This window comes from Streptomyces sp. NPDC043908 (assembly GCF_056435525.1).
Genome location: NZ_JBWKEI010000010.1, coordinates 182,891 through 239,025, shown reverse-complemented (window position 1 = coordinate 239,025; position 56,135 = coordinate 182,891). Strand labels below are relative to the sequence as shown.

Genomic DNA, 56,135 nt, shown 5'->3' with positions numbered 1-56,135 from the left:
CGGCGGAGGGGTGCCCGGTGGAGGCCATCAGCATCACCCTGCGCGATACGGGCGAGGCCGTCTTCCCTCCCGAGGAGTGAGCGCGTCCGCCGTCGGCCCGAGGGCCGAGTGCGTCCGCCGTCGGCCGCGGGCCGGTGGTGGCTTGGCCGCATAGTTCCCCGCGCCCCGGTTGCCCGGAGGCGCGGGGAACTGCGCGCTCAGCCCCCACGAGCCCGCGGCCGAACTCCCGCCGAATCGCCCCGGATCCCACGGCGTCCGACCTCGTTCGAACACAAATTGACGCATGCGTACCGCACAGTGACCGCATGACACATGCGACTGTCCCCGCCCCAGCAGGCGTGGCACCTTCATTGCCACGCCACCGAGGGGGGAAGCGATGGACAAGCGGTACGAGGTCTTCTGCCTGGCCGACAGGTATTTCTACGAGACTCCGGACCGTTTGTCCTCGTCCAGGACCGGTGAGCGGGTCCCGCTCTTCGAGGCCGCCCAGCGCCCGGTCCCCGAGGGGTGGCGCAGCACCCTCTCGGGGGACTGGCTCCACTTCAATCCGGTGGACGCGGCGGGCGAGCCGCGCCCGGGCAGCCCCCTCCAGGGCTGGAAGATCCACGTCTCGGCGTGTCTGGACAACGCCGAGAAGATGGCCGCGCAGGTGTGGGAGTACTGCGTCGCCAGAGCCATCCCGTTCAAGTTCGTGCCGGGCCGCCAACCGCTGCACCTGCGTAACTCCAAGTACGCCGGGCGCGGCTCCAGCGGGAAGTTCGCCACGATCTACCCGTCCGGAGTGGACGAGCTGGAGCGCATACTCACCGAGCTAGGCGAGCTGCTGGAGGGCGAGCCGGGCCCGTACATCCTCACCGATCTGCGCTGGAACTCCGGTCCGCTGTACGTGCGTTACGGGGGGTTCGTCGAGCGGCACTGCGTCGGTGAGGGCGGGGCGCTGGTCCCCGCGATCGAGAACACCCGGGGCGAGCTGGTCCCCGACCGCCGCGACCCGGCGTTCCAGGTGCCCGAATGGGTGACGCTGCCCCCGTTCCTGCGGCCCCAGCTGGAGGCGCGCAACGCGACGACGGTCGCCGACCTGCCGTACCGCATCGAGCGGGCCCTGCACTTTTCCAACGGCGGCGGTGTCTACGCCGGGACCGATACGCGCAACGGCAGCAAGGTCGTCCTCAAGGAGGCCCGGCCGCACGCGGGCCTGGCAGGCGACGGCTGCGACGCGGTGACCCGCCTGGAGCGGGAGAAGGCGGCTCTGGAGCGCCTCTCGGGGCTCGGTGTGGCGCCCGAGGTGCGCGACTGGTTCGAGCTGGGCGACCACCGCTTCCTGGTCATGGACTTCCTGGAGGGGCGCACGCTGAACGCGTTCTTCGCCGAGCGCCACCCGCTGCTCGCCGTCGACCCCGACCCGGACGCGGTGGCCTCGTACACGGCCTGGGCGCTCTCGGTGCACCGGGCGGTGGAAGAGGCGGTTCAGGCGGTGCACTCGCGCGGACTGGTCTGCAATGACCTGCACATGTTCAACGTGATGGTGGCCCCGGACGGGGGTGGGGCGGACGGCGGCCGTGAGGTCTCCGTGCAGCTGCTGGACTTCGAGGGCGCGGTGCCGGTCGAGGAGCACCGGGGGCAGACGATGGCGCACCCCGGGTTCATGGCCCCGCGCGACCGCAAGGGCTTCGAGGTCGACCAGTACGCGCTGGCCTGTCTGCGGCTCGCCCTGTTCGTGCCGATGACGACGCTGCTCGTGGTCGACCAGGACAAGGCGGCGCATCTGGCCAAGGTTGCGAAGAGCCAGTTCCCCGCTGTGCCGGAAGGTTTCTTCGAGGAGGCGGTCCGGGTCATCCGGGGCACGGACGAGCCCCTGCCGCGGCCCTATCTGCCCGTGCGGCCCGCCGAGTGGCCCGCCGGGCGCGAGTCCATGGTCCGCGCGATCCTCGCCTCCGCCACGCCCGAGCGCGAGGACCGGCTCTTCCCCGGTGACATCGCCCAGTTCGCGGACGGCGGCGGTCTCGGGGTCGCGCACGGCGCGGCCGGGGTGCTCTATGCCCTGGACGCCACCGGCGCCGACCGCTACCGGGACGGCGAGGAGTGGCTGCTGCGCCGCACCGAGCAGCCGCCCGCCGGCTGTCCGCTGGGCTTCTACGACGGGCTGAGCGGCGTCGCGTACGTCCTGGACCGGCTCGGCCACACCGAGCGCGCCCTCGACCTGGTCGACCGGGTGCTGGAGGAGAAGTGGCAGCGGCTCGCGCCCGGGCTGCACGGTGGCCTCGCCGGACTCGGGCTCGCCCTCGACTCACTCGGCCGCACCACCGGCGAGGCCGATCTGCGCGACCGGGCGCTGGAAGCGGCCTGGATCATCGCCGGACAGCCGGAGCCCGACGCGAGCGCGGGTCGCCCGCGCGCCGGGCTGCTGCACGGCGCCAGCGGCCCCGCCCTGCTCTTCCTGCGGCTCTACGAGCACACCGGCGAGCCCGCGCTCCTCGACCACGCCGCCGAGTTCCTCCGCCGCGACCTCGCGCGCTGCGTCACCGACCGCTCCGGCGCCCTCCAGGTCGACGAGGGCACGCGGATCATGCCCTACCTCGGTGCGGGCGGCGTCGGCATCGGCATGGTGCTCGACGACTATCTGGCGCATCGCCACGATGAGGAGTTCGCCGAGGCCAGGGCCGCGATCCTGCCCACCGCGCGGCTGCGGTACTACGCCCAGCCGGGCCTGTTCAACGGCCGTGCGGGCATGGTGCTGCACCTCGCCCGCACCCGCGCCGCACGCGCCGACCTGGACGCCCAGAGCGCGGCGCTCGCCTGGTACGCCGTGCCGTACAAGGGCGAACTGGCCTTTCCCGGCGATCAGATGATGCGGCTCTCCATGGATCTCGCGACCGGCACGGCGGGCGTTCTGCTCGCCCTGGGCTCCGTGCCCGGTGCCGCGTCCGGCCGAAGGCGCCCCTCGGGGCTGCCCTTCCTGCCGCCACTTCCGGCGGCCCCCAAGACGGCCCCGCGAGGGGCCGGACGGTGAACCCGTCCCCACGGAAAGTTCCACAAGACAGAAGGAGATGGCGATGACACTTCTCGACCTGCAGAAGATGGAAACTCCCGAGACCACGGGTGGCGGCGGTGGCGGCGGCGACCAGAGCAGCCTCAGCCTGCTCGCGTGTGACAAGCACAGCTCGAACAGCTTCCTGCTCTGCCTCTGAGCACACGCACCACCCTGATCAAACCCTGTTGCACCTGATCAACCTTGATCGAAATCGATCAATTGTGTGACGCGGCCCCGGGCGGATCTGCTCTCCGCCCGGGGCGTGCGCGCCCCGGAGGGCCCCTTGGCGCAGCGCCCCTTTCTCCGCGAGACCGTTCGGTACGGCGCGGCACCCGCCGCCCTCGTCCTGCTGCTGACCACGGCCCTCGCCGGGGCGGGCCTGGCCCTGCCGTGGGCGCTCGGCCGCACCCTCGACCTGCTGCTCGGCGAGGACCGCTCGGCCGCCGGGCCCTGGCTCGCGCTGTGCGCGGCCCTCACCGGCGCCACCGTCCTGCTCGGCGCCCTCGACGGCCTGGTCACCGCCACCGCAACCGCCCGTACCACCGCGTGGATACGCGACCGGGTCCTGTGCCACGTCCTCGCCACCGGGCCGCGCGCGGCCCTGCCCGAAGGCGACCTGGTGGCCCGGCTCGTCGGCAACGCGGCCCAGGCCGGACCCGTGCCCGCCACGCTCGCCGCCACGCTCGCCGCGGTGATCACCCCGGTCGGCGGCCTGGTCGCGCTCGCCCTCACCGACGGGTGGACGGCCCTCGCGCTGCTCGCCGGGATGCCCGTACTCGCCCTGCTGCTCAAGGTGTTCGTCCGCGCCTCCGGCGACGCGGGCGCCGCCTATCTACGCGCCCAGGGCGAGATCGCCGGGCGGCTCACCGAGGCGGTGGAGGGCGCCCGCACCATCGCGGCCGCCGGAACCGCCGAACGGGACACGGCCCGCATCCTCGCCCCGCTGCCCGAACTCTCCCGCCAGGGCTACCGCATGTGGCGCGTCACCGGCCGCTCCACCGCCCAGGCCGCCGCCCTGCTGCCACTGCTCCAGCTCGCCGTGCTCGCGGTCGCCGGGCTGCGGCTCGCGGACGGCGCGCTGAGCGTCGGCGGGATGCTCGCGGCCTGGCGGTACGCCGTCCTCGCCACCGGCACCGGCGTCCTGGTCGGCCAGCTCAACGCCCTGGTGCGCGGCCGCGCCGCCACCGACCGCCTGGCCGAGGCACTCGCCCCGCCCGCCATGACGTACGGAACACGCCGGCTTCCGGACGGAACCGGGGCGTTGGAGTTCCGGAGCGTGTGCACCGGACCGCTGCGCCAGGTCGACCTGTACGTGCCCGGCGGGGCGGTCGCCGCCGTGGTCGGGCGGTCCGGCAGCGGCAAGACGGCCCTGGCCGCGGTCGCTGGCCGGCTCGCGGACCCGGACCGGGGCACGGTCCTGGTCGACGGCGTTCCGCTGCCCGAGCTCTCCCGGGACGCGCTGCGCCGCGAGGTCGGCCACGCCTTCGCCCGCCCCGCGCTCCTCGGCGCCACCGTCGGCGCCACGATCGCGTTCGGCGTCGGCGAACCTGGCCCCGAGGAGGTCCGGGCGGCCGCGCGGGCGGCCTGCGCCGACGAGTTCGTCCGCAGACTGCCGCTCGGCTACGACACGCCCTGCGCCGAGGCCCCCATGTCCGGCGGCGAGGCCCAACGCATCGGCCTGGCACGGGCGTTCGCGCACTGCGGGCGCCTCCTGATCCTCGACGACGCCACCTCCAGCCTGGACTCCGCCACCGAGCTGAAGGTCTCCCGCGCCCTGCTCGACGAGCTCACCCCCGGCACCCGGCTCATCGTTGCCCACCGGGTGACCACCGCCGCCCGCGCCGATCTGGTGATCTGGCTGGACGGTGGCGGGGTGCGCGCGCTCGCCCCGCACACGGAGCTGTGGCGGCTGCCCGAGTACCGCGCGGTGTTCGCGGAGGAGGCCGCGTGAAGGGGCGCCTGCTGCGGCTCGCACGCCCCCGGTGGCGGGCGCTGCTCCGGCTCGCCGCCTGGTCGGCGCTGGAGGCGGGAGAGACCTTCCTGCTCGGCTACGCGCTGGCGCGGGCGCTCGACCGGGGCTTCCTCGCGGGCCACACCGGGGCCGGTCTCGGCTGGCTCGGGCTCGCCGCGCTCGGCGTGCTGGCCGGGTCGTTCGGCACCGGCCGGGTGCATCTGGCGGTGGCCGCGCTCGTCGAACCCGTCCGCGACGACCTCGTACGCAGGGTGGTGCGCCGGGCGCTGCGGGCGCCCGACGGGGCGGCGGTCTCCCGGCTTACCCACCAGGTGGAGATCGCCCGCGACACGCTCGCCGGTCTGGTGATGGTGTCGCGGACCTTCGTCGTCACGGCGGTCGGCGCGCTGATCGGGCTCTTCTCGCTGGCGCCGGTGCTGCTGCCGGTGGTGGCGCTGCCGCTGGCCGCCGGACTCGCCCTGTTCGTCGTCACCCTGCGCCCACTGGCCCGCCGCCAGGAGGTGTTCCTGGCCGCCGACGAGGCGCTGGCCGCCGAACTCGGGCTCGCGGTCGGCGGGTTGCGCGACATCACGGCGGCCGGGGCGCAGGACCGGGTGGCGGCGGACGTACGGGAGCGGATCGACGCCGAGTTCCAGGCCTCGCGCGCACTGGCCCGCTGGGGCGTGCTGCGCACCCTCGCGGCCGGGATCGGCGGCCGCCTCACCGTGGTGCTGCTGCTCGCGGCGGCCCCCTGGCTGCTGGACCACGGCGTCACCCCGGGCGCGTTCGTGGGCGCCCTCGCCTATCTCACCCAGTCCCTGATCCCCGCCCTCCAGTCCCTGATGCAGGGGCTCGGCACCTCGGGGGCGCGGTTGTTCGTGGTGCTGCGCAGGCTGACGGCGGACGGGGACCCGCGGCCGCGGCCCGTGCCCCCGGCCGGCGAGCCCGGGCCCGGCGAGGCCGTGCGGCTGCGGGGGGTGACCTTCGCGTACGGGCCGGGAGCGGCGCCCGTCGTCGACGGTCTGGACCTGACCGTGCCCCACGGCGGGCATCTCGCGGTCGTCGGTCCCAGCGGCATCGGCAAGTCGACCCTGGCCGAACTCATGGCGGGCGTGCGCGCCCCCGACCGCGGCGAAGTTTTACGCGGCTGCGCGCGGGTCCTGGTGCCCCAGCAGGCGTATGTGTTCACCGACACCGTCCGCGCCAACCTCACCTATCTGTGCCCGGACGATCCGGAGGACCGGGAGGCGGCAGAGGCCCCGGAGACCCGTGAGACCGCGTCCGACGGCCCGCCCGGTGGCCCGCCCGGTGGCCCGCTCGACGGCCCGCCGGGGGACGACGCCCTCCTCCTCGCCTGTACGGCCGTGGGCGCCCGCGATCTCGTGGACCGCCTCGGCGGGCTCGACGCGACCGTGGTCCCGTCCGAACTCTCGGCAGGTGAACGGCAGTTGATCGCCCTGGCCAGGGCGTACGCGGCCCCCGCGCCCCTGGTCCTGCTCGACGAGGCGACCTGTCATCTCGACCCGGCGGCCGAGGCACGCGCCGAGCGGGCGTTCGCCCGGCGGCCCGGGACGGCGCTGGTGGTCGTGGCGCACCGGACCGGCTCTGCGCGCCGGGCCCGGCAGGTGCTGGTGCTGGGCGGCGCGGGGGTCGAGTGCGGGACACACGACGAACTGCTGCGAGGATCCGCGTTCTACCGGGAACTGACCGGATTACACCCATCCCTCGCCCTGGGAGATGCGGATGGCGTCCACGCGGTTGCGGGCGCCGGTCTTGCGGGTGATCGCCGCCATGTAGTTCCGCACGGTCCCGTTGGACAGATGGAGACTGTGCGCGATGTCCGCGATGGAGGCGCCCTCGGCGGCGAGTGAGAGCACGCTCAACTCCCGTCTGGTGAGCGGCATCTCGGCCGCCCGCAGGAAACCGCAGCCCAGCGCGTCGTCGACGAATCGCTGGCCCGCGGCGGCCCGTCTTATGGCGCCGATCAGCCGCTCCGGTGTGGCGTCCTTGTCGACGTAGCCGAGGGCGTGCGCCTCCACGGCCTGGCGCAGCAGCCCGGGCCGGTTGGCGCTGGCCAGCACGACGAGCCGGGTGCCCCGCGACCCGTTGTGCCGGCTCTGTAACTCCCCCAGCGGCGCGATGCCGTACGAGTCGGAGCAGTCGAGGTCCACGGCGCACACATCCGGCCGCAGCACCCGCGCCCGGGCGGGTGCGCTGCGCCAGGGCGCGTGGTGGACCTCCAGACCGGGTTCCCGGCCCAGCCGGTCGGCCAGTGCCGACCGCATCAGACAAGCGTCGTGCACGAGAAGTACCCGGATCACGTTTCAGCCCCCTCCAGCTCCCCGCCTACCGGTTGCCTTCCACTGGCACGCGAAACATTTCTATCCGGGGGCCGGGACGGGGGAAGCCGCATAATCGGCCATGGGGTGGCATGGGGGCGCGTACGGCGCACGGAGTGGGCACGGCCGGTCGCATGCGTCGGACCTGCGCGCCGGGCGCGGAGCCCTGCCACCGACAGAACGGGCCATAGCGGGCACGGCGGGTCGAACATGGCGGGACCGGCGGACCGGCGGGGCCGGCAAGAACGGCCGGATCGGGCCGAACCGACCCGGCGCGGAAGCGGTCGGGGCTGTCGGTGCCCGTGCGGACCGCGCGCCGCGGGTCCGCTCAGACCGGCAGGTCGTCCTCGGCCGTGAGGTCGATCAGCCGGCACACCGTCTCGATGTCGATCTTCACCTGGGCGATGGAGGCCCGCCCGGACAGCCAGGTGATCAGGGCGGAGTGCCAGGTGTGCTCGATGACGCGGACCGCCGAGAGCTGCCGCGGACTCGGGTGGTCCAGGCCCATGGCGTCCAGGATGATCGCGGTGGTCTGCCGGGAGACGGTGTCCACCTCGGGGCTGACCGAGCGGTCGGCGAAGGTGAGCGCGCGCACCATCGCGTCCGCGAGGTGCGGCTCGCGCTGGAGCGCGCGGAACGCCCGCATCAGCGTCTCGGCGACCCGCTGCGCGGCCGAGTCGCCGGACGGCGGGTGCTTGCGGAGCGTGGAGTGCAGATGCTGGAGCTGGTCCTGCATGGTGGCGACCAGCAGATGGATCTTGGAGGGGAAGTAGCGGTAGAGCGTGCCGAGCGCGACCCCCGCGGCCTCGGCCACCTCGCGCATCTGCACCGCGTCGAAGCCGCCCCGGCTGGCCAGCTGGGCGCTGGCGTGCAGGATGCGGCGGCGGCGCGCCTCCTGGCGCTCGGTCAGGACGGGCGACGCGGCGATGGCCGCTCTGGCTTCCGCTGTCATCTGTCCCGTTCCGTCGTCCGATTCCCGCTGCTCCCGTGGGCCCGACGGCCCGTTTCCGGGGGCACAGCATGGCAGGGGCCCCCGTGGTGGCGCGAATCACCTGATCCGGCCCTCACACGCGCGCTACCTGCCGGTAGATTCAAAGCTTCCCCGGGCTCCGGACGGAGATCAAGAAGGATCAGGTCTGGAACTTGTTCTAGATTAGCGCGAGCGGTTACGCTCCGGCGAAACGCAGCGATGAAGGGGCCGCGAGTGACCGCAGAGGCCATAGAGGCAAACCCGCACACAGGGGAGCCGGCCCGTGCGGGTGACCGCCCGCTGCGGATCGCCCTCCTGACGTACAAGGGCAATCCGTTCTGCGGCGGCCAGGGCGTCTACGTACGCCACCTCTCCCGCGAACTCGCCCGCCTCGGGCACAGCGTGGAGGTCATCGGCGCGCAGCCCTACCCCGTCCTGGACGAGGGCGTCCCGCTCACCGAGCTCGCCAGCCTGGACCTGTACCGCTCGCCGGACCCGTTCCGTACGCCCGGGAAGGACGAGTACCGGGACTGGATCGACGCCCTGGAAGTCGCCACCATGTGGACCGGCGGGTTCCCCGAGCCGCTGACGTTCTCGCTGCGGGCCCGGCGCCATCTCGCCGCCCGCAAGGGCGAGTTCGACGTCGTCCACGACAACCAGACGCTCGGCTACGGCCTGCTCGGCGACCTCGGCGCACCCCTGGTCACCACGATCCACCACCCCATCACCGTCGACCGGCAGCTGGAACTGGACGCCGCCGGGGACTGGAAGCGGCGCGCCTCGGTGCGCCGCTGGTACGGCTTCACCCGGATGCAGAAGCGCGTCGCGCGGCGGCTGCCGTCGGTGCTCACCGTGTCCGGCTCCTCCCAGCGCGAGATCGTCGAACACCTCGGGGTGCGCGAGGACCGCGTCTCCGTCGTGCACATCGGCGCCGACACCGGCCTGTGGTCCCCGGACCCCTCGGTGGCCGAGGTGCCCGGCCGGATCGTCACCACCTCCAGCGCGGACGTCCCGCTCAAGGGGCTGGTCTTCCTCGTCGAGGCGCTCGCCAAGGTGCGCGCCGAGCACCCCGGGGCGCACCTCGTCGTCGTCGGCAAGCGCGCCGAGGACGGGCCGGTCGCCCAGGCCATCGAGAAGTACGGACTCGGCGGCGCGGTCCGCTTCGTCAAGGGCATCTCCGACGCGGAGCTCGTCGACCTCGTACGGTCCGCGCAGGTCAGCTGTGTGCCCTCGCTGTACGAGGGGTTCTCGCTGCCGGCCGCGGAGGCGATGGCGACGGGCACCCCGCTGGTGGCCACGACCGGGGGCGCGATCCCCGAGGTGGCCGGGCCGGACGGCGAGACGTGCCTTGCGGTGCCGCCGGGCGACCCGCAGGCGCTGGCCACCGCGCTCGTACGGCTGCTGGGCGACCCGCAGCTGCGGGCCCGGCTCGGCGCGGCCGGACGGCAGCGGGTGCTGGAGCGGTTCACCTGGGCCCGGGCGGCCGAGGGCACCGCCGAGCTCTATCGCTCCGCGATCGCCGGCAAGGGCCGCTCCGCGGCCAGGAAGCCCGCGGGGTGACCCCGCACCGCACCGGCCCCGGCCGCTCCGCGCCCCCACCCCCCGGCCGCTCCGCGGCCCCCGCAGCTCTCCATCCGAAAGGGCAGACCCCGTGCTGACCGTCGACTTCTCCCGCTTCCCGCTCGCCCCGGGCGACCGCGTGCTCGACCTGGGCTGCGGCGCGGGCCGGCACGCCTTCGAGTGCTACCGGCGCGGCGCGCGGGTCGTGGCGCTGGACCAGAACGGCGAGGAGATCCGCGAGGTCGCCAAGTGGTTCGCGGCGATGAAGGAGGCGGGTGAGGCGCCCGAGGGGGCGACCGCCACCGCGATGGAGGGCGACGCGCTCAACCTGCCCTTCCCTGACGCCTCCTTCGACGTCGTGATCATCTCCGAGGTCATGGAGCACATCCCGGACGACAAGGGCGTGCTCGCCGAGATGGTCCGCGTCCTCAGGCCGGGCGGCCGGATCGCGGTCACCGTGCCGCGCTACGGGCCGGAGAAGGTCTGCTGGGCGCTCTCCGACGCGTACCACGAGGTCGAGGGCGGCCACATCCGCATCTACAAGGCCGACGAACTGCTCGGCAAGATGCGCGAGGCGGGCCTGAAGCCGTACGGCACGCACCACGCGCACGCCCTGCACTCGCCGTACTGGTGGCTCAAGTGCGCGTTCGGGGTGGGCAGGGACGGCAAGGACGCAGCGCTGCCGGTACGGGCGTACCACAAGCTGCTCGTCTGGGACATCATGAAGAAGCCGCTGGTCACGCGGCTGGCGGAGCAGGCGCTCAACCCGGTCGTGGGCAAGAGCTTCGTGGCGTACGCGACGAAGCCGCACCTCGCCCCGCTGGACGCCGAGACCCCGCTCGGCGCCGAGGCCCCGCTCGCCGCGACCGGCAAGGCCGGCGCCCAGTGACCTCACCGGAGCGGACCGAACACCTGGTCCTGCCGGGGGTGCTCACCGCCGCGCAGGCCACCGCGACCGTGGCCGGCATCCTGGCCGTGCAGCGCGAGGACGGCGCCATACCGTGGTTCCGCGGGCACCATCTGGACCCCTGGGACCACACCGAGGCCGCGATGGCCCTGGACGCGGCCGGCGAGCACGAGGCGGCGGGGCGCGCCTACGAGTGGCTCACGCGGCACCAGAACGACGACGGGTCCTGGTACGCGGCCTACCACGACGGGGACTTCGCACAGGTCACCGACCGGGGCCGGGAGACCAACTTCGTCGCCTACGTGGCGGTGGGGGTCTGGCACCACTACCTCGCCACCGGCGACGACACCTTCCTCGACCGCATGTGGCCGGTGGTGTACGCGGCCGTGGAGTTCGTGCTGAGGCTCCAGCAGCCGGGCGGGCAGATCGGCTGGAAGCGCGAGGAGGACGGCTCGCCCGTCACCGACGCGCTGCTCACCGGCAGCTCCTCGATCCACCAGGCGCTGCGGTGCGCGCTGGCGATCGCGGAGCAGCGGGAGGAGCCGCAGCCGGACTGGGAGCTGGCCACGGGCGCGCTCGCGCACGCGGTGGCCCGCCATCCCGAGCGCTTCCTCGACAAGTCGCGCTACTCGATGGACTGGTACTACCCCGTGCTCGGGGGCGCGGTGAGCGGCGCGGAGGCGAAGGCGCGCATCCAGGCGCGCTGGGACGACTTCGTGGTGCCCGGCCTCGGGGTGCGCTGCGTGCTGCCCAACCCGTGGGTGACGGGCGGCGAGAGCTGCGAGCTGGCGCTCGCGCTGTGGGTGGTGGGCGAGTCGGACCGCGCCCTGGAGATCCTCCAGTCCATCCAGCACCTGCGGGCCGGGGACGGCCTGTACTGGACGGGGTACGTCTTCGAGGGCAACCGGGCGGTGTGGCCGGAGGAACTCACGACGTGGACGGCGGGGTCGTTGCTGCTGGCGGTGGCGGCGCTGGGGGGTGACGAGGCGACGACGGCGGTGTTCTCCGGCGACCGCCTCCCGCGCGGCCTGTCCCCGCAGTGCTGCGCACCCCCGGCCCCGCCCGTTTCCTGAACCGCCGGGGGCGGGGCCCTTCGGGGGTGGGCGGGTGGTCGGGCCTCGTTTCCCCCGCGGGCGGCGGGTGGCCGCTCGCGCGGTTCCCCGCGCCCCCAACCCCGTTTTCGGCTGCGGACCGTGGTGGGTTGCTCGCGCAGTTCCCCGCGCCCCTAGGCAGTTAGGGGCGCGGGGAACTGCGCGCTCAGCCACACACGACCCGCAGGCGAACACCGGGCCGGACAACCCCATGCGGCCCCCCGGACTCGAATGGGTCAGCCGGGTGGCCCGGTGCCGCCGGGTGGGTGACGCTGCGGGGGAGACGCACCCGTCCCCGGAGGTCACCGTGCCCAGTACGCTCCCGCTCCGCCGCATACTCGCGGCGGTCGTCCTCTCCACCGCCCTCCTGGTGTCGACGACCGCCTGCGGAGGCGAATCCAAGAGCGCCCGCAACAGCCTGACCGCGGCGGAGGCCAGCGCCTCCCCGTCCAGCACCTTCGAGAAGCAGAAGCTCGCCAAGACGCGCTTCGTCGCCAACGCGGGCCTCGCGGCGGGCGCCGCCTACCAGTGGATCGTGAAGCCGTACAAGGCGGGCAAGTTCAAGAAGGGCACCAAGGGCCGGACGTTCGCCCTGGTGAAGGCGGGCCTCGCCGGGGCCTTCACGTACAACCGGCTGAAGGCGGCCGTGAACAACGCCAAGGGCGACCCCCTCCTCTCCAAGGCCGTCGCCCCGCTCACCTCCGGCATCGAGTCCCTCAAGGGCCTCGGCGGCAAGCTCCGCAAGGGCGACGCCACCGACGCGGACGTCGGGATGTTCGAGAACGTCATCAACGGCGTGAAGGGCGCGGGCAAGAGCGCCGGCGCGGAGGTCAAGGACCAGGTGCCGTCGGCCTCGCAGCTCAGCGGCGGCTGACCCCGGCCACGGACGGCCGGGGCGGCGAGGGGCACGGCGAGGGCCGGACCGTCGTGCGTCCCGCCCCGCCTGCGGTCAGCCGTCCGGCGTCCCGTTCAGCTCCGCCAGGACGCGCAGGGTCGTCGGGTCCGGTGACATGACGAGGAGGTCCGTCACCGGGCCCGTCCGCCACGCCGCCAGCCGCTCCGCGATCCGCTCGCGCGGCCCGACCAGCGAGATCTCGTCCGCGAAGGCGTCCGGCACCGCCCCCACCGCCTCCTCGCGGCGGCCCTCGGCGAACAGCGCCTGGATCCGGCGGGCCTCGGCCTCGTACCCCATCCGCGCCATCAGGTCGGCGTGGAAGTTGCGGGCCGCGTGCCCCATGCCGCCGATGTAGAAGCCGAGCATCGCCTTCACCGGCAGCAGCCCCTCGGCCACGTCGTCGCAGACGTGGGCGCGGACCATGGGCGCGACGGTGAAGCCCTCGGGCGCCCCGGCGAGCGGGGTCCGGTACGCGTCCAGGCGGGTCGGCGACCAGTACAGCGGCAGCCAGCCGTCCGCGATCCGGGTGGTCTGGGCGATGTTCTTGGGGCCCTCGGCGCCGAGCAGCACCGGCAGGTCCGCCCGGAGCGGATGCGTGATCGGCTTCAGCGGCCTGCCGAGGCCGGTGCCGTCCGCGCCCCGGTACGGGTGCGGGTGGAAGCGGCCGTCCAGCTCCACCGGCGCCGCCCGCCGCAGCACCCGCCGGATCACCTCCACGTACTCCCGGGTCGCGGTCAGCGGGCTGGAGGGGAAGGGCCGTCCGTACCAGCCCTCCACCACCTGCGGCCCCGAGAGCCCGAGGCCCAGCATCATCCGGCCGCCGGAGAGGTGGTCGAGGGTCAGCGCGTGCATCGCGGTCGCGGTGGGGGTGCGGGCCGCCATCTGCGCGACGGCCGTGCCCAGGCGGATCCGCGAGGTGTGCGCGGCGATCCAGGTGAGCGGGGTGAAGGCGTCCGACCCCCAGGCCTCGGCCGTCCACACCGAGGTGTACCCGAGGCGTTCCGCCTCCTGGGCGAGCCGCACGTGTCCGGGGTCCGGGCCGCGGCCCCAGTAGCCGAGTGCGAGTCCCAGCCGCATACCGCCGCCCCCTGCCCGTATCTGACGGATCGTCAGGGGAGCGTACGGGAACGGCCCCCCGCCCCGGAAGGGGCGGGGGGCCGTTCTCAGCGGTACGGACTCCGGCCGGGGCCGGGGCCGGGGCGCGGGGTCAGCCGCGCTGGATGCCCGTGGTGTCCTGGAGGACGCCGCGGCGGCCGTCCTGCGTCTGCGCGACCAGGGCCGCGCCGCGCTGCTCCACCGCGAGGTACCAGGTGCCGGGCGCGAGCTCGGCGATCGGCGTGGCCGAGCCGTCCTCCGGGTACAGCTGGCGGGCCACCGGGACGGCGAACCAGAACGGGGCGAAGTCCCCGGCCGGGCCGCCGGCGGCGGGCTGCTGCTGGGCCGCGGCGGGCGCCGGGGCCTGGCCGCCCTGGCTCTGGTCGGCGCCCTGGGGCGCGAACGGCTGCGGCTGCGGGGCGCCGGGGTAGCCGTAGCCACCGGCGGGCTGGTTGCCGTAGGGCTGGGCGCCGTACGGGGCCACGGCCGGGCTCGGGCTGCCCATCAGCGGGGCCTTGAGCGCGGCGACCATCGGGCCGGCCACGGCGCCCGCGGCGAGCACCAGCGCGGCGATGAGGCCGAGGATCATGCCGGCGCCGGCGCTGTCCATGTCGATGATGGTCCAGAACGCCGTCCACGCCGAGAAGATCGTGAAGGCGGTGCCGAACTGGCCCAGGTCCATCCCGGCGAACTTCCGCGGCTGCGGCAGCGAGCGGGCCACGACGATCAGGACCGCGCCGATGATGCCGGCGAGGAACATGCTCATCAGCAGACCCAGCGCGTCCCACGCGTTCGGAACGTTGGCGTGGGAGCAGATGGTGCCGACGCAAGCGTTGTCGACCGAGTAGAGATCGAGGAACGAGGCGATGAACAGCACCACCGCTGCTCCGATCACCACGCCGTCGCCTCGCGTGAGGGAGCGGATGTTCACGTAATAGTCCTTTTTGGGTCGTCTCGTCGGGGCGGTCATCGCTGCCGCCGGTGTACGTGCACACGGCGCGAAGCACGGGGGTGGTTCCCCACCCGGAGGAGAATCTATCGTCTGACCGGGTGGGAAGTCCCCTCGGTGCTCAGACCGTGACCGACCCGCAGCCGACCGCTCCCGTCGGCGCGCCCCTCACTTCGCCAGGAAGTCGCCGATCCCGTCCGCGATCCCCTGGGCCGCCCGCTGACGCCAGCCCGCGTCTCCCAGCAGGGCCGCGTCCCCGGAATCGCGCATGTTCCCGCACTCGATGAACACCTTCGGCACGGTGGACAGGTTGAGTCCGCCGAGGTCCTTGCGGACGTCCAACCCGGTGCCGTCGCCCACGTAGTTGGAGGGCGGCATGCTGGTGGCGTGCACGAACTTCCCCGCGATCCTCACACCCAGCTCACGCGAGGGGCCCACGATCGGGGCGGTGTTCGCCTTCCCGGCGTTCACGAGCGCGGGCAGGATCACGTGGAACCCGTGGTTGCCCTGCGCCGAGCCGTCCGCGTGCACCGAGACGACCGCGTCGGCCCTGGCCCGGTTGCCGATCGCCGCGCGCTCGTCCACGCACGGGCCGAACGGCCGGTCGCCGTCCTGGGTGAAGGTGACGGTCGCGCCCTGCTTCTCCAGAAGCGCCCGCAGCCGGTGCGAGACGTCCAGGGTGAACGCGGCCTCGGTGTACCCGCCCCTGGTGTCGGTGCCGGTGGTGTCGCACTCCTTCTTGTTGGTCCCGATGTCGACCTGGCGGTTGATCTCGGTGGCGTGCTGGAAGTTGCCGGGGTTGTGCCCCGGGTCGATCACCACGACCCGCCCCGCGAGCGGTCCGGTGGGCCGGGACGCCGGGGAGGAGGCCGGCGCCGAGGGTGACGGGGTGGCCGGCACGGTCGCGGCCGGCGGCTCGGCGCCCCCGTTGCCCGAGGGCCGGGCGGCGGGCGCGCTGGGCAGCGGCAGCACCTTCGGCGGCTTGTCGTCGTGGCTGCCGGAACCGTCCATGGCCTGCCACACCAGCCAGCCGGCCAGGACGGTCGGGACCAGCGCGGCGGTCACGATGACGAGGTTGCCGCGCAGCCGGCGCCGGGGCGGGGTGGGGGACTCGCTGTCGTACGACACGCAGTGATGCTAGGGCCTGTCCGGTGGATCCGGTGGCTCCGGCTTCCGGGGTGTCGGTCCCGTCACACCCCGGCACCGGTGCGGCGCAGGACGCGCAGCGAGTCGGTGGCCGAGACCTCGCTGAACGCTCCGGAGGCCAGGGCCCGCAGATAGACGCGGTACGGGGCCTGGCCGGTGAACTCGTCGACCGGGTCCGGGAAGACGTCGTGGATCACCAGGAGGCCGCCCTCGGCGAGGTGCGGGACCCAGCCCTCGTAGTCCCCGGTGGCGTGCTCGTCGGTGTGGCCGCCGTCGATGAAGACGAGCCCCACCCGGCCGCCCCAGGCCCGCGCCGCCTGCGGCGAGCGCCCGACGACCGCGATCACGTGCTCTTCGAGGCCCGCCCGGTGCAGGGTGCGGCGGAAGGTGGGCAGGGTGTCCATCAGGCCGACCTCCGGGTCGACCACGGACGGGTCGTGGTACTCCCAGCCCGGCTGCTGCTCCTCGCTGCCCCGGTGGTGGTCGACGGTGACTGCGACGGTCCCGGTGGCGCGGGCGGCGTCCGCGAGCAGCAGGGTGGAGCGGCCGCAGTAGGTGCCGACCTCCAGGAGCGGCAGGCCCAGCGCGCCCGCCCGGACGGCCGCCTCGTAGAGGGCGAGCCCCTCGCGTACGGGCATGAACCCCTTCGCGGCCTCGAAGGCGGCGAGGATCTCCGGCTCGGGTGTCGCCATGGCAGGGCTCCTGGGGGTCGGGCGCGGGGCTCGGGTTACGGGATGCGGCGGCCGGTGCTCGCGCTGCCGGGCGCCACATCCTAATCCCCGGCCGATCCCGTCCTCGATCTGACCTTCCGTCAGAATGGAACGTGTTCTACTCTGTCGCCGTTCCAGCGGCGGCCACGGCGGGGGAGTGCGGATGGGCATCGGGATCACCCGGGAGCAGCGCGCGCTCGCCGAGGCGGTACGGGGCGGCCTCGCGCGGGCGGTGCCGCCCGAGGAGGTGCGAAAACTGCTCGACGCGGACGGCGCCCCCGCCGCCCGGCCGCCCTACTGGGACGCGCTGGCCGCCCAGGGCCTGCTCGGCGTCCACCTGGGCGAGCGGTACGGCGGCGGGGGCCTGGTGGAGCTCGCCGTGGTGCTGGAGGAGGCGGGCCGGGCCGCGCTGCCGGGCCCCTGTCTGCCCAGCGTGCTCGCCGCGGCGGTACTGGAACGGGCCGGGCACACCGAGGCGGTGGAGGCGGTCGCGACCGGGGCGCGGACAGCGGCCGTGGCGCTCGGCCCGGGCGACCTCACCGCCGTACCGCGTCCGCACGGCTGGACGCTCGACGGGACCGCGCCGCCCGTCCTCGCCGGGGCCCAGGCCGATCTGCTGGTCCTGGCCGCGCGGGCGGGCGAGGAGGTGGTGTGGCTGGCGGTGGACGCGGCGGACCTGGACATCCGGGCGCACACCGGCGCCGACCCGACCCGCCCCACCGCCGAGGTCGCCGCCCGCGGCCTCGCCGTCCCCCGGGAGCGGGCGCTCGCCGTGGACCCCGCGCTCGTCCACGACCTGGCGGCCGTGCTCTTCGCCGCCGAGGCCTGCGGCACCGCCGCCTGGGCACTTCGGACGGCGGTCGCCCACGCCAGGACGCGCGAGCAGTTCGGGCAGCCCATCGGCCGGTTCCAGGCGGTCAAGCACCTCTGCGCCGACATGCTGCTCCGCACCGAGCAGGCGCGGGCCCTGGTGTGGGACGCGGCGCGGGCGGCCGGGACGGAGCGGGCCGAGGTGCGCGGCCTGGTGGCGTCCCTGGCGGCGGCCACGGCTCTGGACGCGGCCTTCACCTGCGCCCAGGACTGCGTCCAGATCCTCGGCGGCACCGGCTTCACCTGGGAGCACGACGCCCACCTCCATCTGCGCCGCGCCCTGGTGGCCCGCCAGCTCCTCGGCCCGGGCGACAGCCACCGCCAACGGGCCGTCCGGCTCGCCGGGGCCGGGGCCCGCCGCGAACTGCGGCTCGAACTCCCCGAGGAGGCCGAGGAGTTCCGCGGCCCGGCGCGCGAGGCCGCCGAGTCCGTACGCGGCCTCGACCCCGCGTCCGCCCGGCGCACCCTCGCCCCCACCGGATACGCCGCGCCGCACCTGCCGCCGCCGTACGGCCTGGGCGCCGGGCCGGTGCAACAGCTCGTCGTCCAGGAGGAGCTGCGCGCGGCCGGGGTGAAGGTCGCCGAGCTGGGGATCGGCACCTGGGTGGTGCCGTCGCTCCTCGCGTACGGCACGAAGGAGCAGCAGGAGCGCTTCCTGCCGCCGACCCTGCGCGGGGACCTGCTGTGGTGCCAGCTCTTCTCGGAGCCCGAGGCGGGCTCGGACCTCGCGAGCCTGCGCACCCGGGCGGAACGCACCGGGGACGGCTGGCGCGTCACCGGCCAGAAGGTGTGGACGAGCGCGGCCCAGTGGGCGGACCACGGGATCCTGCTCGCCCGGACCGACCCGGAAGCCCCCAAGCACCAGGGCCTGACGTACTTCCTCGTCGACATGAGGAACACCCCCGGGATCGACGTCCGGCCCCTCCGGGAGATCACCGGGGACGCGCTCTTCAACGAGGTGTACTTCGACGGGGCGCTCCTGCCGCCGGACGCGGTCGTCGGCGAGCCGGGCGACGGCTGGCGGGTCGCCCGCAACACCCTCGGCAACGAACGCGTCCACATGGCCGACCAGCTGACCTTCGACACCGGTCTGGAGGCGCTGCTCGCCCGCGCGGACGGACTCGACGGCGCCCACCGCGCCCGGATCGGCGCCCTGGCCGCCGAGGCGCACGCGCTCGCCTGCGTCGGACTGCGCACCACCTTGCTCCAGGTGTCCGGCCTGGAGCCCGGCGCCGGGGCGAGCGTGCGCAAGCTCGTCCAGACGCTCCACCAGCAGAAGGTGGCCGACCTCGCCCTGGAACTGCTGGGACCTGCGGGCGCGACGGCCGAGGGCCCGGCGGGGCAGGCCGTCCACGGCTTCCTGATGTCCCGCTGCCTGACCATCGCGGGCGGCACCACGCAGGTCCAGCTCAACGTCGTGGCCGAGCGGATCCTCGGCCTGCCGCGAGACTGAACGAACCGAAGGAGCGGGTACATGAAGAGCTTGGTGGCCGGGATCGGGACGACGGACTTCGTGAAGCCCGAGTCGCGGGAGTGGCGGTACTGGGACATGGCACGCGAGGCGGGGACGGCCGCGCTCGCGGACGCCGGGATCGGATACGGGCAGGTGGAGCAGGTCCTGGCGGGCTACTGCTTCCAGCCGTCGACGGCGGGCCAGCGGGCGGTGTACGAACTGGGGCTCACCGGCGTCCCCGTCCACAACGTCAACAACAACTGCGCCACCGGGTCGAGCGCGCTGATGCTGGCACGGCAACTGGTGGAAGGCGGGGCGAGCGCGTGCGTACTGGCGCTGGGCTTCGAGAAGATGAAGCGCGGCGCGCTGGGCGGCGGGGCGGACGGCGGCGACTTCGCCACGTCCCCGGTCGCCCGACACTACGGCGTGATGGCCGCCGCCCACGGCTTCGAGGCGACCCCGCCGACGGCGCAGATCTTCGGCAACGCGGCGCGCGAGCACATGGAGCTGTACGGGACGACCGAGGCGCAGCTGGCGGCGGTCGGCGCCAAGAACCACCGGCACTCGGTGCACAATCCGCACGCCCAGTTCCAGGTGGAGTACTCGGTGGCCCAGGTGCTCGCCTCGCCGCCGGTCCACCGGCCGCTGACGCGGCTCCAGTGCTCGCCCACCTCGGACGGGGCGGCGGCGGCCGTCGTCGTCTCCGAGCGGTTCGCGGCGGAACACGGCCTGGAGGAGCGGGCGGTGGAGATCGTCGCGCAGGCGATGGCGACGGACACCGAGGAGTCCTTCGCGTCCGGCCGGTGCATCGACGTGGTCGGGGCGGGGATGTCGCGGGCGGCGGCGTCGGCGGTGTACGAACGCGCCGGACTCGGCATCGAGGACGTCGACGTCGTCGAGCTGCACGACTGCTTCTCCATCAACGAGCTGCTGACGTACGAGGCGCTGGGGATGTGCGGTGAGGGGGAGTCCGGGAAGCTCGTGGAGTCCGGGGCGACGACGTACGGCGGCCGGTGGGTGGTGAACCCCTCCGGAGGCCTGATCTCCAAGGGGCATCCGCTGGGCGCGACGGGGCTGGCGCAGGTGGGGGAGCTGGTGACCCAGCTGCGGGGCGAGGCGGGGGCCCGGCAGGTGGAGGGCGCGACGGTGGGGCTGGCGCACAACGTGGGGCTGGGCGGGGCGGCGGTGGTGACGCTACTGCGGAGGCCGCAGTAGCTCCGACCTCGGCCCCGTCCCCCTCCCCCCCCCACGGACCGTGAGGGGTCGCAGACGCGGACCCCCAGGGACCTGTCCCCTTTCGCCGACGCGGTTTCCCAGGGACCTGGCCCCTTTTCGCCTGCGCGGTCCCCCAGAGGCCCGTCCCCTTTTCGCCTGCGCGGTCCCCCAGAGGCCCGTCCCCTTTTCCCCGGCGGGGTTCCCCAGAGGCCCGTCCCCTTGCGCTTGCGGACCGTGGTGGGTTGCTCGCGCAGTTCCCCGCGCCCCTAGGTGGTCAGGGGCGCGGGGAACTGCGCGCTCAGCCACCTACGGCCCGCGGGTGCCCACCGGGCCGGTTAGGGGCGCGGGGAACTGCGCGACGAGCCCCCACCGGCCCGCAGGCGAGCACCGATCCTGAAGGGGGCGCGGGGAACTGCGCGACCAGCCACCACCGGCCCGCGGGTGCCCACCGGCCATGCAAGGGGCCGCGGCCGGAGCCGCAACTGGCCGCCCGCCAGAGGGCTTTCGGGAAGGGGCGGGGTGGGGAATCACACCCCCGTGCGACCATGACCCGCATGGTCCAAGCGCCCCCAGACACCGCAGCCATACCCACCCGCACCCACCCCACCCGCACCTGGCTCGTCCTCCTCGCCGCCTGTGCCGGCCAGTTCCTCGTCGTCCTCGACGTCTCCGTCGTCAACGTGGCCCTCCCCTCGATGCGGACCGGGCTCGGGATGAGCCCGACGGGGCTGCAATGGGTCGTCAACGCCTACTCCATCGCGTACGCCGGGTTCATGCTCCTGGGCGGCCGCGCCGGGGACCTCTTCGGACGCAAGCGCATGTTCCTCGTCGGCCTCGCCCTGTTCACCGGTGCCAGCCTGGCCGGCGGCCTGGCCCAGGAAGGGTGGCAGCTGCTGGTCGCCCGGGGCGTGCAGGGGCTCGGCGCCGCCGTGCTCGCGCCCTCCACGCTCACCATCCTGACCGCCGCCGTCCCCGAGGGCGCGGCCCGTACCAGGGCCATAGGCACCTGGGCGGCGGTCGGCGCGGGCGGCGGCGCGGCGGGCGGACTCGTCGGCGGGGTGCTCACCGACACCCTGTCGTGGCGCTGGGTGCTGCTCATCAACGTGCCCGTCGGCGCCCTCGTCCTCACCGGCGCCGCCCTGTGGATCACGGAAAGCCGCGCCGCCACCCGCAACCGCCTGGACCTGCCGGGCGCGGTCGCCGTCACCGGCGGGCTCGCCGTCCTCGCGTACGGCATCGTGCAGACCGAACAGTCCGGCTGGACCGCGCCGCAGACCCTCGCCCCGCTGCTCGGCGGGCTCGCGCTGCTGGGGACCTTCCTCGCCGTCGAGGCCCGCGCGGCGGCGCCGCTGATGCCGCTGCGGCTGCTGCGCATCCGGGCGGTGTCGTCCGCCAACGTCGTGATGTTCGCCTGCGGCTCGGCCACCTTCTGCACCTGGTACTTCATGACCCTGTACGCGCAGAACGTCCTCGGCTACACCCCGCTGGGCGCCGGACTCGCCCTCGTTCCCAGCTCGTTGAGCATCGTCCTCGGCGCCAAGATCGCACCCCGGCTGATGCCGGTGACCGGGACCCGCAACCTCACCGTCATCGGTGTGCTGATGGCCGCCGCCGGTTTCGGCTGGCAGTCCACGATGCACGCGCACGACCCGTACTGGATGGCGATCCTGGTGCCCGGCGTGCTGATGATGACCGGCGCCGGCCTGGCCACCACCCCGCTCGCCTCGCTCGCCACCTCCGGCGCCGCACCCGGCGAGGCGGGGCTGGTCTCCGGGCTCATCAACACCTCCCGCACCATGGGCGGCGCGCTCGGCCTGGCCGTCCTGTCGACCGTCGCCACCGCCCGTACCGGCGACACCCTGACGCCCGAAGCGCTCACCGAGGGCTACGCGCTCGCCTTCCGCACCGGCGGCTTCGTGCTGCTCGCCAGCACCGCGGTCGCGCTGGTGTGGCTGCCGAGGACGACGGCGCCGAAGAAGTGAGGTCGAAGACGTGACGCCGAAGAGGTGACACCGAGGAAGCAACCCCCAGGAAGCGACGCCAGGGAAATAACCCCGAGGGGTGGCAGCGGTTCAGAGCCAGCCCTGCTGCCGCGCCGCCCGTACCGCCTCCATGCGGTTGCGGGTGCTCGTCTTGCCGATCGCCGCCGAGAGGTAGTTGCGCACCGTCGACTCCGACAGGTGCAGCCTGCCCGCGATGTCGGCCACCGTCGCGCCGTCCACCGACGCGTTCAGCACGTCCCGCTCGCGCGCGGTCAGCGGGTTGGCGCCCGCGCTCAGCGCCGCGGCCGCCAGCGCCGGGTCGATCACCGTCTCGCCGCGCAGCACCCGCCGGACCGCCTCGGCCAGGTCCTCCACCGGCCCGTCCTTCACCAGGAACCCCGCCGCGCCCGCCTCCATCGCGCGCCGCAGATACCCGGGCCGCCCGAAGGTGGTGAGGATCAGCACCCGGCAGTCCGGGCACTCCTCGCGCAGGTCGGCCGCCGCGTCCAGACCGCTGCGGCCGGGCAGTTCGATGTCGAGGAGGGCGACGTCGGGGCGGGCGGTGAGCGCCGTGGACACGATCGCGTCGCCCGCCGACACCTGGGCGACCACCTCGATGTCCTCCTCCAGGCCGAGCAGCAGCGCCAGCGCGCCCCGCATCATGCCCTGGTCCTCGGCGAGCAGGACTCTGATCATGCCGTTCTCCCCATCGTGCGGGCCGTCATCCGCGGGCGGCCCCGTGTTCTGTTCCCGGCCCCTGTCCCCGCCCGAGCTCCGCTTCGAGCGCGGCGTCGGCCGGGTCGACCGGGAGCGCGGCGCTCACCTGGAAGCCGCCGCGCGGCCCGGGACCCGCGCCGAGTGAACCGCCGGCCGCCGCGAGGCGTTCGGTGAGACCCTTCAGACCCGTGCCGCCGATCCTGCCGCCGATCCGCGGACCGGGAGCTCCGGGCTGTACGGATGGTACGCCGCGCCCGTCGTCGGTGATCTTCAGCCGTACCCGCTCGGGCGCGCCGTCGACCACGATCTCGCAGCGGGTCGCGCCGCTGTGCCGGACGACGTTGGTGACCGCCTCCCGCACCACCCAGCCGAGCAGCGCCTCCACCTGCGAGGGCAGCGGCGGTCCCGACAGGCGTACCACCGGCTCGACTTCGGCCGCGAGCAGCGCCGAGCGGGCCCGGTCCAGCTCGGTGCCGAGGCTGCCCTCGCGGTAGCCGGTGACGGCCTCGCGGATCTCGGTGAGCGCCTGGCGGCCGACCGACTCGATGTCGGCGACCTGGCCCAGCGCGGCGTCCAGGTCGCGCGGGGCGAGACGGCGGGCCGCCTCCGACTTCACCACGATCACCGAGAGCGTGTGGCCGAGCAGGTCGTGCAGGTCGCGGGAGAAGCGGAGACGTTCCTTCTCCACGGCGGTACGGGCCAGCTCCTGGCGGGTGTCGCGCAGTTCGCGCACGGTCTGGGAGAGCGAGAGGACCGCCGCCGTGACCATGCCGGACAGGAACGTGCCGTACGCGATGGTCACGTTGTCCCACACCTCGCCGGCCTCCATCCCGGAGATGGCGCCCGCCGAGCTCGCCAGCACCATGACCGCGAGACCCAGCTTCCGCTCGCGCAGCACCGCGCCGCAGGCCAGCGAGAGCAGCGGGAAGAAGAACAGCCAGGTGCCGCCGTAGGAGAGGCTCAGGGCGTAGGTGATCGCGGCCATCGCGCCCAGGATTCCCAGCGTGGCGCGGCTCTCGCGCTTCTCCTTGACGAAAGCGCGGAAGGAGACGGCGACGTAGAGGGAGGTGAAGGCCAGCAGGCCGGCGCCGCCGATCCACGGGTGGGGGGTCGTGCCGTCGACGAGGCTGGAGAACGCGCCCAGGCCCATCAGCAGCCAGGGCAGCAGCGTGTAGGCGCTGGCCGGGGGGCCGGGAAGGTCGGCGTCGCGGTCGCAGCCCTTCGTCGCCCGCGCGTCGGCCACCACCCTCACCGGGCCCTTCGGCAGAAGTCGTACCACCGTCTCGTTCTCCCCGTTCATCGTGCTCACACCGTCCTCGCGGACCGCCGGTAGGAGATCACGGCGTACGAGCCGAACGCCAGCAGCCGGCCGCCGAACACCGCGGCCGTCCCCGCGGCCCTTTTCCGTCCGGCGCTCGTCTGCGGGCTGAGTGTGGTTGCTCGCGCAGTTCCCCGCGCCCCTTGGGGGGCCGGGATGACCGGCGCCGAGAGGGCAGGGGCCGCAGGCCCGCCCTTGAGGGGCGCGGGGAACTGCGCGAGCAACCCAACTCAACCGTCAGCTGAACACCCGGCCCCTGAAGGGGCGCGGGGAACTGCGCGACCAGCCCCCACCGGCCCGCAGACGACCCCCCGGCCCATCAGGGGCGCGGGGAACTGCGCGAGCAACCACCACCCCACCCCCACCCGCAGACGAACCCCGGCCCAGACCACACCACGCCACCCCCCCTGACGGAACGTCAGAACGGTTCACAATTGGCCCCCGCTGCGTTATACATAGGCCCCACCAACCCTAGAACGCGTTCTAAAACCGGCTCCGAAGCCACCCCCTGCGGCCTCGGCGCGGCCGACGGTGCGGACGGCCGCGCCGAGGTCTTCCCACCTCCAAGGACCTCCAAGGAGCAGCACCCGTATGCCCATCGACGTCGCCAAGGCGCTCGCCGCCGAGCCCCGGTCCACCGAGATCGTCTGGGATCACAAGGACATCCAGCTCTACCACCTGGGCCTGGGCGCGGGCGTCCCGGCGACCGACCCCGACGAGCTGCGCTACACCCTGGAGTCGCGGCTGCACGTCCTCCCCTCGTTCGCCACCGTCGCCGGCGCCGGCATGGGCGTCGTCGGCGGCCTCTCCGCGCCCGGCATCGAGATCGACCTCGCGGCCGTGCTCCACGGCGGCCAGGGCATCGTCCTGCACCGCCCGATCCCCGTGCGCGGCAAGGCGCTCTCCACCTCCAAGGTGGCCGCCGTCTACGACAAGGGCAAGGCCGCCGTCCTGGTGCTGCGCACCGAGGCCGCCGACGACGAGGGGCCGCTGTGGACCAGCGACGCCCAGATCTTCGTACGCGGCGAAGGCGGCTTCGGCGGCGAGCGCGGCCCCTCCGCCCGCACCGAGCAGCCCGACCGCGCCCCCGACCGCACCGTGGAGCGGAAGGTGCGCGAGGAGCAGGCGCTGCTCTACCGGCTCTCCGGCGACTGGAACCCGCTCCACGCCGACCCGGAGTTCGCCGCCCTCGCCGGGTTCGACCGGCCGATCCTGCACGGGCTGTGCACGTACGGCATGACGCTCAAGGCGGTCGTCGACACGCTGCTCGGCGGCGAGGTGGCGCGCGTCCGCTCGTACACCACCCGCTTCACCGGGGTCGTCTATCCGGGCGAGACCCTGCGCGTGCGGATGTGGGCCGCGCCGGGCCGCGTCCAGGTGTCGGTGACGGCCGTCGAACGCGACGACGCCCCCGTCCTCTCCGACACGCTCGTCGAACACGCCTGAGGCGCCCACGCCCCACGCCCACGCCCCAGGTCACGTACGTCAGAGGTCACGCCTCCGGGCACGCCTCCGGTCACGTCCGAGGGCACGTCCGAGGTCACGTCTCCTCACGTCTCCACCGCCTGATCCAAGGAGCCGCCCCATGCGCGCAGCCGTACTGCACGAGATCGGCCAGGACAAGCTCGATGTGCTCGACGACGTCGAGGCGGTGGGCTTCGGCCCCGGGAAGGTGCGCATCCGTATCCGCGCCACCGGGCTGTGCCACTCCGACGTCTCCGCCATGTCCGGCGTACTCCCGCAGCCCGCCCCCTTCGTCCCCGGCCACGAGGGCGCGGGCGAGATCCTCGACGTCGGCGACGGCGTCACCTCGCTCGCCCCGGGCGACCGCGTCCTGGTGTGCTGGCTGCCCGCGTGCGGTGCCTGCCCCTCCTGCAAACGCGGCCAGACCCACCTCTGCCTCGCCGGATTCATGAACGCGGGCACCCCCAACTTCCGGCGCCCCGGCACCGAGGTCTTCGGCTTCGCGGGCACCGGCACCTTCGCCGAGGAGGTCGTGGTCGCCGCCGGGTGCGCGGTCCCGATCCCCGACGACGTGCCGTACGAGATCGCCGCGCTCATCGGGTGCGGGGTGACCACCGGCCTGGGCGCGGCCATCAACACCGCGCGCGTGGAGGCCGGTTCGTCGGTCGCCGTGATCGGCTGCGGCGGGGTCGGCGTCTCCGCCATCCAGGGCGCCCGGGTGCAGGGCGCCGCGCAGATCGTCGCCGTCGACCCGGTCGCCTCCCGGCGCGAGGCCGCGCTCACCTTCGGGGCGACCGAGGCCGTCGCGCCCAGCGAACTCGACGACGCCAAGCAGCGCGTCACCGGCGGCGAGGGCTTCGACTACGTCTTCGAGGTCGTCGGCAAGTCCGCCACCGCCCGCACCGCCTACGGCGCGACCCGGCGCGGCGGCACCCTGTGCGTGGTCGGCGCGGGCGCCATGGACGACTTCTTCCCGCTCAACATGTTCGAGCTGTTCTTCGACGAGAAGCGGATCCTGCCCTCGCTGTACGGCGGCGGGGACGTGCTGCGCTCCTACGAACGGGCCGTGGCGCTGTGGCGGGCGGGCCGGATCGACCTGGAGGGTCTGATCACCCACCGGGTGCCGCTCGCCGGGATCAACGACGCCCTCGACCAGATGCGCACCGGCGTGGCCCTGCGTACCAGCATCACCCTCTGAATCCACCGCATCCACCGCATCACCCTCTGAATCCACCGCATCCACCGCATCACCCTCTGAATCCACCCCATCCACCCCATCCCTGAAAGGACACCGTCGAGCGATGGCACTGCCACTGGAAGGGCTCAGCGCGATCGTCACCGGCGCCGGACGGGGCCTGGGCCGGGCCGAGGCCCTGGAACTGGCCCGGCTGGGCGCGTCCGTCGTCGTCAACGACCTCGGGCGGCCGGGCCGCGACGGCACCGGCGCGGCCTCGGCCGGCCCCGCCGAGGAGGTCGCCGCCGAGATCCGCGCGGCGGGCGGCGCGGCCCTCGCCCACACCGGGGACGTCGCCGACCACCAACAGGCCGCCGAACTCGTCGCGTTGGCGGTCGAGCGGTACGGCAAACTCGACATCCTGGTCAACAACGCGGGCATCCTGCGGGACCGGATGGTCTTCTCGATGACCGAGTCGGAGTGGGACGCGGTCATCCACGTCCACCTCAAGGGCCACTTCAACACCACCCGCTTCGCCGCCGCCCACTGGCGCGAACGGTCCAAGGCGGCGGGCCACGCGGTCTACGGCCGGATCGTCAACACCTCCTCGGAGGCGTTCCTCGCGGGCTCCGCGGGCCAGCCCAACTACGCCGCCGCCAAGGGCGGCATCGTGGGCCTGACCACTTCCACGGCCCTGGCCCTCGCCAAGTACGGCGTCACCGCCAACGCCATCTGCCCCCGCGCCCGGACCCGGATGACCGAGGACGTCTTCGCGGGCATTCCAGCGGCTCCGGGCGGCGGGGATCGGGGGGAGGGGCGGCTCGACCCGCTGGCGCCCGAGCACGTGGCGCCGCTCGTCGGCTATCTGGCGTCCCCCGCCGCCGCCCGCGTCACCGGCCAGCTGATGGTCGTCCACGGCGGGATGGTCGCGATCATGGAGCGCCCGAAGGTGGCCGCCACGTTCGACACGGCCAAGGAGGCCTTCTCGTACGGCGAACTGGACGAGCTGCTCACCCCGTACTACGCCGACCGTCCGGCCGACGAGACCTTCGCGGCGACCGAGGTCCTCGGCCTCAAACACGGCTGAGCGGCCCAGGGACCGCGCGCCCGAACGCCCAAACGCCCGAACGCCCGAACGGCCCGCGGGAACGCGGGAACACGGGAACACGGAAAGGGCCCGGGATCCACCGATCCCGGGCCCTTCCCGCGTCGTCGCCGACGTCAGCCGTTGTCACGGCCCCCGTCGCCGTCGCGCCGCCGGTGGCGGCCGTGGGCCTCGGCGGTCGGTTCCTCGGTCACCGCCGGTCCGCCCCGGTGCCGGCCGTGGCCGCCGACGTCCGTCGTGGCTTCGGCGGACACGGCGGTCAGTGTCTCGGACATGTGGTGCAGTCACCCCGTTGTGGTCTCGTCCGTTGTGTTCGCCGTGGATCTTAACCAGCCGCCCGCCTCCTACTGACGCCCGGTCAGCGGGGCCTGCGCGAGCGGTACGGGCCGTGGGACCCGCGGTTTCAGCGGTACGGGGGCGGGGCGCGGCAGGTCCGCCGGGGCCGGGAGCGCGGCCACCGAGCAGGGCGCGGCCGGTGTCGTACACGGCAGCCGCAGCAGCCCCTCGCGCGTCCACAGGCCCGCGCCCGCCAGCCACCCCGGGGGCGCGGCCAGCTGGTGCAGCCGGCGGCCCGCCGGGCGCCACACCCCCAGCCAGGTGCCCCCCGCCGCGTCGATCCGCAGCGCCACCGCGCAGCTCTCCGGCATCAGCACCTGCCCGGGCTGTACCGCGAACGGCGTCACCGCCGCGTCCGCGAGCCGCAGGCACTCGGGGAAGCGGACCGGCAGGGTGGAGCCGAGCACGCCCCAGCCGAGCCGGTCGTGGCCGGGCGCGTCGGAGCGCAGCAGCAGCAGACCCGTGTCCGGGTCCGCCAGCAGCAGCCGGTCCTCGCTCTCCTCGGTGATCTGCAACAGCGGGGTCACCTCGCCGCCGCGCTCCAGGTCCACCGCGACCGCCTTGGTCCGCCCGTCCAGCTCCCGGTCGAGCGCGAGCATCCGCCCGGTCCGGTCCAGCCAGACACCGCCCGAGCAGCGGCCCCGGAGGGTGGCGACCGGCTCCGGGCCGAAGGCGCCGCCCGCCACCAGCCAGAGCGTGCTGTCCTCGGGCCCGGCCGCCAGGGCGTACGCGCAGCTGCCGTTGGGGGACGGCGGCAGCAGCGCCAGCTCCCGCACCGGGTCGCGCGGGACCGTGCCGAGGGCGAGCTCGCCGGTGCCGGGGCCGGTGGGGTAGAGCAGGGCGAAGGCGTCCCGGTCGGCGATCCGGCGGTGGATCAGCACCCGCCCGTCCCCCATCGGCAGCACCGAGGCGTCCGGGTCCTCCGGCTGATTGCCGGGCAGCGGCACCGCGTACGGCTCGGGTCCGTCCAGGGTCCACCGCTCGGGGAACCAGCGGTCGCCCCCGCCCGGCGCCCGGACCAGGCGGGCCGCGTAGGAGCCGTCAGCGGTGATCGTGAACGCGCTCCGCCGGACCGCGTCGCCGTCGCCGGCAGCGGTCTCGATGGCCAAGGCCGTCATGAGATGGCTCACCTCCGGCCCTAGAAGCTAGTTTTCGCACTTCCTGCCGAACAACACGAGACCACTCGCTTCACACCAAAGGGTGGCCATCGGGCGATTCCCCGGTGGACGGGGCGAGGGATGTGCAGTGCGGGGCGAGCCGGGCGGGACGGGCCCGGGGCGTTCGCCGGGGCGGATGGGACGGAAGCCGTGGTGGGCGGGGCCCGGAGCGCGGGTAACCTGTCCCCGTGCCCCGTCTGTCTGAAGTCATCGCCGCGCTCGACGCCCTCTGGCCGCCCGAGCGGGCCGAGGGATGGGACGCGGTCGGCACCGTCTGCGGCGACCCCGACGCGGAGGTCCGGCGGGTGCTGTTCGCCGTCGACCCCGTCCAGGAGATCGTGGACGAGGCGGTGAAGCTCGGCGCCGACCTGGTCGTCACCCACCACCCGCTCTATCTGCGCGGGACGACGACGGTCGCGGCCGGCCACTTCAAGGGCCGGGCCGTGCACACCCTGATCAAGCACGACATCGCGCTGCACGTCGCCCACACCAACGCCGACACCGCCGACCCCGGCGTCTCCGACGCCCTCGCGGGCGCCCTGGACATCCGGGTCGTCGGGCCGCTCGTGCCCGACGCCACGGACCGCTCGGGGCGCCGGGGCCTCGGCCGCGTCTGCGAGCTGGACCACCCGATGACGCTGGGCGAGTTCGCCGCCCGCGCCGCCGCCCGGCTGCCCGCCACCGCGCAGGGCATCCGCGTCGCGGGCGACACCGGGGCCCTGGTGCGGACCGTCGCGGTCAGCGGCGGCTCGGGCGACTCCCTCTTCGACGCCGTACGGGCGTCGGGCGCCGACGCCTTCCTCACCGCCGACCTGCGCCACCACCCGGTGTCGGAGGCCACCCAGCACGCGTCCTCCGCGTCCGGCCCGCTGGGCCTGATCGACGCCGCCCACTGGGCCACCGAGTGGCCCTGGTGCGAGCAGGCCGCCGCACAGCTCGACGAGATTTCCGACCGCCATGGCTGGGACCTGCGGGTCCACGTCTCGAAGACGGTCACCGACCCCTGGTCATCCCACCACTCTTCTGGAGCCCCCAACTGAACGCCGCGCCCGCCGACCAGATCCGCCTCCTCGACGTACAGGCCCTCGACGCACGCCTGTCGCAGCTCGCCCACAAGCGGGCGTCGCTGCCCGAGCACGCCGAGATCGAGTCGCTCACCAAGGACCTCACGCAGCTGCGCGACCTGCTGGTCGCCGCGCAGACCGAGGAGAGCGACACCGCCCGCGAGCAGACCAAGGCCGAGCAGGACGTCGACCAGGTCCGCCAGCGCGCCGCCCGCGACCAGCAGCGCCTGGACTCGGGCGCCGTCTCCTCGCCCAAGGACCTGGAGTCGCTCCAGCGCGAGATCGCCTCGCTGGCCAAGCGCCAGGGCGACCTGGAGGACGTGGTCCTGGAGGTCATGGAGCGCCGTGAGTCCGCCCAGGAGCGGGTCGCCGAGCTGACCGAGCGGGTCTCCTCCGTCCAGTCGAAGACCGACGACGCCACGGCCCGCCGCGACACCGCCGTCCAGCAGCTGGACGCGGAGGCCGCCGAGGTCGCCAAGGAGCGCGAGGTCGTCGCCGCCGTCGTCCCGGCCGACCTGCTGAAGCTCTACGACAAGCTGCGCGAGAAGCAGGGCGGCGTCGGCGCGGCCCGGCTCTACCAGCGCAAGTGCGAGGGCTGCCGGCTGGAGCTCGACATCACCGAGGTCAACGAGGTGAAGGCGGCGTCCCCGGACACCGTGCTGCGGTGCGGCAACTGCAACCGCATCCTGGTCCGTACGGCGGAGTCGGGCCTGTAGTGCGGCAGTTCGTGGTCGAGGCCGACGGCGGCTCCCGGGGCAACCCGGGGCCGGCCGGGTACGGCGCGGTGGTCCTGGACCCGGTGACGGGCGAGACGCTGGCCGAGGCGGCGGAGTACATCGGTGTCGCCACCAACAACGTCGCCGAGTACAAGGGCCTGATCGCCGGGCTCAAGGCCGCCAAGGCCCTGGACCCGGCGGCCAAGGTGCGGGTCCGCATGGACTCCAAGCTGGTCGTCGAGCAGATGTCGGGCCGCTGGAAGATCAAGCACCCCGACATGAAGCCGCTCGCGGCCGAGGCCGCCCGGATCCTGCCGACCGGGCAGGTCACGTACGAGTGGATCCCGCGCGAGAAGAACAAGCACGCGGACCGGCTCGCCAACGAGGCGATGGACGCGGGCAAGCGCGGCAGGCAGTGGGAGCCGTCGGCGTCCACGGCGGCACTCTCCGCCGGCCCCGCCGACACGGACGCGGCGCGGGTCGTCGGGGACGCGGCGGCGGGCGCGGCACGGGCCCGGGCGGCCCTCGCGGCCCCGGCCGCCGCGGTCGCCACGGTCCCGGCCCCCGCCCGCGGTGCGAGCGCGGCCCCGGCCGCCGGGTGGAGCGCGCCCGACCTGGGCACGCCCACCACCTTCGTCCTGCTCCGGCACGGCGAGACGGCGCTCACTCCCGAGAAGCGGTTCTCCGGCAGCGGCGGCACCGACCCGGAGCTGTCGGCGGCCGGCCGCCGACAGGCCGAGCAGGTCGCGGCGGCGCTCGCGGCCCGGGGCACCGTCCAGGCGGTCGTCTCCTCCCCGCTGCGGCGCTGCCGTGAGACGGCGGCGGCGGTCGCGGGCCGCCTCGGTCTGGACGTACGGATCGAGGAGGGCCTGCGCGAGACGGACTTCGGGGCGTGGGAGGGGCTCACCTTCGCGGAGGTGCGCGAGCGCCACCCGGACGACCTCGACGCCTGGCTCGCCTCGCCCAAGGCCGCGCCGACGGGCGGCGGCGAGAGCTTCGCGTCGGTGGCGCGGCGCGTCTCGGCGGCCCGGGACCGGCTGCTCACCGCCTACGCGGGCCGTACGGTCCTGCTGGTCACGCACGTCACCCCGGTCAAGACGCTGGTGCGGCTCGCCCTGGGGGCCCCGCCGGAGTCCCTGTTCCGGATGGAGCTGTCGGCGGCGTCGCTGTCGGCGGTGGCGTACTACGGGGACGGCAACGCGTCGGTGCGGCTGCTGAACGACACGGCGCATCTGCGCTGAGGTGTGCGGTGGCCGGCCGCGGGCCGTGCGGGTTCGCGGTCCGCGGCCGTGCCGGGGTGGCACCCGCGTTCCGCGGCCGGAACCGGTCGTCCCCCGTGGTCGCGGCCGGACCTCCCCTCACCGCGGCCCCAGCCCCAGCCCCGCCGCCTCCCTCGCCAGCGCCTCCACCCGTGCCCAGTCCCGCGCGGCGACCGCGTCGGGGGGCAGCATCCACGTACCCCCGACGCAGCGCACGTTCGGCAGCGCCAGGTAATCGGGCGCCGAGGCGAGCGAGATGCCGCCGGTGGGGCAGAAGCGGGCGGCCGGGAGCGGTCCGGCCAGCGATCTGAGGTAGGCCGTGCCGCCCGCCGCCTCGGCGGGGAAGAACTTCATCTCGTCGATCCCGCGCTCCAGGAGCGCCACCACCTCGGAGGCGGTGGCGACCCCGGGCAGGAACGGCAGCCCGGAGGCGGTCATCGCGTCGAGGAGGCCGGCGGTCCAGCCCGGGCTGACCAGGAAACGCGCCCCGGCCGCGGCGGCCCGTCCGACCCCGGCGGCCGACACCACGGTCCCGGCCCCGACCACGGCCTCGGGCACGCCGTCCGCGATCGCCCGGAGCGCGTCGAGCGCGGCGGGCGTCCGCAGGGTCACCTCGATCGCCGGCAGCCCGCCCGCGACGAGGGCCCGCGCGAGGGGTACGGCGTCGGCGGCGTCGTCCAGGACGACCACGGGGACGACGGGGGCCAGGTCCAGGACGGAGGTCATACCGGCATCCTGCCGGGGGGTGTCGCAGGGCGCAACGAGCGTTGCACCCTGCGCAACGGGGGACAGTTGCCGTGGAGGCTAGTGGATCTGCTCCACGACCACGTCCAGCGCCCACGGCTTGCCCCCCTTGGCGGGCGGGGCGCACTCCACCACGTACCCGAGGTCGCGCAGGGCCTCCACGAGCCGCGCCGGGCCGGCGGGGGCGGTGCCGTCCGCGAGCAGGTCGCGCACCAGCCGTCCCTTCGTGGCCTTGTTGAAGTGGCTGACCACGGAGCGCTTCTCGACACCGTCGACGATCCGGGAGTGCAGGACGCGTACGGTCGCGGTCCGCCCGGCCACCTCGCCCGTGGGCTTCCAGGCGGCGGCGTACGCGGAGGAGCGCAGGTCGAGGACGAGGCCGGTCCCGGCGGCCTCGGTCATGACCGGGTCCATGACGCCGCGCCAGTACGCCCCCAGCGCGCCCAGGCCCGGCAGCTTGACGCCCATCGAGCAGCGGTACGAGGGGATGCGGTCGGTGACGCGGACGGCGCCCCACAGCCCCGAGAAGACCAGCAGCGACTTCGCGGCGCGGCGCTTGGCGGCGGGGGCGAGGGTGGCGAGGCCGAGGGCGTCGTAGAGGACGCCGGTGTAGATCTCGCCGGCGGGGCGGGTGCCGGCGGTGCGGAGCCCGGCGTTCTTGGCGACCTCGCCGCGCAGGCCCTCGCTGAGGCCGAGGACCTCGCGGGCCTTGTCCTCGTCCGCCAGACACAGCTCGACGAGCTCGTCGAGGACGGCGGAGCGGGCGGGACGCAGGCCGGGGAGCGACAGCGACTCCTCCTTGAGGGGGTTCCCGCGTCCTCCGTCGGCCTTTCCTTCGGAGGGGGGGAGCAGGACGAGCACGGGGGTCTCCTTGAAGATGGGCGAACAGGGGGACGGCCCCGCCCCCAGATTAAGCCCCCACCCAGCCGCTTCCCCAAACCCTGGGGGTGGGGTGCGGGGGCCGGTGTTTGTCTGCGGGTGGTGGTGGGTTGCTCGCGCAGTTCCTCGCGCCCCTGTTCGGCCGGGTGTTGGTCTGCGGGTGGTCTGTGGCTGGTCGCGCAGTTCCTCGCGCCCCTGAAGGGGCCGGTGTTTGTCTGCGGGTGGTGGTGGGTTGCTCGCGCAGTTCCTCGCGCCCCTGCTTGGCCGGGTGTTGGTCTGCGGGCGGTCTGTGGCTGGTCGCGCAGTTCCTCGTGCCCCTGGTGAGGGACTGGGGGCCCTTTCGGAGTGCGGTGCGTCGTAGGTGCCCTTCTTGGGGGCGCGGGGAACTGCGCGAGCAACCCACCACCGGTCTGCGGACCGAACACCAGGCGGCCCGCCCAGGGCTTTCGGGAAGGGGCGGGGTGGGGGAGAAGGCCTTGGGCGCAGCCCGGAACCAGGGACTGGGGCAGAGCCCGGAGCAAGAGGGTGGGAGTTGGGGCGGGGCCCAGGGATAGGGGGGCAAGGGGCGCCCGGGCAGGGCCCAGGCGGAGGCGCCGGGGCAGGGCGGGGCCCAAGGGAACGGGACCGGGGGCGCCCCCGGGGGTGAGGGGGCCTCGGCGCAAAAGAGGCCGCGTACCCGGGCCCGGCCTACGCTCGGGGCATGCCTCGCCGCCACCTCCACATGACCGGCGCAGCCGACCCGCTGAGGGCCGCCCTGCGCGACCTCCGCACCACCCTCGCCCTCCCCGACACCTTCCCCCCGGACGTCCTCGCCGACGCGGACCGCGCCGCGGGCAACCCCCGGCTCCCCGTCCGCGACGCCACCGACCTCCCCTTCTTCACCATCGACCCGCCCACCTCCCTGGACCTGGACCAGGCCATGCACCTCACCCACCGGTCCTCCGGCGGCTACCGCGTCCACTACGCCATCGCCGACGTCGCCGCCTTCGTCGACCCGGGCGGCCCCGTCGACACCGAGGCCCACCGCCGGGTGACCACGCTGTACTTCCCCGACGAGCGCATCCCGCTCCACCCGCCCGTACTCTCCGAGGACGCCGCCAGCCTCCTCCCCGGCCGGGTGCGCCCCGCCGTCCTGTGGACCATCGACCTGGACACCCACGGCGCCACCACCGCCACCCACGTCGAGCGCGCCCTCGTCCGCAGCCGGGCCAAGCTCGACTACGAGGGGGTGCAGCGGCAGATCGACGACGGCACCGCCGAGCCGTCCCTCGCCCTCCTCGCGGACATCGGGCGGCTCCGCGAGGCGCAGGAGGTGGCCCGCGGCGGGATCTCCCTCAACGTCCCCGAGCAGGAGATCGTCGAGCGCGACGGCCGGTACGGGCTCGCCTACCGCGCCCCGCTGCCCGCCGACGGCTGGAACGCCCAGATCTCCCTGCTCACCGGCATCGCCGCGGCCGATCTGATGCTGGCGTACGGCACCGGCGTCCTGCGCACCCTGCCCAGCGCCCCGGACGGCGCCGTCGCCCGGCTGCGCCGCTGCGCCGTGGCGCTGGGCATCGACTGGCCGCACCACGTCCCGTACGCCCAGGTCATCCGCTCCCTCGACCCCCACGACCCGCACCACGCCGCGTTCCTCCAGGAGTGCACGACGCTGCTGCGCGGCGCCGGATACACCGTCTTCACCGGCGGGAACGTCCCCAGCCCGGCCATCCACGCCGCCGTCGCCGACGAGTACGCGCACTGCACCGCGCCGCTGCGCCGCCTCGTCGACCGGTACGCCGCCGAGATCTGCCTCGCGGCGGTCGCGGGCTCGGACGTCCCCGCCTGGGTGCGCGACGCGCTGGACGGACTCCCCAAGGCGATGGCCGAGGGCACCCGCCGGGCCAACACGGTGGAGCGCGAGTGCGTCGACCTGGTGGAGGCGGCCCTCCTGAAGGACCGCGTCGGTGAGGTCTTCGACGCGACCGTCGTCGACATCGAGGACCACGAACCGACGGCCGGAACGGTCCATCTCACCGACCCGGCCGTGGTGGCCCCCGTCCGCGGCACCACACCCCTCCCCCTGGGCGAGCCCCTCCGCGTCCGCCTCACCCAGGCCGACCCGGGCACCGCGAAGGCGGAGTTCGCCCCCGCGTAACGGACGCCGACCGCGAGGTCCAACGGCGACGCTACGCACGCGGGGGCATCCCCCTGTATCTGCTGATCGACCGGGCCAAGGCCGACCTCGCCACGTCCGACTTCGTCCGAGCGGGCCCGTCCGGCAGGTAGCATGGTCGGCACGGCAGACGAGCCGGGCGGACGGCCGCGTGGGGATCCCCGGATCCTCCCGAGGAACGTCCGGGCTCCACAGGGCAGGGTGGTGGGTAACACCCACCCGGGGTGACCCGCGGGACAGTGCCACAGAGAACAGACCGCCGGGGACCTCGGTCCCCGGTAAGGGTGAAACGGTGGTGTAAGAGACCACCAGCGCCTGGGGTGACTCAGGCGGCTAGGTAAACCCCACCCGGAGCAAGGTCAAGAGGAGCCGCCGTGAAAAGCGGCTCTGCGCGGACGTTCGAGGGCTGCCCGCCCGAGTCCGCGGGTAGACCGCACGAGGCCGGTGGCAACACCGGTCCTAGATGGATGGCCGTCTCCCCGGCCGCCGCGAGGCGACCGGGCGACAGAACCCGGCGTACAGCCCGACTCGTCTGCCCCTCACCCGCCGTGCCCCCGCCGGTGGCGGGGTCCGTGGGGATGGGGTGAGCTGGGAGGCGAGCCGTTCGCGGAGGCGGACGTGCGCCGTCGTCCCGCCCGCATCCGGAGGAGCCCCCGTGTCCGTCCCCGTCGACCAGCTCAGCGACCCCGCCGTCCGCGCCTTCGTCACCGCGCTCAACGCCGGGGACCGCGCCGCCTTCCAGGCCGTACTCGCCCCCGGCGCCACCATGTCCGACGACGGCTCCGACCGGGACGTCGCCGACTGGACCGAGCGGGAGGTCTTCTCCAGCGGCGGCCACATGGACGTGGAGTCGGAGAGCGACGGCGGGCGCTCGCTCGTCGCCACCTACCGCAACGACACCTGGGGCGAGATGCGGACCGCCTGGCGCTTCGACGTCGAGGACGGGAAGGTCGGCCGGTTCGAGACCGGGCAGGCCTGAGCGGGCAGGCCTGGGCGGCAGGCCTGGGCCGCAGGCCTGGGCGGCCGGCGGTCCGGTTACGCCGGGATGACCGCCCCCGCGCCCCCGACCCGTATCCTCGCGTCGCCCGCGCGCAGCGTCACCGTCAGTACGCCCGGACGGCCCAGGTCCTCGCCCTGGTGGAGCGTGAGGACCGACTCCTCGGGAACCAGGCCCTGTTCGCGTACGTATGCGCCGAAGGCCGCCGCGGCCGCGCCCGTCGCCGGGTCCTCCACAACACCGCCGACCGGGAACGGGTCGCGGACGTGGAAGACGGTGCCGGACGCGCGCCAGGCCAGCTGAACCGTCGTCAGGTCGAGCCGCCGCATCAGTGCGGCCAGCCGCTCGAAGTCGTAGGAGAGGTCCGCAAGGCGCTCGCGGGTGGCGGCGCCGAGGACCAGGTGGCGGTTGCCGGCGAAGGCGATGCGCGGGGGCAGGGCCGGGTCCAGGTCGGCGGCGGGCCAGTCGAGCGCGGCCAGCGCCTCGTCGAGGTCGGCGGCCGCGATGTCCTCGACGTGCGGCTCGACGCTGGTGAGCGTGGCCCGCAGCACGCCCTCGTCGTCCGTGACCGTCACCGGGACGGTGCCCACGGGGGTCGCGAAGACCAGGTCACCGGGGCCGATCCGCTCGGCCAGCGCCACGGCCGTCGCCACGGTGGCGTGCCCGCAGAAGGGGACCTCCGCCTTCGGGCTGAAGAAGCGGACGGTGAACGCCCGTCCCGCCTCGCCGAGTCCCTCGGGCGGCGCGGTCAGGAACGCGGTCTCGCTGTAGTCCAGCTCGGCGGCGATCGCGAGCATGGCAGCGTCATCGAGCCCGGCCGCGTCGAGCACGACCCCGGCGGGGTTGCCTCCGGCGGGGTCGGAGGAGAAGGCGGTGTAACGGAGTACGTCGGTCATGCCGCTGACAACTCCGCGCAACGGCCCGGCATTCCGCGCCACGGGGCCCGCGTCCGCGCCCGCCCCGCACCGGGCCGCCCGCGCACTGCCCCGCGCCCCCCGGGGGCGTTCGTCCGCCCGCGGACGGTGCTGACTTGCCCGCGCAGTTCCCCGCGCCCCTGAGGGGTGTTCGTTCGCCTGCGGATGGTGCTGGCTTGCTCGCGCAGTTCCCCGCGCCCCTGGCGGGCTGGGGCTGAGGTTGGCCCCTGGCTGCGGCCGACCCCCTAGGGGCGCGGGGAACTGCGCGCCCGGCCACCCACGACCGGCAGACGAAATCCGCACCCTTGGGAGCCCTCGGGCAGGCCGAGCCGTGGTACCCGCCCGGGGGCCGTCCCCCTAGGGGCGCGGGGAACTGCGCGACCAGCCACCCACAGCCCGCAGACGAAATCCGCGCCCCGGGGACCCCCTCCGGCAGGCCGAGCCGTCATCCCCGCCCGGGCGCCGTCCCCCTAGGGGCGCGGGGAACTGCGCGACCAGCCACCCACGACCGGCAGACGAAGTCCGCGCCCTGGGGAGCCCTCTGGCAGGCCGAGCCGTCATCCCCGCCCGGGGGCCGACCCCCCAGGGGCGCGGGGAACTGCGCGACCAGCCACCCACCGCCCGCAGACGAAAGACGCCCCCCGGCCGCCCTCACCCCCGCCCGATATACGGCATAGCCGTAGCCAGCACCGTCGCGAACTGCACGTTCGCCTCCAGTGGCAGCTCCGCCATGTGCAGCACCGTCCGCGCCACATCCGCCGCGTCCATCACCGGCTCCACCGCCAGCTCCCCGTTCGCCTGCGGCACCCCCGTGGTCATCCGGGCCGTCATCTCGGTGGCCGCGTTGCCGATGTCGATCTGGCCGACGGCGATCCGGTACGGACGGCCGTCCAGGGAGAGCGCCTTGGTCAGGCCGGTCATCGCGTGCTTGGTCGCCGTGTAGGCCACCGAGTTCGGGCGCGGCGCGTGCGCCGAGATCGAACCGTTGTTGATGATCCGCCCGCCCCGCGGGTCCTGCTCCTTCATCTGCCGGAACGCCGCCTGCGCGCACAGGAACGCCCCGTTGAGATTGGTGTCGACGACATGCCGCCACGCCTCGTACGCCAGGTCCTCCACCGCGACCCCGCCGGGGCCGAACGTGCCCGCGTTGTTGAAGAGCAGGTCGAGCCGCCCGTACCGGTCCCGTACCGCCGTGAAGAGGGCCGCCACCTCCTCCGGCGAGGTCACGTCCGTACGGACGGGGAGGACGTCGGCGTCGGGCCCGGCCAGGGCCGCGGTCTCCTCCAGGGGCTCCGGACGGCGGCCCGCCAGGGCCACCGACCAGCCCGCGGCGGCCAGCGTGAGCGCCACGGAGCGGCCGATGCCGGAGCCGGCGCCGGTGACGACGGCGGTCTTGCGCGCTGCGGATGCGTTCATGGCCGGGAGCGTACGGGAGCACCCCGCGCCCGGGCCGCAGCCGTCCGCGATACGGGCCCGGCCCGCGCCCCCGGCCCGCGCCCCGGCCCGCCCCCCCCGGGCCCGGCACCCCGGCCCGCACCCGCCCCGCACCCCGGTCCCACCCCACCCCACCCCACCCCGCCCCGCACCCCGGTCCGCAGCACCCCCCGCGGGCTGAGAGCATGGATGCTTGAAACTACAACGGTCGCGACGGCCGGAAACCGGAGAGACACCCATGGCGGAGAGCAGCCGGACCGCACCGGCCCCGATACCGGCCGCGGCCACCGTCGCCGCCCGCCGCGCCGGTCTGCTGGTCACACTCGTCCTCGGCGGGCTCACCGCGCTCCCGCCGCTCTCCATGGACATGTACCTGCCCGCGCTCCCCGAGGTCACCGGCGCGCTCCACGCGCCCGCCGCCACCGTGCAGCTCACCCTCACCGCGTGCCTCGCGGGCATGGCGCTCGGCCAGCTCGTCGTCGGGCCGATGAGCGACAAGTGGGGCCGCCGCAGGCCGTTGCTCGTCGGCATGGCCGTGTACGTGGTCGCCACCGCCGTCTGCGCCTTCGCCCCCGACGCCGCCCTGCTCATCGCGTTCCGGCTGCTCCAGGGCCTGGCGGGCGCGGCGGGCATAGTGATCGCCCGCGCGGTGGTGCGCGATCTGTACGACGGCGTCGAGATGGCCCGGTTCTTCTCCACCCTGATGCTGATCTCCGGGGCCGCCCCGGTCGTCGCGCCGCTCATCGGCGGGCAGGTGCTGCGGCTGACGGACTGGCGCGGGGTGTTCGTGGTGCTCACGGGGGTCGGACTGCTGCTCACCGTCTTCGTGTGGCGCTTCCTCGGCGAGACGTTGCCGCCCGAGCGGCGGCACGAGGGCGGCGTCGGCGAGGCCCTGCGCACCATGGGCTCGCTGCTGAGGGACCGCGTCTTCACCGGCTACGTCCTGGCCGGCGGCCTCGCCTTCGCCGCGCTCTTCTCGTACATCTCGGCCTCCCCGTTCGTGATCCAGGAGATCTACGGCGCCTCCCCGCAGACCTTCTCGCTCCTCTTCGGGCTCAACTCGGTCGGCCTGGTCGCCGCCGGGCAGATCAACGGGAAGCTGCTGGTGGGCCGGGTCGACCTCGACAAGGTGCTGGTGTGCTCGCTGAGCACGGTGGTGCTCGCGGCGGCGGCGCTGCTCGTCATGACGTCCGGGGTGTTCGGCGAGCCGGGCCTCGCGCCGGTCGCGGCCGGGCTGTTCGTGCTGATGTCCGCGATGGGCATGGCCACGCCCAACACCACCGCGCAGGCCCTGATGCGCACCCCGCACGCGGCGGGCTCCGCCTCCGCGCTGCTCGGCACCTCCTCGTTCCTGATCGGGGCGGTGGCGTCGCCGCTGGTGGGGATCGCGGGGGAGGGGACGGCCGTGCCGATGGCGGTGGTGCAGCTCGCCTCCGGTGTGGCGGCGCTGCTCTGCTTCCTGCTGCTGTGCCGCCCCTGGCGGCGACAGGAGGCGGCGGCCTGACCCGGCCCCCTGGCGGCGGCGGCCTGACCCGGCCCTGGGGGTGGAGGGAGGCCGTGGCCCGACCTGCCCTGGGCCTCCCGGGCGCGCCGCCGGGACGGCCCCGCGCCCGTAGAATCCCCAGGTGAACGAGAACGCCCCCGTCCCGCAGGCCCTGCGCTCCGCCCTCGCCGGGCTGCTCGACGGGCTGCCGCCGTCGCAGGCCGCGCGGGCCGTCGACCGGCTGATCGCCAACTACCGGGGAGCCACCCAGACCCACGCGCCGGTGCTGCGCGACCGCTCCGACGTGGCCGCGTACGCCGCGTACCGGATGCCGGCGACGTTCGAGGCGGTACGGTCCGCGCTCGCCGCCCTCCAGGACGCGGCGCCGCACTGGTCCCCCGCCACCCACACCGACGTCGGCGGCGGCACCGGCGCGGCGAGCTGGGCCGTCGCCGAGGCGTGGTCCCCCGCGACCACGGTCCTGGACTGGGCCGAGCCCGCGCTCGCGCTCGGCCGCGAACTCGCCGACTCCTCCGGCGTCGAGGGGCTGCGGGCGATCCGCTGGGAGCGGGCCCGGATCGGTACGGCGCTGAGCCTGCCGGAGACCGACCTCGTCACCGTCTCGTACGTCCTGAACGAGCTGACCGCCGAGGACCGCGGGGCCCTCGTGGACGCGACCGCGCGCGCCGCGACGGGCGCCGTGGTCATCGTCGAGCCGGGCACCCCCGACGGCTACGCCCGGATCATCGAGGCCCGGGACCGCCTGATCGCGGCCGGCTTCACCGTCGCGGCGCCCTGCCCGCACAGCGCCGCCTGCCCCATCGAACCCGGCACGGACTGGTGCCACTTCTCCGCCCGGGTCAGCCGCTCGTCCCTGCACCGGCAGGTCAAGGGGGGTTCGCTGGCGTACGAGGACGAGAAGTTCAGCTATGTCGCGGCCGTCCGGGGGGTGGCGGCGGAGCCCGCCGCGAACCGGGTGACGCGTCGCCCCCAGATCCGCAAGGGGCAGGTGCTGCTGGAGCTGTGCACGGGGGAGGGGGTGTTGCGGCGCGAGACCGTGACGAAACGGCAAGGGGACCTGTACCGAGCGGCCCGCGACACCCAGTGGGGCGCCCCCTGGCCCCCGCCCGAGTGACTCCTGCGGGCACCTGACACCCCCCGAGGGGTTCGTGTCCGTCTGCGGACGGTGCTGGGTTGCTCGCCCGCGAGCTCAGCCGGTACCCCGCAAGGGGCGCGGGGAACTGCGCGACCAGCCACCCACGGTCCGCGGACAAAGACGGCGCACCCCGCGGAGCGCCCCGCGCCCCCAAAGGCGGTCCGTGGCTGATCGAGCTCAGCCGGTACCCCCCAAGGGGCGCGGGGAACTGCGCGACCAGCCACCTACGGCCCGCAGGCAAAAACGGCGCACCCCGCAGAGCGCACCCCACAGAGCACACGCCCCCCGCGGAGCGCCCTCCTCAGGCCCGCAGCTCCTGCGTGCAGCACTTCACGCTGCCGCCCCCCTTCAGCAGCTCACCCAGATCCATCCCCACGGGAACGAACCCCCGCTCCCGCAGGGACGAGAACAGCCCCACCGCCCCCTGCGGCAGCAGCACATGGAGCCCGTCGCTCACCGCGTTCAGGCCCAGCGCCGCCGCGTCCTCCTCCGAGGCGATCACCGCGTCCGGGAACAGCCGCGCCAGCACCGCCCGGCTGCCGGGGGAGAAGGCGCCGGGGTAGTACATGATCTCGTCGGCCGAGTCGTCCAGGACGGACAGCGCCGTGTCCAGGTGGTAGTAGCGCGGGTCGACGAGGTCGAGCCCGATCACCGGACGCCCGAAGAACTCCTGCGCCTCGTCGTGCGAGAGCGGGCTGGACCGGAAGCCGCGCCCGGCCAGCACATAGGACGCCGTGACGGCGAAGTCCCCCTCGCCCTCGTTGATGTGGGCCGGCTCGTGGATCTCCGTGAAGCCGTGCGCGCGGAACCACTCCAGATGGGCTTCGGCCTCCGCCTCCCGTTCCGGGTGGGCGAAGCGGGCGCCCAGCACCCGTCCGTCGATCACGGTGGCCCCGTTGGCCGCGAAGACCATGTCGGGCAGGTCGGGGCGGGGGTCGAGCAGCTCGACGGTGTGGCCGAGCGCCCGGTACCGGTCCCGCAGGTCCTCCCACTGCGCGAGCGCGAGCGGCAGGTCGACGGGCTTGGCGGGGTCCATCCAGGGGTTGATCGAGTACGTGACCTTGAAGTGTGCCGGTGGGCACATCAGATAGCGCCGGGGTCTGGCGACTCGGGGTGCACGGAGGTCACGGGTCTCACTGAGCAATGAGGGCTCCTCACGGACGACTTCGGCTGCACGCGCCGCATCTGCGGGTGGTGGTCAGCCCATGGTGCGGCCTGTCCGCCGTTCGCGCAGTGATCCGTACGGGTGTTTTTCCGCCGCTTCACCCACTGTTGCCCCGCGCGCACCCTTGACAGAGACGATACGTTCCGCCTCGGTGGGGCTAGGATCCCGGCATGGTGAACAAGGGGCACGCGTCCGAGAAGACACCCGAATCCCCCCAGGCGAAGGCACCCGCCGCCACCCACGCCAAGGCACCCGACTCCACCCGCCGCAGCGAGCGCTCGCGGCGCGCGATCTACGACGCGGCGCTCTCCCTCGTCGGCGAGGCGGGCTACGCCAGGACCACCATCGAGGGCATCGCCGCCCGCGCCGGGGTCGGCAAGCAGACCATCTACCGCTGGTGGCCCTCCAAGGCCGCCGTGCTGCTGGAGGCCTTCGTCGACCTCAGCCACCAGGCCGTCCAGGGCGAGGTGGCCCTGCCCGACACCGGTGACCTGGAGTCCGACCTCAAGCTGGTGCTGCGCGCCACCGTCGACGAGCTCAACGACGACGCCACCGAGGCCCCGTACCGGGCGCTCGCGGCGGAGGGCGTCGTCGACCCCGAGCTCGCGGCCGCGTTCGTCCACAACCTCCTGGAGCCGCAGCTGCGGCTCTACGTGGACCGGCTGCGCTCCGCGCAGGAGGCGGGCGACGTACGGGCCGACGTCGACCCGCGCACCGCCCTGGAGCTGCTGGTGGGCCCCCTCGCGCACCGCTGGCTGCTGCGCACCCTGCCGCTCACCCACGCGTACGCGGACACCGTCGTCGAGTACGCCCTGCGCGGACTCGCCCCCCGCTGAGAGGCCCCGGTTGGGGGGTACGGCCTCGGCGGGCGCAGGATGGTGGGAGCATGGGGAGAAGGTTCTCGCGGGGCAACGGTGAGGTGAGGGGATAGATGGGCGCGGAGTACGGGCGTTCCGGCAGCTCGGAGAGCAAGCTGTCCCGCTGGCTGCGCAGGCGTCCCAAGGACGCCCCCGGCGCCGACGCGGGCCGCCTCGAACTGCTGCTCGCCGCCGCCGCCGCGAAGCTGCCGCTGGCCCCGGCCGCGTATCCCGTCGGCTACCGGTGCTCCTGCGACCGCGTGGGCTGTCCGACCCCGGCGCGCCATCCGGTCTCGTTCGCCTGGCAGACGCAGTCGACCACCGACCGCGCCCAGATCGAGCGGTGGGCGGCGGGGCAGCCGGAGGCGAACTTCATCACCGCGACGGGGATGGTCCACGACGTGCTGGACGTGCCCCTCGACGCGGGGCGCGAGGCGCTGGAGCGGCTGCTCGCCGAGGGCGTCGACGTGGGGCCGGTGGCCGAGTCCGGGGGCGTCGGCGACCAGGCCCGGATGCTGTTCTTCACGGCGACGCGCGGGACGCCGGAGGACGAGGACGAGTGGTGGCCGTGCGAGCTGGACTGCCACCCCGAGACGATGGACGAGCATCCCGGGCTGCGGTGGCACTGCCGGGGCAGCTATGTGCTGGTGCCGCCCGCCCGGCTGCCCGGAGACCACGTGGTGGCGTGGGTCCGAGGGCCCGAGCACGATCTGCCCGATCCGCTGACCCTGCTCGAATCCCTCACGGACGCGTGTGCCCGGCACGGCGCCGGCGACGCCCACGCCGTGGCCTGGCCCCTGGGCCGGTAACCCCTTCCGGGGGGCCGTTGCCCGCCTGCGGGCCGGTGGTGGGTTGCTCGCGCGGTTCCCCGCGCCCCTAAAAACCTGGCCCGGATCGCATGTCATTGCCGTACGGGGCCAGGCCTTCTGCCTCTGGGGGCGCGGGGAACTGCGCGACCAGCCCCCACCGGCCCGCAGACGGACAACCGACCCACCCGCCCCCACACCTACTCGCCCTTCGCCCCCACCAACCCCTGCAACCGGTTGATCACCGCCACCGCCCCCCGCCCCGCGGGGACCCGCGCCGCGTCGTCCGAGACGCGTTCCTTCGTCACCGTCGACTTCGCCTCGCCCGTCATCAGGGCCCGTACGTCCGCGTTGATGTTCAGCCGCACCCCCTTCGCCGCCGTCTGGCGTTCGAAGTGGCGGGTGGCGAAGAAGGCGAGCGCGCCGCCGTCGCGGGTGCGCAGGGCCAGGGGGGCGAAGTCGCCGCCGTCCAGGGGCTGGTCCACGTACTGGTTGGACATCCCGGGCAGGACCGCGTTCTTCTTGCGCTGGGCGCGCCACTCGGTGGTGTGCGGGCCGGGCGCGAAGGTCTCGGGGCGGCCGGTGCGCAGATACGCCACGTAACTCTCGCTCAGGTCCTTGGGGGCCACCGCGAGGCCGGTGTCGTCCGGACGTACGGGCTCGGCGAAGCCGTCCTCGTCCACGGCGAAGGCCGGCACGTCCTTGGGGGCCAGGACCGACAGGTGGGCGGCCTTCCAGACGTCGTCCGCCCCGGCGCGCACGAACACCACCAGCCAGCGCGTGTCCGTGGGGCCGGTGTCCTGGTCGCGGTTGGAGTCGGTGTCCGCCACGAACCAGCGCGGCCAGCCCGCCTTCCTGGGTATGGAGAACCGCGCGTCGGTGAGCTCCAGCGGCACGTGCTGCGGGTTGCCGCCGGGGTCGGTGACGTGCCGGGCCTGGAGCCCGGCCTGGTTGACCGCCCCGAGCGGGCCGGTGACCCGGCCCGCGTCGAGGGCCGGGTCGTAGGCCTTGTCGGCCCGGTTGTACGCGTCCGTGAAGTCCCTGAGCGCCTGCGCGGCCTCAGCCCTGGTCGCCGACGGGACTACTTCCCGCTCGCCGTGCACCGTCACGCAGCCGCTCGCCGTCACCGTCAGTACGGTCACCGCCGCGAGCGCCGTCGTCAGCCGACTCACCCTGCTCATGGACTGCCTTCTGCCCCTCGTCCTTCGTGGCCGCGTTCTTGGCCGCCGCCGCGGGAGCGGCGCTCCCGGCGGACTTCGCGAACCCTACCGGGGCGAAGAACAGCGCGAGCGTGGGGATGAGGTACAGCGCCCACACCGTGACCTGGAGGACGGTCGGGTCGGGCTGGAAGTTGAAGACGCCCTTGAGGACCGTGCCGTACCAGCTGTCCGGCGGGACCGTGGAGCTGATGTCGAACGCCAGGCTCTTGATGCCGGGGATGAAGTCGGCCTCCTGGAGGTCGTGCACGCCGTACGCCAGAACGCCCGCCGCCACCACGACCAGCATCGCGCCGGTCCAGGTGAAGAACTTCGCCAGGTTGATCCTCAGGGCGCCCCGGTAGAAGAGCCAGCCGAGGAACACCGCCGTGGCGAGCCCGAGGAGCGCGCCGATCAGCGGGTCGGTGTTGCCGCTGTCGGAGCCGGCCGCGTGCACCGAGGTCCAGACGAACAGCGAGGTCTCCAGGCCCTCCCGGCCCACCGCCAGGAAGGCGGTGGCGACCAGGGCGCCGGTGCCCAGGCGCAGGGCCGCGTCCAGCTTGCCCTGGAGCTCGGACTTCAGGAACCGCGCGGTGCGCCGCATCCAGAAGACCATCCAGGTGACCAGGCAGACGGCGACGACCGACAGCGAGCCGCCGAGCGCCTCCTGCGCCTTGAACGTCATCTCCTGCGAGCCGAACTCCAGGCCCGCGCCGAAGCCCAGCGCCACCAGGACGGCCACCGAGACGCCGATCCAGATGGGCCGCAGCGCCTCGCGGTGGCCGGTCTTGACCAGGTACGCGACGAGGATGCAGACGACCAGGCTGGCCTCCAGGCCCTCGCGCAGGCCGATCAGATAATTGCCGAACATTCGATTCCCCTCAGCCCTCGGCCGATCAGCTGAACAGTGCCCGGCCCCACCAGTCGTCCTTGTCGCGGACGCCCGGCGGGACGGCGAAAATCGCCGAACCCACGTGCTGGATGTAGTCGTTGAGCGCGTCGTGCGCCAGGTGGCGCTGTACGGGCAGGAAGCCCTTGCGGACGTCCCGCTGGTAGGCGAGGAAGAACAGGCCCGCGTCGAGGCGGCCGAGACCGTCGGTGCCGTCGGTGAAGGAGTAGCCGCGGCGCAGGATCGTGGCGCCGCCGTTGGAGTCGGGGTGCGCCAGACGCACGTGCGCGTCCGGCTTCATCGCCTTCAGGAACGGCTCGTCGCGCTCCTTCGCCTTGCCGACCGGGGCGCCCTCGCCCTTGTCGCGCCCGAACACGTCCTCCTGCTCCTGCAGACCGGTGCGGTCCCAGGCCTCGATGTGCATCCGGATGCGGCGGGCGACCAGGTAGGAGCCGCCGGTCATCCAGGGCGTGCCGTCCTTCTCGCCGACCCAGACGTGCTTGTCCAGGGCGGCGGTGTCGGTGCCCGCGATGTTCCGGGTGCCGTCCTTGAAGCCCATCATGTTGCGCGGGGTCTGCTCGTCGGGCGTGGTGGAGGAGGTCTTGCCGAAGCCCAGCTGGGACCAGCGCACCGCGGCGCGGCCCATGGCGATCCGGGCCAGGTTGCGGATCGCGTGCACCGCCACCTGCGGGTCGTCGGCGCACGCCTGGACGCACAGGTCGCCGTCGCTGCGCGCCGGGTCGAGGTTGTCGTGCGGGAACTTCTCGATGTCGACCAGCGCCTCGGGCCGCCTGCCCTCCAGGCCGAAGCGGCCCTTGGCGAAGAGCGAGGGGCCGAAGCCGACGGTGAGGGTCAGCCGGGACGGCTTGAGGCCGAGCGCCTCGCCCGTGTCGTCCGGCGGCGCCTCGGCGAGACCGCCGTAGGCGCCCTCGCCGACCGTCTGGCCCGCGGTCATCCGGGCCGCGGCGGCCGTCCAGTCCTTGAGGAGCTGGACCAGCTCGGCGCGGTCCTTGGTGGTCACGTCGAACGCGGCGAAGTGCAGCCGGTCCTGGACGGGGGTGGCGATACCGGCCTGGTGGACGCCGTAGAACGGCACGGCCGCGCCGGACTCGGCGGCGGGCACCGCGTCACCGCCGTCACCGCGCACCGCGGCGACCGCGCCTCCCGCCGCGGCGGCGCCGAGCGCCAGGCCCGCACCGCCCCAGCCGAGCAGGGAACGGCGGGACGGCGCCGAGGACTTCGCGTCCCCGGCGGCGTCGGTGGCGGTGGCGGTGCCGGCGTCGGTCGTGTCGCTCATGACGTGTCCCCTCCTGTCCTGTGCGGGTGCGGCGTTACTTGGCGACGGCCGCGGCGAGCTTGGAGAGCGGCTCGCTGAGCGCGTTCACCCCGTCGGAGAGCTGCTTGCGGTCACCCGCGCCGACCTTGTCGTACGGGGTGAAGTCGTAGGAGTTCTTGTCGGCGCGGTACTTGTCGAGCTGGGCCTCGATCGCCGCGAACTGCTGGTCCAGCTCGGCGGTGAGCTTCGGGTCGTTCTTGGCGGCGACCGGCTTCAGCAGCTCGTACGCCCTCTGGGCGCCCTCGACGTTGGCCTTGAAGTCGACCAGGTCGGTGTGGCTGTAGCGCTCTTCCTCACCGGTGACCTTGCCGGTGGCCACCTCGTCGAGCAGCTCCTTGGCGCCGTTGGCCATGGAGGTCGGGGTGATGTCGGCGGTGCCGACGCGCTTCTGCCAGTCCGCGATGTCCGCGGAGAGCTGGACGCCGAGCTTCTTCTCCTCGTCACCGATCTTGCCGTCGGCCCACAGCGCCTTCTCCAGGCGGTGCCAGCCGGTCCACGTCTGGCCCTTCTCCAGGCCGTCCTCGCGCACGTCGGTCTTCGGGTCGATGTCACCGAAGGACTCCGCGACCGGCTCGGTGCGCTCCCAGCCGATGCGCGAGGGGGCGTACGCCTTCTTCGCGCCCTCGACGTCACCGGCGGCCACCGCGTCGGTGAAGGTCTTCAGCTTCGGCAGGGTCTCGTCGGCCTGCTGCTGCACATAGGTGCGGTAGGCGGCGACGGCCGCGTCCAGCTTCGGGTCGCGCCGGGGGGTCTGGCCGCCGCCGGTGACGGTGACCTTCTGGCGGATGCCGCTGCCCTTCATACCGGGCTTGCAGGCGATCTCGTACGAGCCGGCCTTCACCTCGGCGGTGAGGTTCTGCTTGAGGCCGGGGCCGATGTTCTCGCGCTCGGCGACGATCCGGTCGTCCGGGAAGAGCAGATAGACCTCGGTGACCTTGGAGCCCTTGTTCTCGATGGCGAACTGCACGTGCCCGGCCGCGAACTCGGTCTTCGACACCTTGCAGGCGTCGTCCGAGGCGGTGACCTGGATGGCGCCGTCAGCGCTCTTGGAGTCGCTCTTCGAGGAGCAGCCCGTGACGGCGGCCAGAGCCGCCGCGGCCGTGGCGGCGGTGACAACGGAGAGACGGACGGCTCGCATGTGGGCTCCACACTGGTTTCGGTCAGGGGGTGAGGCGGACCTAACTTAACCGAGGCTTACCTGACCGATACCCATCGGGTCCGTGATTCAGCTCTCACCTCCCGCCCAGGGACACCGGTCGATAACAGGCCAATCACAAGAAGGCCATGGCGGGGTCAAGGAGCGGTCAAGCGGCGCTGCGAGCACCATGATCCATCCGATTTGCCCCCGGCTCACGCCCCTGCGCATGGCTGATTTCTTGCGCCCCTGCACGCTTCTCTGCGCCCCTGTGACCCCGTACGGGTGAACGCCCGTCCCGGGCGTTCGCCGTTGCTGTTGAATGCGGGGGTGACGGAAAACGGCGCACCCGGCGTCCTCATCGACGTACTGAGGGTCTTCTGCGGCCCCGACGGCCGCCACGGCAACGCCCTCGGCGTGGTGCGCGAGGGATCGCTGCTGCCCGACGAGGCGGCCCGCCAGGCGCTGGCCAAGGAGCTCGGCTTCAGCGAGACGGTCTTCGTGGATGACCCCGAGCGGGGCGCCGTCGACATCTACACCCCCGGCCTGCGCCTGCCCTTCGCGGGGCATCCGCTGGTCGGTGCGGCGTGGCTGCTCGACGTGGACGTACTGGAACTGCCCGTCGGGGAGGTGTTCGCGCGCCAGGACGGCGAGTTCACCTGGATCACGGCCCACCCCGGGTGGGCCCCGCCGCGCACCCTGCGCCGGTACGCCTCGGCGGCCGAGGTGGACGCCCTCAAGGTGCCCGAGCCGGGGGAGTGGGTGTACGCCTGGGCCTGGGAGGACGAGGCGGCGGGCCGCGTCCGGGCGAGGGCGTTCCCGGGCCGGGGCGACGGCATCACCGAGGACGAGGCCACGGGAGCGGCGGCCCTCCTCCTCACGGCCGAGCTGGGCCGGGCCCTGAACATCACCCAGGGCGCGGGCTCCCAGCTCCTGACGGCCCCGGGCCCGGACGAGACGGTGGAACTGGGCGGCCGGGTGCGGCTGGAGAGCAGCGGAACGGTGTGAGGGGGCGGCCTCGGGGGCGTTGGGACGCGCGTGCCCGCACCGCCCGCGCCGTGACGCGCGGGCGCCCCGCAACCCCCTGCCAGGGGCGCGGGGGACTGCGCGACAAGCCCCCGCCGGCCCGCGGACGGAGTCCGGGCTAAGCGCTCCGCGCGAACTCCTCCCCCAGCTCGCGGAAGACCGCCGTGTTCATCGCGAACGCCCGCCGGCACTCCTCCACCACCCGCTGCCTCTCCAGCTCGTCCACCTCCACCGCGTCCAGCAGCTCCCGGTACCCCCGCTTGAAAGCGGCGGGATTCGGGATCGACTCGAACACGTAGAACCGCACCCCGTCGCCCTTCCGGGCGAACCCCCAGGTCCGCTCGGCCCGGTCCCGGATGATCTGGCCGCCGGAGAGGTCCCCGAGGTACCGCGTGTAGTGGTGCGCCACATATCCGGCGGGCCACGTCGCGGCGCACTCCCGCACCCGCGCCGCGTAGACCCGGGTCGCCGGCAGCGGCGCCGCCGCGCGCTCCCACCCCGCGCCCCGCAGATGCGCCAGGTCCCGCTCCAGCGACGGCGTACGCATCAGCTCCGGCCGGATGAACGGCCCCGCCACCGGGTCGTGGCACAGCGCCGCCGCCCCCTCCTCCAGCGCCCGGTACACGAACCACAGCTGCTCGGTGTACCGGGCGTACGCCTCCACGCCCAGCCGGCCGCCGAGCAGGGCGCTCATGAAGCCGGAGTTCTCCGCCTCGGTGTGCTGCTCGTGCGACGCCGTGCGGATGCGGGCGGAGAAGGGCGGGGAGGACGGCGTGTCCAAGGCGTGCCTCCGGGGAAGCGGGGCGACGGGTCAGGGCAGCGTGAGGATCTCCGCGCCCGTCTCGGTCACCACCAGTGTGTGCTCGAACTGGGCCGTCCGCTTCCGGTCGCGCGTGACGACGGTCCAGCCGTCCTCCCACATGTCGTACTCGTGCGTCCCCAGCGTCAGCATCGGCTCGATGGTGAAGGTCATCCCCGGCTTGATGACGGTCGTGGCGTGCGGCGCGTCGTAGTGCGGCACGATCAGCCCGGAGTGGAAGGCGGTGCTGATGCCGTGGCCGGTGAAGTCGCGCACGACGCCGTAGCCGAAGCGCTTGGCGTACGACTCGATGACGCGCCCGATGATGTTGATCTGACGGCCGGGCCTGACGGCCTTGATGGCCCGGTTGAGCGACTCCCGGGTCCGCTCGACCAGCAGCTTCGACTCCTCGTCGACGTCGCCGCAGAGGTAGGTGGCGTTGTTGTCGCCGTGGACGCCCCCGATGTACGCCGTGACGTCGAGGTTCACGATGTCGCCGTCGTTCAGGACGGTGGAGTCGGGGATGCCGTGGCAGATGACCTCGTTGACCGAGCTGCACAGGGACTTGGGGAAGCCCCGGTAGCCGAGGGTGGAGGGGTACGCGCCGTGGTCGCACATGTACTCGTGCGCGACCCGGTCGAGCTCGTCGGTGGTGACGCCGGGCGCGATGAGCTTGGCGGCCTCCTCCATCGCGCGGGCGGCGATACGGCCCGCGACCCGCATGAGCTCAATCGTTTCGGCGGTCTGCACCTCGGGGCCGGTGTACGGCGCGGGCATGGGCTTCCCGACGTACTCGGGGCGGCGGATGTTCCCCGGGACGGAGCGGGTGGGAGAGAGCTCCCCTGGTACGAGCAGCGACTGGCCAGACATGCCGGCGAGTCTATCGAGCCGTGTTGGGGCAGCATGGTCGAGAAGGTCCGAGGGCGGGCCGAGGAAGGAGCCTTCGTATGGCCCTGTTCAAGAAGCGTACGGCCGGAAAACCGGGCGAGTGGTACTACTGCCTGGTCCACGCCAAGGTCGAGGAGGGCCCGGAGTGTCCCGCCAAGGACCGCTTCGGCCCCTACGCGAGCCGCGAGGAGGCGGAACACGCGATGCGGACCGCGCAGGAGCGGAACCTGGAGTGGGAGACGGATCCGAAGTGGCATGAGAAGGGGGAGTGAGGGGGCGGGGCCGCGGCCTGGTGTTTGTGTGCGGGTGGGTGGTGGGTTGCTCGCGCAGTTCCCCGCGCCCCTGAGGGGGTTGCGCGGAGCCGGGGGACTTGGCTCGGCCGGTGGTGCTTCGCGGGGCGTGGCCTGGTGTTTGTGTGCGGGTGGGTGGTGGGTTGCTCGCGCAGTTCCCCGCGCCCCTGAGGGGGTTGCCCGCAGTCGGGGGACTTGGCTCGGCCGGGGGTGCCTCTAGGGGCGCGGGGAACTGCGCGAGAAGGGACCACGGTCCGCAGACGAAGGCGGGTTTTCAGGGGCGCGGGGAACTGCGCGACCAGCCACAGCGCACCCGGGGACGAAGGCGGGTTTTCAGGGGCGCGGGGAACTGCGCGAGCGACCGTCCACCGGGCCGCAGACGGCAGCGGGTTTCAGGGGCGCGGGGAACTGCGCGAGCGGCCGCAGTGGACCTGCGGACGGGGAACCGGGGTCGCCCCGCGAGGTCACCAGCGCGTTGGTGGTGGTGCCGTCAGCTGGTCCGCCAGGCGGGTGAGGCGGTCGCGGAAGCGCCGCCGGCCCCGCTGCACGGGCAGCCCGTTCTCCCCCGCCGCCGCACTCACCAGATGCTGCACCGTGTCCAGGTCCACCTCCGCCCCCGGCGGCACCGTCAGCGACTCGTGCACCAGCCCCCGCACCTCCGCGTCGCCCCCGTCCAGCGCCAGCACCCGCGCCCCTGCCCGCCGGGCGTCGTGGACCCGTTCCAGGAGGCCCCCGTCCGGCCGGTCCGGGGCCACCACCAGGAGCGTCTCGCCCCGCCCGGCCGCCTCCAGGCGCCCGAGCCCCACGGACAGGTGCGGGCCGCGGCCCGGCTCGACCCGGTGGCGTACCAGCGTGGGGGCGAGCTCGGGGACCCCCGACCACGCGGCCTCGTCGGTCAGGTGCGCCGCCAGGTGCCACGGCTCGTACGCCTCGGTGCCCACCAGCAGCAGCCCGCCGCCGTTCGGCACCACCGACCCCCGCAGCACCCCGGCGAACCGGCGGGTCCCGCGCAGCCACTCCGTGCCCGCCAGGACTTCCCGCAACAGTGCGACGCGTACGGCATCCATGCCCCGGCATCCTGCCGCACCGCACGCCCCGGCGGGCCGCATCCGTCACTCCTCACCCGGGCGGGGGATGCCCCCCGGTACGCGACGTAAGGTCGGGCCATGACTTCCACTGAGAGCGCCGAGAACACCCCGAAGCCCGCCGCCAGGGACCCCTGGGACCTGCCCGACGTCTCCGGCCTGGTCGTCGGCGTCCTCGGTGGCACCGGTGACCAGGGCCGGGGCCTGGCCTACCGGCTGGCCCGGGCGGGCCAGAAGGTGATCATCGGCTCGCGGGCCGCCGAGCGCGCCCGGGCCGCCGCCGACGAGCTGGGCCTCGGCATCGAGGGCGCGGACAACGCCGCGTGCGCGCGCCGCAGCGACATCGTGATCGTCGCCGTGCCGTGGGACGGGCACGCCAAGACCCTGGAGGCGCTGCGCGAGGATCTTGCCGGCAAGCTCGTCGTGGACTGCGTCAACCCGCTCGGCTTCGACAAGAAGGGCGCGTACGCCCTGAAGCCCGAGGAGGGCAGCGCCGCCGAGCAGGCCGCCGCCCTGCTGCCGGACTCGCGGGTCACCGCCGCCTTCCACCACCTGTCGGCCGTGCTGCTCCAGGACACCTCGCTCGAGGAGATCGACACCGATGTGATGGTCCTCGGCGAGAGCCGCGCCGACACCGACCTGGTGCAGGCGCTGGCCGCCCGCATCCCCGGGATGCGCGGCGTCTTCGCCGGGCGGCTGCGGGGCGCCCACCAGGTGGAGTCGCTGGTGGCCAACCTGATCTCCGTCAACCGCCGCTACAAGGCGCACGCCGGGCTGCGGGTGACCGACGTGTAGGCCCGGCCGGGGCATGGGGGACACTGGACGGGCATCAGCGCCGCACCCGGACAGGAGCCGACCCCATGCCCCGCCTCGCTCTGTACGCCCTCGCCGTCTGCGTCCTCGCGGTCGCCGCGGCCGTGGTCTCCTTCGTCCGGGGCAACTGGACCGGCGTCGTCTGGATCCTGCTGGCCGGGCTCTCCTCCAACATGGCCTGGTACTACCTGCGCAAGGCGAAGGCCGACGCCCGGCGCTCGGCGGCCGTCAGCGGATGAGCGAGGGGATCTCCGGCGTGCCCTGCCAGAACCGGTAGAGGCGCTGGCCCCAGTAGGTGTCCCACTCGGTGACGCCGAGCCCGCGCAGCACCGCGTCGATGGCGTCGAAGAACACGCTGTTGACCGACGGCACCCACAGGAACGCGAAGACCGCGAGCAGCCCGAAGGGCGCGAACGGCTCGATCTGGCGGCGCACCCCGTGCGACAGCCACGGCTCGATCACCCCGTACCCGTCGAGACCCGGGACGGGCAGGAAGTTCAGGATCGCCGCCGTCACCTGGAGCAGCGCCAGGAACGCCAGCGCGTAGCGGAACCCGGCGGGCACGCCGTCCAGCGCGTGCAGCCAGAACGGGGCCGTGCAGACGACGGCGAAGAGCACGTTGGTGAGCGGGCCCGCCGCCGCGATCAGGCTGTGCTTCCAGCGGCCCCGGATCCGGCCGTGCTCGATGAAGACGGCGCCGCCCGGCAGACCGATACCGCCCATGATCACGAAGATGACCGGCAGGACGATCGACAGCATCGCGTGCGTGTACTTCAGCGGGTTGAGCGTCAGATAGCCCTTGGCGCCCACCGTGATGTCCCCGCCGTGCAGCGCGGTGCGGGCGTGCGCGTACTCGTGCAGGCACAGGGAGACGATCCAGGCGCCCGTCACGAAGAGGAAGACGGCGAAGCCCGGCGCGGTCGAGAAGCCCGTCCACACCGCCCATCCGGCGACCGCCGTGACGGCGGCGATCCCCAGGAAGACCGGGCTGACGCTCCGGTCGCTGCGGCGCGAGGTGGCGGTGGCCATGGGCGGGGCTCCCGGGGTGGAAGTGCGGTCGGACGGCCCCGACCGTACAGGTGATACCCCGGGAACGTCCGGCCATCCCGTACGAGTTCCACCCCTGGTCACCGTCGCGTGGCCGGGAGTTGGCGGGCGGGGGCACGGCGGGGCGTCACGTCACGGACAATGGGGCGGTGCGCTACCGGATCATCGGCACCACCCAGCTGCTCAACCCCGAAGGCACGGCGGTCGCCGTCGGCGGGGCGCGTCTGCGCGCCCTGCTGACCGTGCTCGCCCTGCGCCCCGGCCGTACGGTCCCGGTCGGCCACCTCGTCGACGAGGTGTGGAACGGCGAACCGCCCGCCGACGCGGCCGGCGCGCTCCAGGCGCTGGTGGGCCGGCTGCGCAGGGCGGCCGGGCCCGGCGTGGTCGCCTCGGTGGAGGGCGGCGGCTACCGGCTCGACGCCGAGCCGGACGACATCGACCTGTTCCGGTTCGAGCGGCTCGCCGGGGAGGGCGTCCGCGCCCTGGACCAGGGCGACCCGGCGAAGGCCCTGTCCCGGCTGGAGGACGCGCTGGCGCTGTGGACCGGCCCGGTCCTCGCCGACCTGC

The 56,135-nt window shown here is 74.1% G+C and carries 51 protein-coding genes, 1 other RNA gene and 1 pseudogene (2 of these 53 running past the window's edge); 30 read left to right on the top strand and 23 right to left on the bottom strand.

The annotated features are described in order from the left end of the window. The 5 genes from AC069K_RS22955 to AC069K_RS22935 all read left to right on the top strand — a co-directional run. Positions 1-80, top strand: the final stretch of a protein-coding gene (locus AC069K_RS22955; protein ID WP_365111705.1) for a ferredoxin. 154 nt of this gene lie to the left of the window's left edge; 80 of the gene's 234 nt are visible here — the last part of the coding sequence; the start codon falls outside the window, past its left edge; it ends in the stop codon at positions 78-80. 296 nt (positions 81-376) lie between these two features. Next, complete coding sequence (lanKC, locus tag AC069K_RS22950) at positions 377-3,010, top strand: class III lanthionine synthetase LanKC (RefSeq protein WP_478619168.1); 2,634 nt, start codon at positions 377-379, stop codon at positions 3,008-3,010. Positions 3,011-3,053: 43 nt separating this feature from the next. After that, complete coding sequence (locus AC069K_RS22945; protein WP_101388123.1) at positions 3,054-3,188, top strand: SapB/AmfS family lanthipeptide; 135 nt, start codon at positions 3,054-3,056, stop codon at positions 3,186-3,188. 66 nt (positions 3,189-3,254) lie between these two features. Next, complete coding sequence (locus tag AC069K_RS22940; protein WP_478619165.1) at positions 3,255-4,982, top strand: ABC transporter ATP-binding protein; 1,728 nt, start codon at positions 3,255-3,257, stop codon at positions 4,980-4,982. Next, entirely contained in the window at positions 4,979-6,853 is a 1,875-nt protein-coding gene (locus AC069K_RS22935) for an ATP-binding cassette domain-containing protein (RefSeq protein ID WP_478619162.1), read from the top strand. Before AC069K_RS22940 ends, AC069K_RS22935 begins: the two co-directional genes overlap by 4 nt. Here AC069K_RS22935 and AC069K_RS22930 read toward each other — a convergent pair. Together AC069K_RS22930 and AC069K_RS22925 are read right to left on the bottom strand one after the other, a co-directional pair. Further along, a pseudogene (locus AC069K_RS22930) lies at positions 6,779-7,285 on the bottom strand (LuxR C-terminal-related transcriptional regulator); the annotation flags it as partial. The gene AC069K_RS22935 and the pseudogene AC069K_RS22930 sit on opposite strands and share 75 nt — an antisense overlap. A gap of 364 nt (positions 7,286-7,649) precedes the next feature. Further along, positions 7,650-8,273, bottom strand: coding sequence for a TetR family transcriptional regulator (locus AC069K_RS22925; RefSeq protein WP_365111691.1), 624 nt, complete (start codon positions 8,271-8,273; stop codon positions 7,650-7,652). 252 nt (positions 8,274-8,525) lie between these two features. On the opposite strand from AC069K_RS22925, the gene AC069K_RS22920 reads away from it, so the two are divergent. From AC069K_RS22920 to AC069K_RS22905, 4 genes are all read left to right on the top strand, one after another. Then, positions 8,526-9,851: a glycosyltransferase family 4 protein gene (locus tag AC069K_RS22920; protein WP_365111688.1), complete on the top strand. Its 1,326-nt coding sequence runs from the start codon at positions 8,526-8,528 to the stop codon at positions 9,849-9,851. Positions 9,852-9,942: 91 nt separating this feature from the next. Then, on the top strand, positions 9,943-10,740 hold the full coding sequence (locus tag AC069K_RS22915) for a class I SAM-dependent methyltransferase (RefSeq protein ID WP_365111686.1): 798 nt from the start codon (positions 9,943-9,945) through the stop codon (positions 10,738-10,740). Next, entirely contained in the window at positions 10,737-11,831 is a 1,095-nt protein-coding gene (locus AC069K_RS22910) for a prenyltransferase/squalene oxidase repeat-containing protein (protein WP_478619157.1), read from the top strand. The genes AC069K_RS22915 and AC069K_RS22910 overlap by 4 nt, the downstream gene beginning before the upstream one ends. Positions 11,832-12,156: 325 nt before the next feature. Beyond that, on the top strand, positions 12,157-12,723 hold the full coding sequence (locus AC069K_RS22905; protein ID WP_365111680.1) for a hypothetical protein: 567 nt from the start codon (positions 12,157-12,159) through the stop codon (positions 12,721-12,723). A gap of 75 nt (positions 12,724-12,798) precedes the next feature. Here the strand turns inward: AC069K_RS22905 and AC069K_RS22900 are convergent, their stop codons facing one another. The 4 genes from AC069K_RS22900 to AC069K_RS22885 form a co-directional block, all read right to left on the bottom strand. Continuing rightward, positions 12,799-13,821 (bottom strand): LLM class F420-dependent oxidoreductase, encoded by a 1,023-nt coding sequence (locus AC069K_RS22900; protein WP_358836319.1) that lies wholly within the window; start codon positions 13,819-13,821, stop codon positions 12,799-12,801. Positions 13,822-13,951: 130 nt separating this feature from the next. Next, positions 13,952-14,770, bottom strand: coding sequence for a hypothetical protein (locus tag AC069K_RS22895; RefSeq protein ID WP_478619153.1), 819 nt, complete (start codon positions 14,768-14,770; stop codon positions 13,952-13,954). Between the two features lie 186 nt (positions 14,771-14,956). After that, positions 14,957-15,916 carry an N-acetylmuramoyl-L-alanine amidase gene (locus tag AC069K_RS22890; RefSeq protein ID WP_478619150.1) on the bottom strand — a complete coding sequence of 320 codons (960 nt, stop codon included), beginning with the start codon at positions 15,914-15,916 and terminating at the stop codon, positions 14,957-14,959. A gap of 62 nt (positions 15,917-15,978) precedes the next feature. Further along, complete coding sequence (locus AC069K_RS22885; RefSeq protein WP_478619147.1) at positions 15,979-16,626, bottom strand: class I SAM-dependent methyltransferase; 648 nt, start codon at positions 16,624-16,626, stop codon at positions 15,979-15,981. A gap of 181 nt (positions 16,627-16,807) precedes the next feature. Here AC069K_RS22885 and AC069K_RS22880 point away from each other — a divergent pair, with 181 nt between their 5' ends. The 3 genes from AC069K_RS22880 to AC069K_RS22870 all read left to right on the top strand — a co-directional run bounded on the left by AC069K_RS22880 (position 16,808) and on the right by AC069K_RS22870 (position 22,164). Next, positions 16,808-18,967, top strand: a complete 2,160-nt coding sequence (locus tag AC069K_RS22880) for an acyl-CoA dehydrogenase (RefSeq protein WP_478619144.1) — start codon at positions 16,808-16,810, stop codon at positions 18,965-18,967. A 21-nt stretch (positions 18,968-18,988) separates the two neighbouring features. Then, the gene (locus AC069K_RS22875) at positions 18,989-20,182 is read left to right on the top strand and encodes a thiolase C-terminal domain-containing protein (RefSeq protein ID WP_478619141.1); all 1,194 of its coding nucleotides are present in this window, start codon (positions 18,989-18,991) and stop codon (positions 20,180-20,182) included. Positions 20,183-20,727: 545 nt separating this feature from the next. Continuing rightward, positions 20,728-22,164 (top strand): MFS transporter, encoded by a 1,437-nt coding sequence (locus AC069K_RS22870; RefSeq protein ID WP_478619138.1) that lies wholly within the window; start codon positions 20,728-20,730, stop codon positions 22,162-22,164. Positions 22,165-22,254: 90 nt separating this feature from the next. On the opposite strand, the gene AC069K_RS22865 is transcribed toward AC069K_RS22870, so the two are convergent. Both AC069K_RS22865 and AC069K_RS22860 read right to left on the bottom strand, forming a co-directional pair. Next, positions 22,255-22,860, bottom strand: coding sequence for a response regulator transcription factor (locus tag AC069K_RS22865; protein ID WP_365100775.1), 606 nt, complete (start codon positions 22,858-22,860; stop codon positions 22,255-22,257). Between the two features lie 25 nt (positions 22,861-22,885). Further along, the gene (locus tag AC069K_RS22860) at positions 22,886-24,181 is read right to left on the bottom strand and encodes a histidine kinase (protein WP_478619409.1); all 1,296 of its coding nucleotides are present in this window, start codon (positions 24,179-24,181) and stop codon (positions 22,886-22,888) included. A gap of 609 nt (positions 24,182-24,790) precedes the next feature. On the opposite strand from AC069K_RS22860, the gene AC069K_RS22855 reads away from it, so the two are divergent. The 3 genes from AC069K_RS22855 to AC069K_RS22845 all read left to right on the top strand — a co-directional run bounded on the left by AC069K_RS22855 (position 24,791) and on the right by AC069K_RS22845 (position 27,924). Beyond that, a complete protein-coding gene (locus AC069K_RS22855; RefSeq protein WP_365100777.1) occupies positions 24,791-25,645 on the top strand; it encodes a MaoC/PaaZ C-terminal domain-containing protein in 855 nt (284 codons plus the stop codon). A gap of 139 nt (positions 25,646-25,784) precedes the next feature. Then, positions 25,785-26,861: a Zn-dependent alcohol dehydrogenase gene (locus AC069K_RS22850; protein ID WP_478619134.1), complete on the top strand. Its 1,077-nt coding sequence runs from the start codon at positions 25,785-25,787 to the stop codon at positions 26,859-26,861. 103 nt (positions 26,862-26,964) lie between these two features. Continuing rightward, positions 26,965-27,924 carry a 3-oxoacyl-ACP reductase gene (locus AC069K_RS22845; RefSeq protein ID WP_478619131.1) on the top strand — a complete coding sequence of 320 codons (960 nt, stop codon included), beginning with the start codon at positions 26,965-26,967 and terminating at the stop codon, positions 27,922-27,924. A 134-nt stretch (positions 27,925-28,058) separates the two neighbouring features. Here AC069K_RS22845 and AC069K_RS22840 read toward each other — a convergent pair whose 3' ends face one another. After that, positions 28,059-28,217 carry a hypothetical protein gene (locus AC069K_RS22840; RefSeq protein ID WP_365100780.1) on the bottom strand — a complete coding sequence of 53 codons (159 nt, stop codon included), beginning with the start codon at positions 28,215-28,217 and terminating at the stop codon, positions 28,059-28,061. Between the two features lie 69 nt (positions 28,218-28,286). After that, positions 28,287-29,396 carry a hypothetical protein gene (locus AC069K_RS22835; protein WP_365100781.1) on the bottom strand — a complete coding sequence of 370 codons (1,110 nt, stop codon included), beginning with the start codon at positions 29,394-29,396 and terminating at the stop codon, positions 28,287-28,289. 227 nt (positions 29,397-29,623) lie between these two features. Between AC069K_RS22835 and AC069K_RS22830 the strand changes: the two genes are divergently transcribed. The 3 genes from AC069K_RS22830 to AC069K_RS22820 are packed head-to-tail and all read left to right on the top strand — an operon-like array spanning position 29,624 to position 32,456. Beyond that, positions 29,624-30,475, top strand: a complete 852-nt coding sequence (locus tag AC069K_RS22830) for a Nif3-like dinuclear metal center hexameric protein (protein WP_478619126.1) — start codon at positions 29,624-29,626, stop codon at positions 30,473-30,475. Next, entirely contained in the window at positions 30,472-31,215 is a 744-nt protein-coding gene (locus tag AC069K_RS22825) for a zinc ribbon domain-containing protein (RefSeq protein ID WP_358836910.1), read from the top strand. Before AC069K_RS22830 ends, AC069K_RS22825 begins: the two co-directional genes overlap by 4 nt. Continuing rightward, complete coding sequence (locus AC069K_RS22820) at positions 31,215-32,456, top strand: bifunctional RNase H/acid phosphatase (protein ID WP_365100783.1); 1,242 nt, start codon at positions 31,215-31,217, stop codon at positions 32,454-32,456. Before AC069K_RS22825 ends, AC069K_RS22820 begins: the two co-directional genes overlap by 1 nt. Positions 32,457-32,573: 117 nt before the next feature. Here AC069K_RS22820 and eda read toward each other — a convergent pair whose 3' ends face one another. Next, positions 32,574-33,200, bottom strand: coding sequence for a bifunctional 4-hydroxy-2-oxoglutarate aldolase/2-dehydro-3-deoxy-phosphogluconate aldolase (eda, locus tag AC069K_RS22815; RefSeq protein ID WP_478619122.1), 627 nt, complete (start codon positions 33,198-33,200; stop codon positions 32,574-32,576). 78 nt (positions 33,201-33,278) lie between these two features. After that, entirely contained in the window at positions 33,279-34,079 is an 801-nt protein-coding gene (gene yaaA / locus AC069K_RS22810; protein ID WP_478619119.1) for a peroxide stress protein YaaA, read from the bottom strand. A 718-nt stretch (positions 34,080-34,797) separates the two neighbouring features. On the opposite strand from yaaA, the gene AC069K_RS22805 reads away from it, so the two are divergent. From AC069K_RS22805 to AC069K_RS22795, 3 genes are all read left to right on the top strand, one after another. Continuing rightward, entirely contained in the window at positions 34,798-36,234 is a 1,437-nt protein-coding gene (locus tag AC069K_RS22805) for an RNB domain-containing ribonuclease (RefSeq protein WP_478619116.1), read from the top strand. Positions 36,235-36,383: 149 nt separating this feature from the next. Beyond that, positions 36,384-36,787, top strand: an RNA gene (rnpB, locus tag AC069K_RS22800) — RNase P RNA component class A. A 120-nt stretch (positions 36,788-36,907) separates the two neighbouring features. Beyond that, positions 36,908-37,231: a nuclear transport factor 2 family protein gene (locus AC069K_RS22795; RefSeq protein WP_478619113.1), complete on the top strand. Its 324-nt coding sequence runs from the start codon at positions 36,908-36,910 to the stop codon at positions 37,229-37,231. A 56-nt stretch (positions 37,232-37,287) separates the two neighbouring features. Here the strand turns inward: AC069K_RS22795 and AC069K_RS22790 are convergent, their stop codons facing one another. Then, positions 37,288-38,145 carry a PhzF family phenazine biosynthesis protein gene (locus tag AC069K_RS22790; RefSeq protein ID WP_478619110.1) on the bottom strand — a complete coding sequence of 286 codons (858 nt, stop codon included), beginning with the start codon at positions 38,143-38,145 and terminating at the stop codon, positions 37,288-37,290. A gap of 669 nt (positions 38,146-38,814) precedes the next feature. Beyond that, positions 38,815-39,579 carry an SDR family oxidoreductase gene (locus tag AC069K_RS22785; RefSeq protein ID WP_478619107.1) on the bottom strand — a complete coding sequence of 255 codons (765 nt, stop codon included), beginning with the start codon at positions 39,577-39,579 and terminating at the stop codon, positions 38,815-38,817. 256 nt (positions 39,580-39,835) lie between these two features. Here AC069K_RS22785 and AC069K_RS22780 point away from each other — a divergent pair, with 256 nt between their 5' ends. Further along, entirely contained in the window at positions 39,836-41,101 is a 1,266-nt protein-coding gene (locus AC069K_RS22780; RefSeq protein WP_365101017.1) for a multidrug effflux MFS transporter, read from the top strand. Between the two features lie 121 nt (positions 41,102-41,222). Continuing rightward, positions 41,223-42,215, top strand: a complete 993-nt coding sequence (locus AC069K_RS22775; RefSeq protein WP_478619103.1) for a small ribosomal subunit Rsm22 family protein — start codon at positions 41,223-41,225, stop codon at positions 42,213-42,215. A 322-nt stretch (positions 42,216-42,537) separates the two neighbouring features. On the opposite strand, the gene ddaH is transcribed toward AC069K_RS22775, so the two are convergent. Continuing rightward, on the bottom strand, positions 42,538-43,380 hold the full coding sequence (ddaH, locus tag AC069K_RS22770; protein ID WP_365101020.1) for a dimethylargininase: 843 nt from the start codon (positions 43,378-43,380) through the stop codon (positions 42,538-42,540). A gap of 191 nt (positions 43,381-43,571) precedes the next feature. On the opposite strand from ddaH, the gene AC069K_RS22765 reads away from it, so the two are divergent. Further along, positions 43,572-44,237: a TetR/AcrR family transcriptional regulator gene (locus AC069K_RS22765; protein WP_365101022.1), complete on the top strand. Its 666-nt coding sequence runs from the start codon at positions 43,572-43,574 to the stop codon at positions 44,235-44,237. A 95-nt stretch (positions 44,238-44,332) separates the two neighbouring features. Then, a complete protein-coding gene (locus AC069K_RS22760) occupies positions 44,333-45,067 on the top strand; it encodes a bifunctional DNA primase/polymerase (protein ID WP_358836327.1) in 735 nt (244 codons plus the stop codon). Positions 45,068-45,264: 197 nt separating this feature from the next. Here the strand turns inward: AC069K_RS22760 and AC069K_RS22755 are convergent, their stop codons facing one another. The 4 genes from AC069K_RS22755 to efeO are packed head-to-tail and all read right to left on the bottom strand — an operon-like array spanning position 45,265 to position 49,623. Then, a complete protein-coding gene (locus AC069K_RS22755) occupies positions 45,265-46,236 on the bottom strand; it encodes an SCO2278 family lipoprotein (protein WP_365101044.1) in 972 nt (323 codons plus the stop codon). Then, entirely contained in the window at positions 46,124-47,131 is a 1,008-nt protein-coding gene (efeU, locus tag AC069K_RS22750) for an iron uptake transporter permease EfeU (RefSeq protein WP_478619097.1), read from the bottom strand. Before efeU ends, AC069K_RS22755 begins: the two co-directional genes overlap by 113 nt. Positions 47,132-47,156: 25 nt before the next feature. Further along, positions 47,157-48,446, bottom strand: a complete 1,290-nt coding sequence (gene efeB, locus AC069K_RS22745; protein ID WP_365101025.1) for an iron uptake transporter deferrochelatase/peroxidase subunit — start codon at positions 48,444-48,446, stop codon at positions 47,157-47,159. 34 nt (positions 48,447-48,480) lie between these two features. Next, positions 48,481-49,623: an iron uptake system protein EfeO gene (efeO, locus tag AC069K_RS22740; RefSeq protein WP_478619092.1), complete on the bottom strand. Its 1,143-nt coding sequence runs from the start codon at positions 49,621-49,623 to the stop codon at positions 48,481-48,483. A gap of 327 nt (positions 49,624-49,950) precedes the next feature. Between efeO and AC069K_RS22735 the strand changes: the two genes are divergently transcribed. Continuing rightward, positions 49,951-50,628: a PhzF family phenazine biosynthesis protein gene (locus tag AC069K_RS22735; protein ID WP_365101028.1), complete on the top strand. Its 678-nt coding sequence runs from the start codon at positions 49,951-49,953 to the stop codon at positions 50,626-50,628. Between the two features lie 136 nt (positions 50,629-50,764). Here the strand turns inward: AC069K_RS22735 and AC069K_RS22730 are convergent, their stop codons facing one another. Together AC069K_RS22730 and map are read right to left on the bottom strand one after the other, a co-directional pair. Further along, on the bottom strand, positions 50,765-51,427 hold the full coding sequence (locus AC069K_RS22730; RefSeq protein WP_478619089.1) for a biliverdin-producing heme oxygenase: 663 nt from the start codon (positions 51,425-51,427) through the stop codon (positions 50,765-50,767). Positions 51,428-51,457: 30 nt separating this feature from the next. After that, positions 51,458-52,315, bottom strand: coding sequence for a type I methionyl aminopeptidase (gene map / locus AC069K_RS22725; protein ID WP_365101032.1), 858 nt, complete (start codon positions 52,313-52,315; stop codon positions 51,458-51,460). Positions 52,316-52,392: 77 nt separating this feature from the next. On the opposite strand from map, the gene AC069K_RS22720 reads away from it, so the two are divergent. Further along, positions 52,393-52,605: a hypothetical protein gene (locus AC069K_RS22720; protein ID WP_358836335.1), complete on the top strand. Its 213-nt coding sequence runs from the start codon at positions 52,393-52,395 to the stop codon at positions 52,603-52,605. Between the two features lie 482 nt (positions 52,606-53,087). Here AC069K_RS22720 and AC069K_RS22715 read toward each other — a convergent pair whose 3' ends face one another. Further along, entirely contained in the window at positions 53,088-53,690 is a 603-nt protein-coding gene (locus tag AC069K_RS22715) for a hypothetical protein (protein WP_365112552.1), read from the bottom strand. Positions 53,691-53,789: 99 nt separating this feature from the next. Between AC069K_RS22715 and npdG the strand changes: the two genes are divergently transcribed. Next, a complete protein-coding gene (npdG, locus tag AC069K_RS22710) occupies positions 53,790-54,503 on the top strand; it encodes an NADPH-dependent F420 reductase (protein WP_478619084.1) in 714 nt (237 codons plus the stop codon). A 65-nt stretch (positions 54,504-54,568) separates the two neighbouring features. Beyond that, positions 54,569-54,760: a hypothetical protein gene (locus AC069K_RS22705; protein ID WP_365112546.1), complete on the top strand. Its 192-nt coding sequence runs from the start codon at positions 54,569-54,571 to the stop codon at positions 54,758-54,760. Here AC069K_RS22705 and AC069K_RS22700 read toward each other — a convergent pair. Further along, a complete protein-coding gene (locus AC069K_RS22700; protein WP_478619081.1) occupies positions 54,750-55,550 on the bottom strand; it encodes a site-2 protease family protein in 801 nt (266 codons plus the stop codon). The two genes, AC069K_RS22705 and AC069K_RS22700, sit on opposite strands and share 11 nt — an antisense overlap. A 167-nt stretch (positions 55,551-55,717) precedes the next feature. On the opposite strand from AC069K_RS22700, the gene AC069K_RS22695 reads away from it, so the two are divergent. Continuing rightward, positions 55,718-56,135 carry the 5' portion of an AfsR/SARP family transcriptional regulator gene (locus AC069K_RS22695; RefSeq protein ID WP_478619078.1) on the top strand. It continues 2,918 nt past the right edge of the window, so the window shows 418 of its 3,336 coding nt (coding positions 1-418); its start codon is at positions 55,718-55,720; its stop codon lies beyond the right edge, outside the window.

Excerpts from the sequence above, each read along its gene's own strand:
- lanKC (WP_478619168.1), top strand. The coding sequence starts at position 377 with ATGGACAAGCGGTACGAGGTCTTCTGCCTGGCCGACAGGTATTTCTAC.
- AC069K_RS22945 (WP_101388123.1), top strand. The coding sequence starts at position 3,054 with ATGACACTTCTCGACCTGCAGAAGATGGAAACTCCCGAGACCACGGGT.
- AC069K_RS22925 (WP_365111691.1), bottom strand. The coding sequence starts at position 8,273 with ATGACAGCGGAAGCCAGAGCGGCCATCGCCGCGTCGCCCGTCCTGACC.
- AC069K_RS22900 (WP_358836319.1), bottom strand. The coding sequence starts at position 13,821 with ATGCGGCTGGGACTCGCACTCGGCTACTGGGGCCGCGGCCCGGACCCC.
- AC069K_RS22885 (WP_478619147.1), bottom strand. The coding sequence starts at position 16,626 with ATGGCGACACCCGAGCCGGAGATCCTCGCCGCCTTCGAGGCCGCGAAG.
- AC069K_RS22880 (WP_478619144.1), top strand. The coding sequence starts at position 16,808 with ATGGGCATCGGGATCACCCGGGAGCAGCGCGCGCTCGCCGAGGCGGTA.
- AC069K_RS22875 (WP_478619141.1), top strand. The coding sequence starts at position 18,989 with ATGAAGAGCTTGGTGGCCGGGATCGGGACGACGGACTTCGTGAAGCCC.
- AC069K_RS22870 (WP_478619138.1), top strand. The coding sequence starts at position 20,728 with ATGACCCGCATGGTCCAAGCGCCCCCAGACACCGCAGCCATACCCACC.
- AC069K_RS22865 (WP_365100775.1), bottom strand. The coding sequence starts at position 22,860 with ATGATCAGAGTCCTGCTCGCCGAGGACCAGGGCATGATGCGGGGCGCG.
- AC069K_RS22860 (WP_478619409.1), bottom strand. The coding sequence starts at position 24,181 with ATGAACGGGGAGAACGAGACGGTGGTACGACTTCTGCCGAAGGGCCCG.
- AC069K_RS22855 (WP_365100777.1), top strand. The coding sequence starts at position 24,791 with ATGCCCATCGACGTCGCCAAGGCGCTCGCCGCCGAGCCCCGGTCCACC.
- AC069K_RS22850 (WP_478619134.1), top strand. The coding sequence starts at position 25,785 with ATGCGCGCAGCCGTACTGCACGAGATCGGCCAGGACAAGCTCGATGTG.
- AC069K_RS22845 (WP_478619131.1), top strand. The coding sequence starts at position 26,965 with ATGGCACTGCCACTGGAAGGGCTCAGCGCGATCGTCACCGGCGCCGGA.
- AC069K_RS22840 (WP_365100780.1), bottom strand. The coding sequence starts at position 28,217 with ATGTCCGAGACACTGACCGCCGTGTCCGCCGAAGCCACGACGGACGTC.
- AC069K_RS22835 (WP_365100781.1), bottom strand. The coding sequence starts at position 29,396 with ATGACGGCCTTGGCCATCGAGACCGCTGCCGGCGACGGCGACGCGGTC.
- eda (WP_478619122.1), bottom strand. The coding sequence starts at position 33,200 with ATGACCTCCGTCCTGGACCTGGCCCCCGTCGTCCCCGTGGTCGTCCTG.
- AC069K_RS22805 (WP_478619116.1), top strand. The coding sequence starts at position 34,798 with ATGCCTCGCCGCCACCTCCACATGACCGGCGCAGCCGACCCGCTGAGG.
- AC069K_RS22790 (WP_478619110.1), bottom strand. The coding sequence starts at position 38,145 with ATGACCGACGTACTCCGTTACACCGCCTTCTCCTCCGACCCCGCCGGA.
- AC069K_RS22785 (WP_478619107.1), bottom strand. The coding sequence starts at position 39,579 with ATGAACGCATCCGCAGCGCGCAAGACCGCCGTCGTCACCGGCGCCGGC.
- AC069K_RS22780 (WP_365101017.1), top strand. The coding sequence starts at position 39,836 with ATGGCGGAGAGCAGCCGGACCGCACCGGCCCCGATACCGGCCGCGGCC.
- AC069K_RS22765 (WP_365101022.1), top strand. The coding sequence starts at position 43,572 with ATGGTGAACAAGGGGCACGCGTCCGAGAAGACACCCGAATCCCCCCAG.
- AC069K_RS22760 (WP_358836327.1), top strand. The coding sequence starts at position 44,333 with ATGGGCGCGGAGTACGGGCGTTCCGGCAGCTCGGAGAGCAAGCTGTCC.
- efeU (WP_478619097.1), bottom strand. The coding sequence starts at position 47,131 with ATGTTCGGCAATTATCTGATCGGCCTGCGCGAGGGCCTGGAGGCCAGC.
- efeB (WP_365101025.1), bottom strand. The coding sequence starts at position 48,446 with ATGAGCGACACGACCGACGCCGGCACCGCCACCGCCACCGACGCCGCC.
- efeO (WP_478619092.1), bottom strand. The coding sequence starts at position 49,623 with ATGCGAGCCGTCCGTCTCTCCGTTGTCACCGCCGCCACGGCCGCGGCG.
- map (WP_365101032.1), bottom strand. The coding sequence starts at position 52,315 with ATGTCTGGCCAGTCGCTGCTCGTACCAGGGGAGCTCTCTCCCACCCGC.
- AC069K_RS22720 (WP_358836335.1), top strand. The coding sequence starts at position 52,393 with ATGGCCCTGTTCAAGAAGCGTACGGCCGGAAAACCGGGCGAGTGGTAC.
- AC069K_RS22715 (WP_365112552.1), bottom strand. The coding sequence starts at position 53,690 with ATGGATGCCGTACGCGTCGCACTGTTGCGGGAAGTCCTGGCGGGCACG.
- npdG (WP_478619084.1), top strand. The coding sequence starts at position 53,790 with ATGACTTCCACTGAGAGCGCCGAGAACACCCCGAAGCCCGCCGCCAGG.
- AC069K_RS22705 (WP_365112546.1), top strand. The coding sequence starts at position 54,569 with ATGCCCCGCCTCGCTCTGTACGCCCTCGCCGTCTGCGTCCTCGCGGTC.
- AC069K_RS22700 (WP_478619081.1), bottom strand. The coding sequence starts at position 55,550 with ATGGCCACCGCCACCTCGCGCCGCAGCGACCGGAGCGTCAGCCCGGTC.